38 protein-coding genes and 1 tRNA gene are annotated in these 43131 nt (G+C 49.7%); 11 read left to right on the top strand and 28 right to left on the bottom strand.

What is annotated here, in order from left to right:
• From ACLQ3M_RS14780 to thyX, 17 genes are all read right to left on the bottom strand, one after another.
• Window positions 1–508, bottom strand: a 508-nt coding sequence (locus ACLQ3M_RS14780) for a GNAT family N-acetyltransferase (RefSeq protein ID WP_411678459.1), incomplete at its 3' end; no start/stop codon positions are given.
• A 195-nt stretch (window positions 509–703) separates the two neighbouring features.
• A tRNA-Leu gene (locus ACLQ3M_RS14775) sits at window positions 704–788 on the bottom strand.
• A 61-nt stretch (window positions 789–849) separates the two neighbouring features.
• On the bottom strand, window positions 850–1434 hold the full coding sequence (locus tag ACLQ3M_RS14770) for a toprim domain-containing protein (RefSeq protein ID WP_411678458.1): 585 nt from the start codon (window positions 1432–1434) through the stop codon (window positions 850–852).
• Complete coding sequence (holA, locus tag ACLQ3M_RS14765) at window positions 1431–2483, bottom strand: DNA polymerase III subunit delta (protein ID WP_411678457.1); 1053 nt, start codon at window positions 2481–2483, stop codon at window positions 1431–1433. Before holA ends, ACLQ3M_RS14770 begins: the two co-directional genes overlap by 4 nt.
• Window position 2484: 1 nt before the next feature.
• Window positions 2485–4704, bottom strand: a complete 2220-nt coding sequence (locus ACLQ3M_RS14760; RefSeq protein WP_411678456.1) for a ComEC/Rec2 family competence protein — start codon at window positions 4702–4704, stop codon at window positions 2485–2487.
• A 23-nt stretch (window positions 4705–4727) separates the two neighbouring features.
• Window positions 4728–5270: a phosphoribosyltransferase family protein gene (locus ACLQ3M_RS14755; protein ID WP_411678455.1), complete on the bottom strand. Its 543-nt coding sequence runs from the start codon at window positions 5268–5270 to the stop codon at window positions 4728–4730.
• 43 nt (window positions 5271–5313) lie between these two features.
• Entirely contained in the window at window positions 5314–5652 is a 339-nt protein-coding gene (locus tag ACLQ3M_RS14750; protein ID WP_411678454.1) for a histidine triad nucleotide-binding protein, read from the bottom strand.
• Window positions 5653–5696: 44 nt separating this feature from the next.
• Complete coding sequence (gene alaS, locus ACLQ3M_RS14745) at window positions 5697–8336, bottom strand: alanine--tRNA ligase (protein ID WP_411678453.1); 2640 nt, start codon at window positions 8334–8336, stop codon at window positions 5697–5699.
• Between the two features lie 350 nt (window positions 8337–8686).
• The gene (locus tag ACLQ3M_RS14740; RefSeq protein ID WP_411678452.1) at window positions 8687–10285 is read right to left on the bottom strand and encodes a peptidoglycan D,D-transpeptidase FtsI family protein; all 1599 of its coding nucleotides are present in this window, start codon (window positions 10283–10285) and stop codon (window positions 8687–8689) included.
• A 46-nt stretch (window positions 10286–10331) separates the two neighbouring features.
• Window positions 10332–11567: a peptidase U32 family protein gene (locus tag ACLQ3M_RS14735; RefSeq protein ID WP_411678451.1), complete on the bottom strand. Its 1236-nt coding sequence runs from the start codon at window positions 11565–11567 to the stop codon at window positions 10332–10334.
• Entirely contained in the window at window positions 11564–12862 is a 1299-nt protein-coding gene (gene mltG / locus ACLQ3M_RS14730) for an endolytic transglycosylase MltG (RefSeq protein ID WP_411678450.1), read from the bottom strand. The genes ACLQ3M_RS14735 and mltG overlap by 4 nt, the downstream gene beginning before the upstream one ends.
• Before the next feature lie 20 nt (window positions 12863–12882).
• A complete protein-coding gene (locus ACLQ3M_RS14725; protein ID WP_411678449.1) occupies window positions 12883–13473 on the bottom strand; it encodes a 5-formyltetrahydrofolate cyclo-ligase in 591 nt (196 codons plus the stop codon).
• The gene (locus ACLQ3M_RS14720) at window positions 13470–14009 is read right to left on the bottom strand and encodes a DJ-1 family glyoxalase III (RefSeq protein ID WP_411678448.1); all 540 of its coding nucleotides are present in this window, start codon (window positions 14007–14009) and stop codon (window positions 13470–13472) included. Before ACLQ3M_RS14720 ends, ACLQ3M_RS14725 begins: the two co-directional genes overlap by 4 nt.
• 25 nt (window positions 14010–14034) lie before the next feature.
• The gene (locus tag ACLQ3M_RS14715) at window positions 14035–14913 is read right to left on the bottom strand and encodes a GNAT family N-acetyltransferase (RefSeq protein ID WP_411678447.1); all 879 of its coding nucleotides are present in this window, start codon (window positions 14911–14913) and stop codon (window positions 14035–14037) included.
• Complete coding sequence (locus tag ACLQ3M_RS14710; RefSeq protein ID WP_411678446.1) at window positions 14910–15824, bottom strand: DUF2156 domain-containing protein; 915 nt, start codon at window positions 15822–15824, stop codon at window positions 14910–14912. Before ACLQ3M_RS14710 ends, ACLQ3M_RS14715 begins: the two co-directional genes overlap by 4 nt.
• Entirely contained in the window at window positions 15811–16488 is a 678-nt protein-coding gene (locus ACLQ3M_RS14705) for a dTMP kinase (RefSeq protein ID WP_411678445.1), read from the bottom strand. Before ACLQ3M_RS14705 ends, ACLQ3M_RS14710 begins: the two co-directional genes overlap by 14 nt.
• Window positions 16485–17258: an FAD-dependent thymidylate synthase gene (thyX, locus tag ACLQ3M_RS14700; protein WP_411678444.1), complete on the bottom strand. Its 774-nt coding sequence runs from the start codon at window positions 17256–17258 to the stop codon at window positions 16485–16487. Before thyX ends, ACLQ3M_RS14705 begins: the two co-directional genes overlap by 4 nt.
• A gap of 178 nt (window positions 17259–17436) precedes the next feature.
• Between thyX and ACLQ3M_RS14695 the strand changes: the two genes are divergently transcribed.
• Window positions 17437–17658 (top strand): YdeI/OmpD-associated family protein, encoded by a 222-nt coding sequence (locus tag ACLQ3M_RS14695; protein ID WP_411678443.1) that lies wholly within the window; start codon window positions 17437–17439, stop codon window positions 17656–17658.
• A gap of 113 nt (window positions 17659–17771) precedes the next feature.
• Complete coding sequence (locus tag ACLQ3M_RS14690) at window positions 17772–17912, top strand: hypothetical protein (protein ID WP_411678442.1); 141 nt, start codon at window positions 17772–17774, stop codon at window positions 17910–17912.
• A 69-nt stretch (window positions 17913–17981) separates the two neighbouring features.
• Here the strand turns inward: ACLQ3M_RS14690 and ACLQ3M_RS14685 are convergent, their stop codons facing one another.
• Together ACLQ3M_RS14685 and ACLQ3M_RS14680 are read right to left on the bottom strand one after the other, a co-directional pair.
• The gene (locus tag ACLQ3M_RS14685) at window positions 17982–19040 is read right to left on the bottom strand and encodes a LacI family DNA-binding transcriptional regulator (protein ID WP_411678441.1); all 1059 of its coding nucleotides are present in this window, start codon (window positions 19038–19040) and stop codon (window positions 17982–17984) included.
• A 166-nt stretch (window positions 19041–19206) separates the two neighbouring features.
• Window positions 19207–19437, bottom strand: a complete 231-nt coding sequence (locus ACLQ3M_RS14680; protein ID WP_411678440.1) for a hypothetical protein — start codon at window positions 19435–19437, stop codon at window positions 19207–19209.
• Between the two features lie 136 nt (window positions 19438–19573).
• Between ACLQ3M_RS14680 and ACLQ3M_RS14675 the strand changes: the two genes are divergently transcribed.
• Window positions 19574–21070, top strand: coding sequence for a recombinase family protein (locus ACLQ3M_RS14675; protein WP_411678439.1), 1497 nt, complete (start codon window positions 19574–19576; stop codon window positions 21068–21070).
• 68 nt (window positions 21071–21138) lie between these two features.
• Window positions 21139–21834, top strand: coding sequence for a hypothetical protein (locus ACLQ3M_RS14670; protein ID WP_228725092.1), 696 nt, complete (start codon window positions 21139–21141; stop codon window positions 21832–21834).
• Between the two features lie 58 nt (window positions 21835–21892).
• Here ACLQ3M_RS14670 and ACLQ3M_RS14665 read toward each other — a convergent pair whose 3' ends face one another.
• The 3 genes from ACLQ3M_RS14665 to ACLQ3M_RS14655 form a co-directional block, all read right to left on the bottom strand.
• Window positions 21893–24211 (bottom strand): ATP-dependent helicase, encoded by a 2319-nt coding sequence (locus ACLQ3M_RS14665; protein WP_411678438.1) that lies wholly within the window; start codon window positions 24209–24211, stop codon window positions 21893–21895.
• Window positions 24212–24425: 214 nt separating this feature from the next.
• Complete coding sequence (locus ACLQ3M_RS14660) at window positions 24426–25571, bottom strand: sodium ion-translocating decarboxylase subunit beta (RefSeq protein ID WP_411678437.1); 1146 nt, start codon at window positions 25569–25571, stop codon at window positions 24426–24428.
• Window positions 25572–25609: 38 nt separating this feature from the next.
• Window positions 25610–26011 (bottom strand): OadG family protein, encoded by a 402-nt coding sequence (locus tag ACLQ3M_RS14655; protein WP_411678436.1) that lies wholly within the window; start codon window positions 26009–26011, stop codon window positions 25610–25612.
• A gap of 182 nt (window positions 26012–26193) precedes the next feature.
• On the opposite strand from ACLQ3M_RS14655, the gene ACLQ3M_RS14650 reads away from it, so the two are divergent.
• The 5 genes from ACLQ3M_RS14650 to ACLQ3M_RS14630 all read left to right on the top strand — a co-directional run bounded on the left by ACLQ3M_RS14650 (window position 26194) and on the right by ACLQ3M_RS14630 (window position 31003).
• On the top strand, window positions 26194–27054 hold the full coding sequence (locus ACLQ3M_RS14650) for an AraC family transcriptional regulator (RefSeq protein WP_411678435.1): 861 nt from the start codon (window positions 26194–26196) through the stop codon (window positions 27052–27054).
• A complete protein-coding gene (locus ACLQ3M_RS14645; RefSeq protein ID WP_411678434.1) occupies window positions 27047–27604 on the top strand; it encodes a DUF1836 domain-containing protein in 558 nt (185 codons plus the stop codon). Before ACLQ3M_RS14650 ends, ACLQ3M_RS14645 begins: the two co-directional genes overlap by 8 nt.
• Window positions 27605–27706: 102 nt before the next feature.
• Window positions 27707–29167: an asparagine synthase (glutamine-hydrolyzing) gene (gene asnB, locus ACLQ3M_RS14640; RefSeq protein WP_411678433.1), complete on the top strand. Its 1461-nt coding sequence runs from the start codon at window positions 27707–27709 to the stop codon at window positions 29165–29167.
• Window positions 29168–29369: 202 nt separating this feature from the next.
• Window positions 29370–29534: a hypothetical protein gene (locus tag ACLQ3M_RS14635; protein ID WP_411678432.1), complete on the top strand. Its 165-nt coding sequence runs from the start codon at window positions 29370–29372 to the stop codon at window positions 29532–29534.
• On the top strand, window positions 29534–31003 hold the full coding sequence (locus ACLQ3M_RS14630; RefSeq protein ID WP_411678431.1) for a recombinase family protein: 1470 nt from the start codon (window positions 29534–29536) through the stop codon (window positions 31001–31003). Before ACLQ3M_RS14635 ends, ACLQ3M_RS14630 begins: the two co-directional genes overlap by 1 nt.
• Window positions 31004–31114: 111 nt before the next feature.
• On the opposite strand, the gene ACLQ3M_RS14625 is transcribed toward ACLQ3M_RS14630, so the two are convergent.
• The 6 genes from ACLQ3M_RS14625 to ACLQ3M_RS14600 form a co-directional block, all read right to left on the bottom strand.
• Window positions 31115–32035: a PD-(D/E)XK motif protein gene (locus ACLQ3M_RS14625; protein WP_411678430.1), complete on the bottom strand. Its 921-nt coding sequence runs from the start codon at window positions 32033–32035 to the stop codon at window positions 31115–31117.
• 4 nt (window positions 32036–32039) lie between these two features.
• Window positions 32040–34175 (bottom strand): Z1 domain-containing protein, encoded by a 2136-nt coding sequence (locus ACLQ3M_RS14620; RefSeq protein ID WP_411678429.1) that lies wholly within the window; start codon window positions 34173–34175, stop codon window positions 32040–32042.
• 1 nt (window position 34176) lies between these two features.
• Window positions 34177–35799 (bottom strand): ATP-binding protein, encoded by a 1623-nt coding sequence (locus tag ACLQ3M_RS14615; RefSeq protein WP_411678460.1) that lies wholly within the window; start codon window positions 35797–35799, stop codon window positions 34177–34179.
• Window positions 35792–37279, bottom strand: a complete 1488-nt coding sequence (locus tag ACLQ3M_RS14610) for a DNA cytosine methyltransferase (protein WP_411678428.1) — start codon at window positions 37277–37279, stop codon at window positions 35792–35794. Before ACLQ3M_RS14610 ends, ACLQ3M_RS14615 begins: the two co-directional genes overlap by 8 nt.
• Window positions 37280–37316: 37 nt before the next feature.
• A complete protein-coding gene (locus ACLQ3M_RS14605; RefSeq protein WP_411678427.1) occupies window positions 37317–38501 on the bottom strand; it encodes a restriction endonuclease in 1185 nt (394 codons plus the stop codon).
• Window positions 38502–38568: 67 nt separating this feature from the next.
• The gene (locus ACLQ3M_RS14600) at window positions 38569–38823 is read right to left on the bottom strand and encodes a helix-turn-helix domain-containing protein (protein ID WP_411678426.1); all 255 of its coding nucleotides are present in this window, start codon (window positions 38821–38823) and stop codon (window positions 38569–38571) included.
• Between the two features lie 158 nt (window positions 38824–38981).
• Between ACLQ3M_RS14600 and ACLQ3M_RS14595 the strand changes: the two genes are divergently transcribed.
• Complete coding sequence (locus ACLQ3M_RS14595) at window positions 38982–40913, top strand: bifunctional 3'-5' exonuclease/DNA polymerase (protein ID WP_411678425.1); 1932 nt, start codon at window positions 38982–38984, stop codon at window positions 40911–40913.
• Window positions 40910–43131 (top strand): phage/plasmid primase, P4 family (locus ACLQ3M_RS14590; RefSeq protein WP_411678424.1); only part of this gene is annotated, 2222 nt, incomplete at its 3' end. The genes ACLQ3M_RS14595 and ACLQ3M_RS14590, both read left to right, overlap by 4 nt.

The following is a 43131-nucleotide window of genomic DNA, read 5'->3' as shown; positions in this document are numbered from 1 at the left end:
CGTCAAAGACGAGTTCTTCCGGTCCGTATATCTTTCCTATCTCAGCGCTGTTTAACAGCTCCAGGCAGCTTTTCCCTTGAGCATAGCAACGTATCCAAGTCTGTGAGTTTTCCAAGGCAAATCCAATGGACTGATAGAATTGATTCGCAGGAACATCCTCCTGCGTCCACAGTTCGCAATAGTGGATGCCTAACGATAACAATTGTGCTTTAGCCTGTTTCCATAGCTTTCCGGCAACACCCTGCCTGCGGTATTGCGGCATAACTGCCATGTGCCAAATAATTGCGCCGCGCTCGTCCCCGTTGCAGGCTAAATCATCCGAGTCGAGTTCAATGTCAATCAAACCAACAATTGAGCCGTTATCTTCTGCCACCAAGCAAATGGACGGATGGTCATACTTTTCTTTTGCTGTTTTCACATCATTATAGTAAGAGCAGTCAAGAAAGGAAAGCACACGGCAAAAAAGCCAACCCTGCTCATCTGCGTCATTATATGTTCGTATTATCATTAGCAATCATTCCCTTTCAAACAACCCCGATCAATCCTAGAAAGCGCAGACGATATAGCTCTCTCTTAGGTCAGCAGAACCGCACCACAACATGTTGGGATTTGCCGTAAACCCCAAACAAACCCCATTTGGGCTAATCTGCAAAAAAAGAAACCCGAAAAGCCAACGTTCATGCGGCTTCCCGGGTTTTCAATTTGGTGCGCGAGACGGGACTTGAACCCGTACGTCATACAACACACGCCCCTCAAACGTGCCTGTCTGCCAATTCCAGCACTCGCGCTCAGCAAGAAACATTATATCATCTTTTTCGTCCGATTGTCAACACAAAATTGCTAATTTTTTTAAAGTTCGGCCGCAATTCGGACAAATTCATCATAGCTCATCATTCCACTGAGCACTTCCGGCAAAGCATTCGCGGATAAATATTCCGGAAGGGAAAGCCGTTTCAGCAGCGCGGCGCGCTTTTTAGCGCTTTCAGGACCGCCGGACAAGCCGTGTGCAAATAAATCGGCTTTCGTAATACGGCGGGACTCCGCTGCCTGCTCCTCCCCCACCCCGACTCCGGCGCGGAGAAGCGCTTCCTTTAGGACGGCAAGCGGCATTCCCTCCACGCCTAATTTGCCCTCCTTGGACGGTTTCTCCTTTCGCTTTTCCTTTCCCAGAAGATCCGGGATATAGACATGCCGGATTTTTTCCGGCGCAATACAGCCGGAGAGATAATTGCGAATCAAAAACCCGGCCGAATCGCTGTCGGTCAGAATTAAAATACCCCGGGAATCCGCAAGCGAGCGGATCAGCGCCATCTGCTGCGGATCCTTAAAAATTCGAAAGCCGTTGGTTTGCAGAATCAGGCCATCGATTATGGAAGACAATTTGATTTTATCGTATTTCCCCTCTACAATCACTGCTTCCTTTACATGGATCAAGCCGTATTTCCCCTTTCTGCCAGAATCAAAAGCCTTGCGATCAATTTTTCAAGAACGGTGCGGCGGCTGCCGCGCGAGCTTTTCAGGTCCATATCCGCCGAAAGAAGCTCTTTCAGGCTTTCCCGGTACATTCCGCCCGGATATCTCGCCGAGTCTTTCTCCGCGTTTCTGAGGCGAAATTCCTTGCGTGCATAGTCAAAGTATTTCGCGGGTTCCGTCGCGCTCAGGCCGCTCTGAATCGCCGCACGGACGCGGTACAGGTCAAGGTAGGCTGACGAAAGCACCGCGAGGATTGCGACTGGCTCCTCTCCCTGTTCAAGCAGAATGTCAAGAATAGAATACGCGCGGTCGCCGGAACCCGATAAGACCGCTTTCGAAAGGTCGAAAATGCGGGCTTCCAGATTTTTTACGGCGAGCCGGTCAATCAGCTGCGCCGTGATTTCGCCCTGTTTCACGTAAGAGCAAAGCTTTTCGAGCTCGTTTAAGAGCGTGGTCAGATCCGCCCCACAAAAGCCGACAAGCCGGTCCGCGTTGCGGGATGAAAGCTGACAGCCCCGTTTTTGTGCGCCGGAGCAAAGCAGCTTCTGGAGCTGCGCTCCCGTCCGTTTGCCGAAACGAACGGCATTTCCGCTTTTCTTCATCAGGTCGATGAATTTTTTCCAGTTTTTCCCCTTCTTTTCATCCGAGTTCCTGTTTACAAGGGCCACAATCAGGACGGTGGTCTCCGGCAAAGAGGAAACAAGTTCTTTCCACTTTTCCATCTCTGCCGTTTTCATCGCGTCGGCGTCGGGATCCGTTACGAGAACGCACTTGCGCTCCGCGAAAAACGGCAGCGCCTGCACGGCCTCCGCAATCCGGTCGATCCCCGTTTCATCGCCTTCGAATTTTTGAAAATTGAAGTCGGTAAACTGACTGCCGGACGCCTTGCCCGCAAGCCGTTCCGTATGATGCGACACCAGATATTTTTCTTCTCCATATAAAAAATACAGGTTTGCGAAATTTGACTGATCGATCTGCTTTTTCAGTTCGGCTTCCGTAATTTCCGGCATTCTATGGCTCCCTTCCGACCGTCAGTGTCCGGTCCTCCTTCGATTCAAGTACAATTGTTCCAAACCCGCCCGTCCAAAGTGTATGCTTCCCGCCTTGGTGTGAAAGTTTACAGAGATCCTGCAGATCCATGGAAAGGACCGTGCACATCGGGCGCAATACGGAAGTTTCGGCAGGCGGCATGTCCGTAATTAAAAAATCCGGGCTGCACCAGCTCTGCGGCAGCAGGGACACATCTGCCCCGGCCGGCAAAAGCAGGAGGTTCAGGTTTTGAACCCTGATCCGGACGGCCCGGCTTGCTCCGCAGCCGGCCTCCTGGATTTCCACATTCCTCCACATCCGGTCCAACAGAGAATTTTCCTGCCAGGAAACCGATTTGCACCCGGCGGCTGTTTCCAATGCAAATCCGTCATAACGGCTTCCCGCCGGCGCGGAAAAATCATCGATCGAGAATTGCCGGTGCAATTCAGCCGAATTAACAGCTTCGTCCCTGTCCTGTGTCAGAAGACACAAGCCGTCGAGCTCACCGATGTTTCTTCCCTTCAAATACCCCGTCACGGCGTTTGAATTGTACCCTCCGCACCCAAAAACCTCCGTATGTCCGTTTTTGCTTACGGCAACGGACAGGCCCGTTCCGACATCCAGCACGGCAATCCGCGTTCTGCCCTGTGACACGGCCTTATCACTCGCAATTCCCGTGAGAAGGAGAACCGCCGAGAGAAATGCTGCCGTCACGACCAGTTTTCGTCCATGGTACAATGCAAACGCGAACAGCAAAACGGAACCCGCCAGCCAAAGGGTGACATAGCCGTAACCGGCCGAAACACTCGCGCACGGAATCCCCGCCAGAAAATGCGCGCAGGCAAGCAGATATTTTGCAAGGATCCCGCTGACAAGCGCAAACGGCATTAATAAAAACGACTGCGGCGCAAAAAGCCCAATCACCGCCCCAACCGCCGACACCGCAATCATCAGGGAAGCCGGTACCAGCATCAGCAGATTCGAAAGCGGCGCAATCAGGGAAACGCTTTTGAAAGACAGCAACATTACCGGCAGCGTTGCCGCAATCGCGGCAAACGATGTGCCAAGGATTCCGTTTACTCCCCGTATGATCGGCCTTAACGGTCGAAATCGATCCAGGTGCGCGTCCAAACGTCGCTGGATCGGCCCGGCGAATAAAATCAGCCCAAGCGTGGCGGAAAAGGACAGCAGAAGGCCCACGTCCGCCGCCGCGTACGGATTCGGAAGGCACAGAATCAGGACCGCCGTTCCGAGCGAATTCAGCGGGTCCGCCCGCCGTGAAGCAAGCGGGGCACCCAGACAGAGCAGGCACATGATCCCGCTGCGAACAACGGACGGCACAAAGCCCGTGACAGCCATAAAGCAAAAAATCCCGACGCCTGCAATCGGTGCGGATTTCTTTTTCCGGATGCGAAGGACGCCGAACAGTAAAAGCAGAAGCTGCGCGATGGTCGCCATATGCAGGCCGGATACGGAAAGAAGATGTGAAACCCCCGCGGTGCGAAAATTCTCTGTCGTCTCGGAAGACAGCGCGGTTTTGTCCCCCAGCAGCATCCCCCGAATCAGGCCGGATTCTTCTGCCGGAAGCATGGAATCCACCGATGAAATCATCGCCCGGCGCAGCAAAAGAGCATAGTAATACGGAGGTTTCGATTCCGGCGGTAAAACGATCACCGGTTCGTACTCATAAACGTAGGCAAACATTCGGATTCCCCGCGACTCATAATAGGATTCGGAGCTGTACCCCTCTCCTCCCTGCGGGCGAAAAAGATGGACGCCGCAGCGGATGCGGGAATAGGGCTCGACATTCAACTCATTCTGGGAAGACAGACGAATTTTAAACCGCTGCGGCGCGCCGGAAACGGATACCGAGTCAAGACTGACCACATAATACCACCGCCCGTTCTGGGAATACGGCAGCTCGCAGACGGCACCCTCCACCGTAGCATCCGCGCCGTCAAGGGAACGCGGCGGTTCCACTGCCGCACGGGAATACCCCGCAAAAAAGGCAAACGCTACCGCCGCCGTGAGAAATGCCGCCGGAAGCACCGGTACGGTACGGGTTCTTTTCATTGCGGCCGTCGCTGCAAACAGTGCCAGACAGCACCAAAACAAAAGAAATGAATTTTCAGCGCCCAGATAAACCGCGGCCGCCAGCGTCAGCAGATAAGAAAATCCCACCAACACCAGCGGCCGTCTCATATAATCTCCCCCAAAAAGGCTGCCTATTTGAAGAACAGCGGCAGCGGCTCAAGAAAAACGATGTCCGTACGGTCCTTTGCGTCGCCTTCCGCGAGCACACAGGCCCGGCCGACAATTTCGCCGCCGTAGATCTTTACTAGCTTTTCCATCGCGGCCAGAGACTCCCCCGTGCTGATTACGTCGTCCACAATCAGGACGCGCTTGCCGCGCATCAGCTTTTCATCTTCCTCCGAGAGAAAGAGTTTCTGTACATGGTCGGTGGTGATGGATTTAACCTCAACCGAAACCGGATTTCTCATGTATGCTTTCACGCTCTTGCGGGCAACGACATACCTGCCGCAGCCCTGACGGGCCATTTCATAGCAAAGCGGAATTCCTTTGGTCTCCGCGGTCACTACGACATCGTGCTCCGGGCACTTTTCAAGCAGCGCCTCGGCGGTCTTTTCCGTGATTTCCACATCACCCAGCATAATAAAGCCCGCTATGTCAAGATGTTCGTCGATCGGGCAAATCGGCAGGTCGCGTTCGCAGCCCGCAATGGTCATATGATAGTATTTTTCACTCATAACAAAAGATCGACCTTTCCGTTAAGAATAACGCCGGACACCGTCAGCCCGGAGGCCATTTCATCGAACGGCCGCCCAGCAGATGAAAATGCAGATGCTGCACCGACTGGCCGCCGTCCGCGCCCGCGTTGCAGACAATGCGGAACCCGCCGTCCAGCTTGTTTTCCTTTGCAAGCTGAGCCGCGACTTCGTAGATATGGGCAACAACCGCGCTGTTTTCCGGCGTAATTTCGGCGGCGGAAGCGATGTGCTTCTTTGGAATCAGAAGAATGTGAACCGGCGCCTGAGGCTCCAAATCACAAAACGCCAAAATCCGGTCGTCCTCATAAACTTTTTTACAGGGGATTTCTCCCGCGGCGATTTTGCAAAATACACAATCCAAGGCAAATCCTCCTTTGCATCAGATTCCGAACATTTATTATAAACTTATTTTACCATATTGGCAACAATTTTTTCCGCGGCGGAAATCGCCTCGTCCAGCTTTTCCGGATGCTTTGTTCCAGCCATCGCGCTGTCCGGGCGTCCGCCGCCGCCGCCCCCGGCCAGTGCGGCGACTTCTTTCACGATCTTGCCGGCGTGGGCGCCTTTTTTCAAAGCTTCCTTCGCGCAGGCGACCGCAATATTTGCCTTGCCGTCCTGAACTCCGGCCAACACGGCGACCAGATCCGGCGCATGCTCTTTGACGCGGTCGCACATCATGCGGAGGACTTCCGCGTCCGCCCCGTCCAGTTTTGCCGCGATCAGGCGGACTTCGCCGACCTGTTTTGCTCGGGCGAACAGACTCTCCATGCGCATGGACGCCAGCCTGCCGTTCAGAGATTCCAGCTCGCGGTCCTTTTCTTTCAGCTCCGCCGAAATCTGCTCCGCTCTCTGCGCGAGTTCGGCAGGATTGTTCACTTTAAGCACCGATGCCGCCTGCTGAAGTTCCCCGGCAAGCTCATCCAGATAAGCAATCACATTATTGCCCGTTACGGCCTCGATGCGGCGGACGCCCGCCGCGACGCTGCTTTCCGACACAATTTTGAACAAGCCGATCTTCGCGGTATTGTCCATGTGGGTGCCGCCACAGAACTCGCTGGAAAAATCCCCCGCCGTAACAACGCGCACAACGCTGCCGTATTTTTCCCCGAACAAAGCCATGGCGCCAAGCTTTTTCGCTTCCTCAATCGGCATTTCACGGCATTCAACCGAAAGGCCGCTCAGGATTTCGGCATTCACCAGGTTTTCCACGTTTTTCAGTTCCTCGCCGGTCAAAGCGGAAAAGTGCGTGAAGTCAAACCGTACGCGGTGCTCGTCGACCAGCTGGCCCGCCTGCTCCACATGCGTGCCGAGAACTCTGCGCAGCGCCGCCTGCAGCAAATGCGCCGACGTATGGTTGCGCATAATCGCAAGCCTTCGCGGAGCGTCTACCTCGGCTTTCACCGTATCGCCCGCACGCAGCTCCCCCGCTTTGACAGCCGCATGATGCAAATAATTTTTCGCATGATTTTTTGTAGTGCCGGTCACAGCCAGAACTGCTCCGTCGGATTCCATAACGCCGGTGTCGCCCACCTGGCCGCCGCTTTCGGCGTAAAACGCGGTCCGATCCAGTACCACGGTAACCTCATCTCCGGCCGTCGCGCTTTCACAGCGCAAGCCGTCCTTCAGAATCGCGAGCACCCGGCCTTCGGTTTTCATGGTTCCATAGCCGACAAAATCAGTTTCCGGAATTCCTTCAAGCTGGTCGTTTTCCCCGGCCCAGGCATCCGACCCTGCATTTTTGCGCGCCGCGCGGGCACGCTCCTTCTGCTCTTTCATCAGGCGGGCAAATTCTTCTTCATCCACAGACAGGCCGCGTTCCGCCGCGATTTCCTTGGTCAGGTCGATCGGGAAGCCGTAGGTATCGCTGAGCAAAAATGCCTCCGCGCCCGAAAAGACCTTGCCTCCCGCCTTTTCCGTTTCGTCCAGATACCCGTTAACCAATGAAAGGCCCTGATCGACGGTTTTGGAAAAGCTCTCTTCCTCGACCCGCATCAGCTTTACGATCATGTCGCGCTTTTCCGCCAGTTCTGGGTAAGCGCCGCGGTTTTCCGCGATGACGGTATCCGCCACCTGCCAAAGGAACGTATCGTGAACGCCGAGCAAACGGCCGTGGCGCGCGGCCCGACGAAGCAACCGGCGAAGGACATAGCCGCGCCCTTCGTTCGACGGCATAACGCCGTCCCCGATCATGAATACGGTGCTGCGGACATGGTCGGTAATCACGCGCAGCGAAACGTCCGACTTCGGGTTATCACCGTAGTCCACCCCGGTAATTTTAGAAATGTGCTTCATAATGTTTTGAACCGTGTCGACAAGGAACAGGTTGTCAACTCCCTGCATGATGCAGGCAAGGCGCTCCAGCCCCATGCCGGTGTCGATGTTCGGATGCTCCATCGGCGGATAATTCCCCTTGCCGTCGCTGTCGAACTGAGAAAACACGACGTTCCAGAATTCAACATAGCGGTCGCAGTCGCAGCCGACGCCGCAGGTCGGCTTGCCGCAGCTGTACTGCTCGCCGCGGTCGAAATAAATTTCGGAGCAGGGGCCGCACGGACCGGAACCGTGCTCCCAGAAATTGTCCTCCTTGCCGAGCCGGACGATGTGCTTCGGGTCGATCCCCACTTCGTTCACCCAGATGTCGTGCGCCTCGTCGTCGTCCAGATAAATCGTCACCCAAAGCTTGTCGACCGGCAGCTCCAGCACCTTCGTGCAGAATTCCCATGCCCACGGAATCGCCTCGTGCTTAAAATAGTCGCCGAATGAGAAATTTCCCAGCATTTCAAAAAATGTTCCATGGCGAGCCGTAATGCCGACATTTTCAATATCGCCGGTGCGGATACACTTCTGACAGGTCGTCACTCGCTTGCGCGGAGGCGTCACCTCGCCGGTAAAATATTTCTTCATCGGCGCCATACCGGAGTTGATCAGCAAAAGGCTGTTGTCGTCCTTTGGAATCAGCGGAAAGCTGGGAAGGCGCAGATGCCCTTTTGACTCAAAGTAGGAGAGATAGATCTCCCTCAAGTCGTTCAGTCCCGTCCATTTCATTTCCTTCAGAATCTCCAATCCGTATTAAAATCGGCCAAATCACAAAAAAATAGACTTCCCCGTCCCCCTATGGGACGGAAAAATCCGTGGTACCACCCAAATTGCGCCCAACAGCGGACGCCTCTCGTTCCTCCCTTAACGCGGGGATACGCCGCCGCTCTTCGCCGCGGGGCTCCGGGCCGGCTGAACACAACCGTTTCCGCAGGAATCTTGCAGCCGTGGATTCCCTCTCTGATTCGGACCGATTCGCGTTTTCTGCCCTTCGTCGCCTGTAACCTTATCCTTCAAAATACTTTTTGATTATAATCCGTTTTACTGCGCTTGTCAATCAGTCCCGGCCGTTTTTCCGTTCAGCCGATCGCCTGATACAACTCGTCCGCGATTTCCTTGAAAGCCGGGCCGCAGGTCCGGCCGCCGCCGTCCCCGCCTTCCTCAAAAATGGTGACGACGTACCTGGGTTCGTCATACGGAAAAAAGCCGGTAAACCAGGATTCCACCAGTTCCGTTCCGTCGACATATTTTCCGGTCTGAGCCGTCGCCGTTTTTGCTCCGGCCCCGCCCTGATCCGGTTTCCCCTCCCGGCTGGTACCTCCTTCGATGGACGCCTGCATGAATTCCCGCAGGAGCCCGGCGTTCTTTTCCGACAATACGCGGGTTCCCTGCTGCTGCTGTGCGCGGCCTGTGTATTTTAGCTGCTCATCGACCGTTCCCTCGTACAGAGCAGGGCGAACGAACACGCCGTTCGAAGCAATCGTGTTTGTCATGGCGGCAACCTGCAACGGCGTGGCCGTCAGTTCCCCCTGCCCGAATGAAAAATTGGCAAGGGCCCGGGGCACACCCAGGCTTTTCAGGGTCGGAAGCACCCCGGTGTCGGAAGAAAGTCCCGGCGCAAGCTCAAACGACTGGCCGAACCCCAGGGAGCGGACCATGTTCAGGAAATTTTCCTGAGGAACCTGCTGCATCAGATTTACAAAATACGTATTGCAGGAATTTGCGATTGCCTGTTTCATGTTCTGTTTTCCGTGGCTTTCCGAATTATAACAGTGAAATATTCCGCCGTCCACGTCGATTCCGCCGGTGCAGGTATAGGTGTAGTCCGGTGAAATTCCATACTCCAGCGCCGCCGCAGCAGCTGCCAGCTTAAATACGGAACCGACGCTGTACGCCGAAACCGCGCGGTTTAAAAGCGGTGAGTCTTTTGCCTTGAGAACGGATGCAACATCGTTCTGATTGTAGGAAGGGCGGCTGACCATCGCGCGGATTTTGCCCGACGGCACTTCCAGGATGACGATTGCTCCCTTGGTCAGGTACCGGTCGGCGGCCTGCTCGGCGACCGTCTGAATGTATTTGTCCAGCGTCAGAACCACGCCGCTTTTTCCAAGGTCGGACGTGTCGCTGATTTGTTTTTTCTCTCCCGCCAGAACATGGTTGAGCGCGTCAACCTTGTACGTCACGGTGATTCTGCCCTGATTCCCGCCAAGCAGGGAATCATACGCTTTTTCGATTCCCGCGGCGCCTTTTCCGGATCCGTCCAGATACCCCAGAATATGAGCGGCCATTCCGGAATCCGGGTACCGGTCTTGGATGGTAAAAGCATCGATTCCTTCCTGTTCGATTTTTGAGGGAAGTTTCAGCGTAAACGGGCGGCCTTCGCTCAGCGTTTCATAGAGGCTTTCCATTCGTTCGGCGGGCAGAACCCAGCTGAGTGCGGCGGTCGTTTCAATGCCCGGCACAACGGCGGCGACATATTCCTTTTCTGCGCCTGTCAGAGCGGACAGGTTACAGTCATAGACGGTTCCTCTCGTTGAGGCAACCGTCAGTTTATAGCTGGATTGCCTCTCCGCCGTCTGGGCAAGCTCCGTTCCGTTGGAAATCCGGTATACCATCAAAATGGTCAGAAACATCCCCAGCATAAACACACAGAAAAAAGTGGCGGCTCGTTTACTCATGAAAAAATCCCCCCGTAAAGGCTATCTTTGCCAACGGGTGGGATTTTTAATCATGCTTCATTTTTCTGCGTAAAATCGAGCCGGCCGGAATTTCGCGGTCCGTTTCCAGCAAAACGGTCATCGCGGCGTGGTTTGCGGTTCGAATCGGCTCGCCCGACTCGTCGAAAATGTCGTCCAGCCGGAGCAGGTACGGTTCCCCGCCGCCCGGCTCCAGCACATCCGCGACATCGCCGCGGAAAAAGCGATTCCGCTGGGACAGAACGGTGCGGGACCCGGCCCGCCCCGTGCAGACCGCGATAACCTCATAGCTGCGCACATAGCCCCCGTTTTCCAGGACCTGACCGGGTTCGCCGCCAAAATAAAACCCGGTGCTGTAAGCGCGGTGGCTCACTTTTTCCAGCTCCTGCGGAACCCACGCGGGCAGTTCCGCTCCCGGGTTCTGAAGAAAATAATCGATCGCATGGCGATAGGCGTTCGTGACGACCGCCGCGTAATAAGCGGATTTTGCCCGTCCTTCAATTTTGAGCGAGCTGATTCCCGCTGCGGCCAGCTCCGGAATATGTTCGATCAGATTCATGTCCCTGGAATTGAGAATATAAGTACCGTTTTCATCTTCCGAAATGGGGAAATACTGCCCCGGCCGCTTTTCCTCCGTGAGCGCGTATTTCCACCGGCAGGGCTGCGCGCAGTCGCCTCGGTTTGCGTCCCGTCCGGTCAGATAACTGGATAGCAGGCACCGCCCGGAAAAGGAAACACACATGGAGCCGTGTACAAAAGCCTCCAGTTCCAGGTCCTGCGGGACGTTTGCGCGGATTTCAGCAATTTCATCCAGACTCAGCTCGCGTGCCAAAACGACCCGGCGCGCGCCAAGCTCATAAAAGGCGCGGGCCGCCTCGCTGTTAACGACTCCGGCCTGCGTGGAAATATGGACCGGGACGCCCGGAGCATATCGCTGCGCCAGCCGAAGCACGCCGAGATCCGCCACGATCAGCGCATCCGCTCCCGCGCCGGCGGCCTGCCTGAAAAAGTCCGGCAGCCTTTTCAGTTCCTCATTGTGCGCAATGGTGTTGCAGGTCAGGTAGACCCTGACGCCGGCCTCATGAGCAAACTGAACTGCCGAAGCAAGCTCATCCCCGCCGAAATTCGGAGAGGCGGTCCGCATCCCGAATTCCCTGCCGGCAAGATAAACCGCGTCCGCGCCGAACAATACCGCCGCTTCCAGCCGTTCCCGGTCTCCTGCGGGGGCGAGGAGCTCCGGCCCGGGCCTTTCCCGAGCCGTCATCTCAAACCGGCTTTCTTCAGGTTCGCCTGATGCCCGCCGGCTGTTTTAGCATAGTAGGCTTTTCCTTTTGCGTCGTGGCAGAAATAATAATAGCTCGTGGAAGCCGGATTCAGCGCCGCGTCGATCGCGTCCATCCCGGGATTGCAGATCGGCCCCGGCGGAAGTCCTTCGACGGTATAGGTATCGTAACGGCTTTTGTAGGTGTCGCGGATATTTTCAGGAACCAGCGACAGTTTGCGGTAAGGGTAATAGGTTGTCGGGTCGGAATCCAGGTGCATCAGTTCGGGCTTTTTGCTGCTCAGGCGGTTATGAAACACACTGGATACCTGATACATATCGTCTTTGTCGGCGGCTTCCGCCTGTATCATGGAGGCAAGCGTCAGCATCTGGTCCAGCGTCATGCCGCTGTCTTCGGCTTTCTGCCTGATTTGTTTTGTCAGCTTTCGGTTGCAGTTGCTGACAAGCTTTGCGACCGCCTGTTCCGGGTCCTCGTTTTTGTAAAACTCATACGTATCCGGGAACAGATAGCCCTCCAGCTGATAATAGCGGTCGGAGGCGTTTGTGATCTGCTGCAGCATATCGTAACTTTTATTCTGGCTCCCGCTGTTGAACACCGTTTCCGCGTCCTTTGCGGAGCACACCCCGTTGCTTTGCAGCAGCTCGGCCACCTCCGGAGCATTCATGCCCTCCCGGAATGTCAGCTTTACGGTATCCACCCGATTCGCGTTGGACTGGATGGAATTGATCAGAGCTTCATAATCCATATTTGTGCTTACCTGAAAGCTGCCGCCGCCGAACTGCTTCGGGGCTTTGGTCAGTTTGGCATAAATCAGAAAGAAATTTTTGTCCCGGATTACTCCGTCCTGATAAAGGATCTGCGCCACCTGCTTGCCGGTTGCCTTCTGGGGAATATCGACCGTTACGTTAAGGCTGTCTCTTCCAACCGCCAGCATATCGTTCACGCCGACCACCAGATAGCGCGCAAGCAAAAGAGAAACAAACAGCACCATCATAAACCAGACGAACCGGAAAAAGCGCTTGTTTTTTCTTCCCTTTTCCCGATTGCGCAGCCGGTGGAGCTCCATTGTCCTTTGGTCAGCCACAGCGTTTTTCCCTCCGTTTTCCCTACCCTCGCTGAAACTGCTGATTACGGAATCGGAATCAGGCACGGCGTCGGAGCCGCGGCTGTAAATTTCCTGCCCGGGCAGTTCCTCCGGATCCTCATGAATCTGCAAATTGAAATTGTCCAATTTTTCTCTGTGCGCGCGTTCAGCCCGCCGTTCGTCATCGTTCATACCCGTCCTCCGTTCCCCAATCAGGCTTTTTTGGCCGATATTCTACGGATATATTTTTCAGTGATCAAAATATCCACCGGCTTATCGTAGTACCCGTGCGGAAGATTCCATTTCAGGCACCCGGTATAGCACAGACCAACGGTTAATCCCCTGAAATCGGAAAGAAACCGGTCGTAATAACCTTTGCCGTAACCCAGCCGATATCCCTGGGAATCAAAGCTGAGTCCGGGAACAATGCAGATACTGTTTTCACTGCTTTCAGTCGGCGCGTTTCTCTCCGGGTCGGGTTCCAGAACCCCATAGGTACCGGTGATCAATTCTTCCAAAGAATTTATTTTATAAAATTGCATTCCGCACGTTTCCGGCAGGCAAAGCGGAACCGCCACCTCGCGTCCGAGTGCAAGCACAGACCGGATCAATTCGGTTGTATCCACCTCAATCGGTTTGCTGACATAGGTGAAAACCGTTCGCGTGCTTTCATATTCCCTGAGAGAGAGGAACCGGTCAAGAATCGCGGCGTCGTACTTCGCCTTTTTCTCCGGATTCATCCGTTCCCTGTACTGCCGGAACTGTGCGCGAAGATTTTTCTTGATTTCTTTAATGTTTTTCACACACACTGAACCTTTTCTTTGATTTCTTCCGACTTTTCCGCGCCGAACAATACTTCCACAAGCTTCAGGCCGAAGGGCAGCGCAACACCGGCGCCGCGCGCCGTAATGACGTTGCCGCTGACGCAGACCGGATCAAACTTCACTTCGGCGCCCGTCAGGTCTTTTTCATACCCGGGAAAACAGACCGCCGCATGCCCGGAAAGCAAATCCATATGTCCCAAAATCGAAGGGGCGGCGCAGATCGCGGCGATCTTTTTTCCATTCTGCGCGCAATATCCGATACTCGCCCGCACAATCGGCGAATCCTCAAGATTTTTCGTTCCGGGCACTCCTCCCGGAAGAATCACCATTTCTATGTTTTGCAGGTCGATTTGTCCTTCTTCCAAGTCTGCGGTCACTTCAATACCATGAGAGCCCGTCACACGGCGCCCCCCGATCCCTACCGTCCTGACTTCCGCGCCGGCTCTGCGCAGCAGATCCAGCGGGGTAATCGCTTCAACTTCTTCAAATCCCTGTGCCAGGAATAAATAAACCATAAAATCTCCTCCTTATCAAAGCTGCTCAGTCCAGCGCAAGCCCCAGGTACGGGGCCGGAACTCCGGGCTTTTCCGCCGGGGTACCGCCGATTGGACGAAGCATTCCGCACCGTTCTTCCGTTCCCTCCCCGGGGAACAGCCCTTCTCCCGCGGGCAGTCGAAACTCATAGGTTTCAGCCGGATACCGTTTTAAGATTGCCGCCGCAAGGCCCGGCAGGCCCCGCGGGGCCGTCATTGCCTCGCGGACGGAGCATAATTTCTCATTGACTCTTCTGCAAATTGCATAGGACCGATCTCCGCCGGGCCCGGAGCAAACCAAACCGTCCCCATAGGCCGAACCAAATCCGACCGTAAAATGGAACCGCTCGTTGCTCCACAGCACGGATCCCCCATGCCGGGAAAGGACCGAACCCCGAAGCCTGTTCAGTTCCGAGGACGGAGCAAGAATTCTGCCGGAGGGGAGGACCGGCGCCAGCTGTTCCAGGCGGCTGCGCGAAACAATGACGGAACGGATTTTATAATAGTCAAAATATCCATTTCGTTCATAATATGAATAAAGCGGCTGGTCGGCCGGAAGAACCACAGAGTACCTGTCCTCCCGCTTGGCGCCGTAAATGGCGGCATAAGCCAGAAGCGACGCCATATATCCTCGGGAACGAAAGCGCGGCTGTGTTCCGGCCGCAAAAATATAATGTGCCTGCGCGGTCCCGTTTTCCCGTACGATCTCTGCGGGAAGCAGATAAACCGCGGCGGCAATTTTTCCGGACACCCGGTACACCAGGCAGTCCTTCGGATGGAAGTAATTATTCAGAAAATAGTCCGGAAAGCGTTTGGGCTCATGAAAACAGGCCTGCCAAAGTTCGGCAAGCTCTCCCCGCATCTCCCATCCGGCCAGTCCGATCACTTTTCAGCATCTCCGTTTTTGACCGCAAGGGTTACCCGGTACCGTTCCAGCAGAAGAGCCGGGTGATAAGACAGCTTCGCTTTGCGCAGTCCTTCAATGCCCATGTCTTCTTCCCGGTTAATGAATTCGTAACCTTCCAGGTGTTTTGCGGCATATTCATGGTTGATGACGGCATACAGCCCGTCGTAACCGTCCAGCGCCTTCTCAAAATGAAGAAGATAAGCTTTCGGATTGATTTCTTCTCCGACGGTAAAAGCGACGGGTTTTCCTTCCACGCGGATCATTCCGCCTGCAAGGTGAAGCTCGTCAAAGTGATTCAGCGCGCGGTCTATCGCACAGGGCTCGCTGGCAAACCCGTCCTTGTCCTTGCAACCGCCGTGATCTTTGCACCATTGCTTTGCGACCAAACGGCAATCCTCCAGATTCTCGCGGGTGAGGTCCTCATAGCTCCAGTCGTATTTTCGTTCAAACTGCGAAATATGATTGCGTTTTCCGTGAAATTTCCGTCCGGACAGAGCAATCAGATCCTCCGACCTATAAACATAATCGGAGCTGTTCCGGTCCGTCTCAAAGCGGAACCTGCCGGGAAAAAGCTGTTCCAGTTCCTCGGTCTGCTCCTTCGTCGCCCCCCAAAGCTGAAAAGGAATCCTCTTTTCGGCCGCGTCGGCTATCATCAGTTCCATCATTTCCGGCAGCCGGCTTTTTTCGCACAGCGGCATATTATAAGTGTGCAGTGGGCCGCTGAAACAAAACAGCGTGCTGTCACCCAAACGGCACACCTTGGAATAATAAGTGTTTTTCCAGATAAACAGCGTGCCGAAGGCCCATTCGCTGCCCAGCTTCCCACTTGCGGACAGTTTCGGCGCAAGCCAGTCTCTGTCCGACAACTCAGGAAAGTTAAATTCCAACATGAAGTTCCTCCAAGATTAATTTTAATATTTCTTCGTGTATTTCTTCCCGTTTTCTAAGCTCTTTTCCCTCTTCGCAGAAAACTGTTTTCCAGGAAAAGCGCCGGGCCGCGTAGGCTGCGCTTTCCCCGCAGGCGGAAAGAAACTCAAGATTGCGTTCATGGATATCTTTCCTGCCCTTGCCGCCCTCATACCGGTGATCCAAAAGCTTTTGGGAAATCTCCGTAGGGAGTTCCAGGTAAACGGTCAGGTCAGGCCTGGGCAAAGCCAGTTTTTCATATTCAAAATCCTGTATCCAGTAAAGAAAACCGTCCCATTCTTCCTTTGGAAGCTTCGCAAGCTGATAAATCATATTGGAAGTCGTGTAGCGGTCCGCTACAATCAGGCTCCCGTCCAGGTAATCCTTCTTCCAGCAGCGGGCAAAACTGGCAAAACGGTCGACCGCAAAAAAAGTAGAAGCGGCATAAGCGTTTACATCCCCCGGCTGATCCCCGAACTCCCCGTTTAAATACATTCTGACGGGAGCGGAGGACTGTGCGGAATAATCAGGAAATGACACCCGGCGGTACCTGACCCCCCGGCGTTCCAGTTCTCTGCAAAGCAAATCCGTCTGGGTTGCCTTTCCACTTCCGTCCAGCCCGTCGATCGTAATCAGGCGGCCGCTCATTGAGAATCCGCCAGGTGGGAGAAGAACTCCCGCATTTCCTGCGCTCTGCCGCACGTCATTTTCCCCTCGGTGCAGGCACCGCGCACGCACGAAGGGCCGGCCGTGCGAAAAAGCGCCGGCGCCGCTTTTTGCGCAAGACGGAGCATCTGCACGGCCACGTCTCTGATTTCCCACTGCGCGCGGTTGCAGCAGCGCAGCGCAAAGAAATTTTTCAGGGAGCGCGCGTCAAACGTGCAGATCATCTTTGTTTCGCAGGCGTTCGGCAGAACGAAGCGGGCGTCTTCATTCGCCAGCTTGTGTGCTGCGGACTCCGCCTGTTTTTCCGTTTTTCCCGCCGCCAGAAGACGCTGTTTCTGCTTTTGCATCAACAGTTCCGATATTTTTTCGTACCGTCTGCGGTCGTCCTCCATCGCTTCCAAAAATTCCCGCCTCGCTTCTGGAATCGCGTCGATTTCCGGAGGAATAACAAATTCAAAATTCCCCTCGCTGACATAGCGCTGACTTCTCACGCTGTAGGAGGCGATTCTGTGACGGGTGATCTGTGCAAGAAAAGAGCGGGAAACCCCTTCGATCCCGAATGTGAAAGACGCGTGCTCCGTGGGGCTGTCATGACCCATTCCTGCGAGCATGTCCACCATGCGGGCGGATTGTTCGGGCGACATGTTCTTCGATATTTCCTCGATGGAATCGGGAGAATAGCAAAGCCTGGCAGCCTGCGCCACCACTTGATCCGGATTAGGGGTATATGTGATTAATGTAACTTTTGCCATTTTAATCAACTCTTAATCATTGAGATTCAATTCGGCTTATTATAACAAAATATCATCCCCGATGCAACTTTTTTGAATGGATCAGGGGATGAAACTGACAGATTTTAGCTGTGCTTAAACCGTATTGATCCGCCCCGATCGACGCACAATAATCAAAAATCAAACGGGAGGTTTGTTTATGGGAAAGAAAAATCCGGATGCGACCGATATGCCGATCGGCCTGATGATGTCTTTGGCCCAGCATACGAACGCGATGAAAACGTTCGGCAGGCTGGACGATGAGCAGCAGAAATCCGTCATCCGTTATGTGGAAGATTCCACCACCGGCGAGGAAGCCAAAAGCCGAATTCAGAACGCAGTTCAAAATCTGGATCAGGGCGATACGGGTTTTATCGGCTGACAGACTGCCGTAAAAACAATTATCCGCAAAAGAATTCCTGTAACACAATGAATTTGCCACCATAAAATGTTATAGAGATACAAGGTTCCAATATGTGTTAGGAGGATGATTTTATGGATAAAAATAGTACGGAAGCTGCTGTAGCAACACAGAACACGCAGAATAATACGAACAGACAAGGCACGGGAAATATAAAAGAAGCCGTTTGCATCGACGCGGCCCGGGTGTATGATTCCTGCAGTTCACAGCAATGAGCGGGCTATACACCAGATATTCACGGAGCAGCGCCCGGAACAAAAATCCGGGCGCTGCTTCCATTTGCTTTAGAGCATAAATTTTTTGGCGGCCTGAAGATCCGTTGAACCGCGGATGCAAAGCCGATTGGGCAGCTCAATGTAAACCGGAGCGGCCTTTTTCTTTGCTTGAATCCTTTTTAGCATAATCTTCGCCGCCTGTACGCCGACGGCATAGGAGTCCTGGGTAATGGTCGTAATTCCGGGCGGGATCAGAGAAGCCCATCCCCAGTCGTCGAATCCGCAGATCCCAAATCGCTCCGTAATCAAAAAACCATGCTGCTGCATCGCGTGGAGCACATTCAGCATGGTGACTCCGTTTACGCAGAAAACAGCGAGCCTCTCCTCTGGAAACTGCTCTGTAAAGCGGGTGAGCTGAGAAGCGCAGTCCCCCGTATCATTTTCTTCAAATCGGTAAAAAGTCCGGCTGCCGTCCAACTGAAAAATTTCTTTCATCGCATTCAGGTACGCCTCATAGCGAATGACGCGGGGGCTGATTCTTCGATTGCCCTGTGTAAAAAACGCCACTTTTTGAAAGCCCTCTTCATACAGGTGACGGATACAGGAATAGGTGACATGATAATTCTCCGTCGTAACGGTATCCAGAACATTCTTTTCAGCGATGCAGCGGTCCGCCAGAACGATTGGAATCCCGCGGCCGCTCAACTCGGTCAGCACATCGTCGTTCTGGCCCGTCGTGTTGATAATCAGACCGTCCACCCGGTTGTTCAGCAGCTCCTGAACCGACTTCAGTTCTTTGTCCGGCTGATTGTCAATATTGGAAAACAAAACCTGATATCCGCTTGCATTGCAGATATCGTTGATTCCCTTTAGTAATATGGAGGAAAACGGGCTGCTGATATCCGCGATGACACAGCCGATCGCCCTGCTGTTCTGGGATTTCAGGCTGCGCGCAATATTGCTTGGGTGGTAATTCATTTCTTCAATGACACTCTGAATTCGATGTCTTGTTTCTTTCGACATATAATCAAACTTACCGTTTAAATATCGGGAAATTGTTGTTTTAGAGACTCCGGCGGCAGTTGCCACCTGACCAATCGTCACATTACTCTCTTTGAAAACGCCCATGTCTTTCTCCCATTACCGGTTCATATCCCTGCTAGCCAGATATAACCATATGTATTTTTGTTCCACGAAACCGATAAACATAATTATATCGCATTTTTTCAAAAGGTCAATGCCATAAAAAGATACCAACAAAAAGATAGGATTAATCCGGTATCATTCCTATTTTTTAATCCTTGATCAATGTAATTTGCACAGGATCTCCCGCGAGCGTGCCAACCAGATCAGCCAGGATCTCCTGAAGCCGGTCCTGCTTATTTTTATCTTCTAAAACCGCTCCCGACCGCGGCGATTCTCCGTTCTGAAATCCCGAATCCATGACAAAATCCACAGAAACTCCCTCCCATGGATTGCTGTCAAGCTCGGATACGGCTTCCCGTGAAAATGTGACCTGACCCATCTCCCCCACCCTCTCTTCGGTTCCGCAAAAAGGCCTTCATCCGGCAAGCTGCCGGAAACCTGACACGAATTTCGCACGGCGGATTCATAAAACACGAGCTCCGCCGATAACTTTATACTGGAATGGGAGGGAATTTATGACAGTCGCGATTTACGTCCGGAAATCCAGGCCGGACCATCCAAAGGATACGGAGGAAGAAACCCTGCAGCGCCAAAAGGAGATTCTGCTGGATTATGCGGCACAGAAGGACTGGGCGGTGGGCGGAATTTATGAAGAGGTCGTGTCCGGAGAAAGCCTTGCGGCAAGGCCACAGATTTTAAAGCTTCTGGAGGATGTGAAACGCGGAATGTACGACGCGGTTCTGTGCAAGGATCTCGACCGACTGAGCCGCGGCAATTTTGAAGACGTCGGCTATGTTCATTCCACATTGAAACGTCATCACACGCTGATTGTTACAATGAGGAAAACCATTGATCTGAATGATGAGACGGACGAGGAAATCTCGGATTTTGAATCGATCATAGCAAAATACGAACTGAGGAATATCGTGCATCGTCTTCAAGACGGGGTTATGAAATCTCTGCATGACGGAAATTACCTGGCGAACGCGCCCTACGGCTACCGAAAAAAAATGGACGGACGCCGTCCAACGCTTTCCATCCGGCAGGAGGAAGCGGAGTTTGTAAAAATGATCTTCCGTCTTTATGTTCAGGAGGGCATGGGCTGCCAGAGCATTGCAGACACGGTCAGCACGCTTGGCGCAAAGCCCCGGCGTTCGGAACGGTTCAGCCGGACGAGTATCCGCAAAATTCTGCGAAATCCTGTTTACACCGGAAAAACCGCTTGGAATCAGACACGGATTACGGAAAAGGGCAGTCGGCAAAATCCGAAAGGACGGGTCGTCAGCAACCCAAGATCGCGTTGGAAGGTGGTAAACGGAAAGCACCCGGCGATTATTGATTCCGCTACTTTTGACCGCGCGCAGCAAATCCTTTCCGGGCGCGGGCACCCCCCTTACGGCGCAGGCACCATGGAAAACCCGCTTGCCGGTCTGGTCAAATGCAGAATTTGCGGCAAAACCATGCAAAGGCGACCCGGCAGGGAAAAGGAATCCGCCCAGCTGATCTGCCCGACCAGAAATTGTGTGCGTTCCTCCGCCCTTGCGCTGGTCGAGGCCGCGGTGCTGTCACAGCTGAGGGCGCTTTACCCGCGTTTCCGCTTGAAAGCCGAGCCGGTTCCAAACCAGACAGGACTGTCCCAGCTGCTCCGGGACCGGAATTCTGTTGAAAAACGTCTGGCTGTCACCCGGCGGCAGCTGGACCGGCTGAGCGACCTTGTGGAACAGGGAATATACCCGCCTTCAAAATACCGGGAACGCGCGGAAATTTTGAACCGGCGCCTGAATGAGCTGGAACGCGCGAAGCTGGAAATCTGCGAAAAAGTCAGTGTGAGCGAACAGAAAAAGAAAGACCTGAACCCCCCGGCCACCCTTTACGAGCTTTACCGCGATTTGCCCCCTGAAGGACAAAACCGCCTATTAAAGGCGCTGATTGATCGGATTGAATATTACAAAGCAAAAGACTGGAAGCCGAATCAGTTTGAGATTCTGATTCACTGGAAGGGCATTTTGTAAAGCTGACCGTCCTGAGAGAATACTGCAGATATCCTGAACATTCCCGTTCAAAGGAATATCTGGAAGACATGAGGGTCTTTTTCACCCCTGACAAACACGAATTGATTGAACACGCCTGCAGCGTGAGAATCAGGAGCGCCGAAGTCATTAAGGTATTTCTACATCTGGAACCCGTACCGTTCAACCAGGGATTCTATGCCGTAGACATGAATTTCTTCTTTGATGTCTGCCTGGATGTATTCCTGCCGCAATCTGCCTGCCCGAACGTGCTGCACGGCGTGTGCCTTGCAAACAAACGAGTGATTCTGTTCGGCAGCGACGGAAATGTTAAAACATTTGTTTCCGGCTGCAGTGCCGACCCGGACGTAGAATTAACCACAGGAAAAGTTCTGCCGAAAGCCGTCTGCCGGGTATCCGAACCGATCGGTCTTTCCGCGAAAATCTGCGACCGTCCGCCGCAGGGCTGCGACATTTGCAGCGGCATTCCCGACAGCATCAGCGAACTGTACGGAGCGGAATTTGATTATGGATGCAGTCACGCCATTTATGCTACGATCGGTCTTTTCACCATCGTTCAGCTGGTCCGTGACGTCCCGCTGCTGATTCCTTCCTACGAATTCTGCATCCCGGAACAGGAATGCCAGCCTACATCAGACAGTCCGCGTGAAATGTTCCGCCGCATTGAATTCCCAGCCGAAGACTTTTTCCCGCCAAAGGTCAGCGATATTCCCGGAGATAACGGCGGGAGCTGCGAAAAAAGGTAACCCAAAACCCCGTCTGATTCTTTTCAGACGGGGCTTGTTTTTCAATCGTGCAATGATATTATATTTTTTGCAGACGGGCAAAATTCGCCATCAGCTTTTTGGTGCCCGCCTTGTCGAACGCAATCTCCAGCAGAGTATCGTTCCCCATGGAGGAAGCCGACAGGACCACTCCGGTTCCAAAGGTTTTATGCACAACGCCGTCCCCGGTTCGAAAGACAAGCTTCGTTTCCGCGGCCGGAGTGAAAGCGGGCCCAAAATTGCGGGCAGCCTCGGTGGTAACCGCCCTTGCTTCCCTTGCCGAAGTCGGAAGGACAACCCCCGGCTTCGGTTTCTTCCAGTCGCGCGCGCGGCTTTTCTCCAGCAGTTCCTCCGGAACTTCCCGCAAAAACCGCGAAGGCAGATTGTGCAAACTGCTGCCGAACAGCATTCTGTATTCGGAGTTCAGTATGTATAGCTCTTCTTTTGCACGCGTGATCGCAACATAAGCCAGTCTGCGCTCCTCCTCGACCTCTCCCGGATTATAGAGCACCTGCATCCCCGGAAAAATCCCCTCTTCAAAGCCGGGAAGAAAAACAACCGGAAATTCCAATCCCTTCGCTGAGTGCATGGTCATCAGGACGCAGGCGTCGGACGAGCCGTCGTAATTATCGATGTCCGTAAGAAGCGAAACCTCTTCCAAAAATCCGGAAAGACTCGCTTCTTCTCCGTTATCCTCCTCATACTTTATCAGGTTGGTCGACAATTCACGCACATTGTCCGCACGGTCCTGTGCATCCTCCTCACCGGAAGCCAGCAAAGCGTCCAGATACCCTGTCTTTTGCAGGAGCTGCTGATACAGCTCCCCGAGTTCCGTTTTCCCGTCCGAAGCCGTCTCAGACAGCTCCTGTATCATTTTGGAAAAGACGAGAAGTTTGGGAGCCGATCGTTTCAGCGGATCGAATTCATCCGCATGGCTGATGACGGAAAACAGGCTTTCGCCCAGTTGGGCGGCGATTTCCGATGCCTGCGCAATCGTCTTGTCCCCGATGGACCTTTTCGGACGGTTAATAATCCGCTGAAGCCGCACTTCATCGTCCGGATTATTGATCACATTCAGGTACGCCGTCATATCCCTGATTTCACGGCGGTCATAAAAGCGCTGGCCGCCAATGATCCGATATTTGATTCCGGACTTTGCAAAAACCTTTTCCAAAGCGTTTGACTGCGTGTTCATGCGGTAAAGAACGGCAAAGTCGGAAAATCCGCGGCCGGAAGCCACTCCTTCCAAAATTCTGTCCGCGATGAAAGACGCTTCGTCCTGTTCGCTGGAAGCCGTTCTGGCCTGGATTTTTCTTCCTTCCTGATTTTCAGTCCACAGGGTTTTCCCCTTCCGGTTTTCATTGTTCGAAATCACCGCGTTTGCCGCCGCCAGAATCGTCTTGGTGGAACGGTAATTCTGTTCCAGCCGGATCACTTTGGCGTTCGGAAACGTCTTTTCAAAGCTCAGGATATTTTCAATCGTCGCTCCGCGGAATTTGTAAATACTCTGATCATCGTCGCCCACCACACAGAGATTGCCGCTTTTCTGAGCCAGCATCTTGATAAATACATACTGTGCGTGGCTGGTATCCTGATATTCGTCCACCAGAAAATAACGGAACCGGTTCTGATAATATTCAAGAACGTCCGGGTTTTGTTGGAACATCCGGATCGTGTGCACAATCAGATCGTCAAAATCCATGGCGTCCGAATTTTTCAGCGCCGCCTGATAAAGGCGGTACGCGGCACCAATCTTTTCAACCCGTTCGTCGCCCCCCGCGTCCCTGATATACTCATCCGGTCCGATGAGACTGTCCTTTGCGCTGGAGATTTCCGCAAGAATCGCTTTATAAGAAAGCTTCTTGTCGTCAATTCCCAGTTTCTTCTGGCAATCCTTAATGACTCTGCGGGAATCGTCGGTATCGTAGATGGTAAAATGCCTCGTAAAACCGAGGCGCTCTCCGTCCTTGCGCAGCATGCGGGCACAGGAGGAATGGAAGGTTGACGCCCAGACCTCGTCGCCGGCTTCGCCCAACATGGCGCCAAGCCTATTTTTCAGCTCTTCCGCAGCCTTATTGGTAAAGGTGATGGCTAAGATCCTCCAAGGGGGGCAGGGGTCGTCCGCAAGCCGTTCGCGCGTTTGCGGAGAAAGCTGTTGACCGCTCTCCAAAAAGCGTGTGACCTCTTCCGTCTCGTCCGGGGTCAGAGAAAGTTCTTGTAAGGATTGATAGGCATTTCCGTAGCGAACCAGATTTGCGATACGGTTGACCAGAACCGTTGTTTTTCCGCTTCCGGCGCCGGCCAGAATTAAAAGCGGTCCGTTAACGGTAAAAACCGCCTCCCGCTGTTTTGCATTCATTCGGGAAAACTCTTTCTCAAGAACCTTTTTCCTCAGTTCCATATTTTCAGACATGTACTCCACCGCCAGAAATCAAAATCGGGTCTGCAGCCCGTATTCTTTATTGTATCGTATTCCGCGGAAAAGTGCAAACAAGCCCCCCCTCGGAACAGTCACAATACAAAAATCACCCGCACGCCATCCGGACGTGCGGGCGAAATAAAATTGCTGAAAATTACTTCAAGATGCTGAGCAGAACGCCCGCCGCAACCGCGGAACCAATCACGCCCGCGACATTCGGTCCCATTGCGTGCATCAGCAGGAAATTGCCGGGGTCTTCCGACTGGCCGACCTTTTGGGACACACGCGCCGCCATGGGAACCGCGGACACACCGGCCGAACCGATGAGCGGATTGACCTTATAGCCGCTCATATGGCACATCAGCTTGCCGAACAGGACGCCGCCGGCGGTTCCGATGCAGAAAGCCAGCAGTCCCAGAATCACGATCTTAATCGTCCCCCAGGAAAGGAACAGGGACCCGGTAGCGGTTGCGCCGACCGTTGTGCCGAGAAAAATCGTAATGATATTCATCAGTTCGTTCTGAGCGGTTTTGTTGATGCGGTCCACAACCCCGCTTTCACGGAACAGATTGCCGAGCATCAGCATTCCGACCAGCGGAGCGGCATCCGGAAGAAGGAGAGAAATCAGGATGGTTACGATGATCGGGAACAGAATCTTTTCCAGCTTGGAGACCGGGCGAAGCTGCTCCATGCGCACCAAGCGTTCTTTTTTAGTCGTCAGGGCCTTCATGATCGGAGGCTGGATAATCGGCACCAGCGCCATGTAGGAATAAGCCGCCACCGCGATGGGCCCCAGAAGCTTCGGGGCCAGCTGGGAAGTGACAAAAATAGCGGTAGGCCCGTCGGCACCGCCGATAATGGCGATGGAGCCCGCCTGCCTTGTCTCGAACCCAAGAAAAATCGCGCCGATAAAAGTCGTAAATATGCCGAGCTGAGCCGCGGCGCCCAAAAGAAAGCTTTTCGGGTTGGAAATCAGCGGGCCGAAATCCGTCATGGCGCCGATTCCAAGGAAAATCAGCGGCGGATAAATTCCCAGTTTGACGCCGAGGTACAGGTAATAAAACAGCCCCCCGTTTTCCGTATCGGTCGGCGCAGCCATAATCGCGGGATACAGGTTGACAAGCAGCATGCCGAACGCGATGGGAAGAAGGAGCAGCGGTTCAAACTGCTTCTTCACCGCCAGATAAATCAAAACTCCCGCAATTAAGATCATGACATAATTGCGCGGATCGTTGCCGACCAGGCCCGAGGTTTCAAATATTTTCATAACCGATTTGAGAAATCCACTGAATATCGTCACTTTACCAATCCTTCCCCTACTCCAAAAGCCTCAATGAATTAAAACGGCCGTGTATTTTCAAGAAGGCCGGCCATTCCCCACGATGACCTTGCTCTGCTCTGCACCGCCGCGCGGCGCACGGAGGTAACAACACCGCCCGGAATCACACTGTATGCCGCGGCGGCAAGCACAGCCAGAACCTCTTCCGGTATTCCCTCCTCAACAGCGGGAACATCTTCCGTCACCGGTTCACTCGGCGCGGGAGCAGCGGCCGGAACCAACTCCGGTTTGGGAACCGGCATGCTTTCCCGCGGCCGCTGATTCAGCCTGGATTGCAGTGAATTCACCGCTTTCCCATAGCCCTTAATCACCAGAGTTAAAAAAATCAGCATTAAAAATACGACTACAAGCCCTGTAATCAAGACCGTCAGTGATATTTGCACTTCCTGTTGAAAGTTCATTGTCGCGTCCCCATTCCCGCATGAAAATTCCGGTCAAAGCCAGTTAAAAATGATCGAATATGCTTTTTATTATAACTGATCCCAAAATTGATTTCAATTATTTTCATCAATTTTTGTTTTTTATTGCATCTAAACCTGCTCGGAATTATAATAAAATTGAAGAAAAGGAGGTGCGGCGTCTCATGGGAGAAGAGGAATTCAGACGTTCTTTCCGGGATCCGTTTCACAACAGTCTGGGCCTTGCGGTTTACAGCTGCGGCGTGCAGCGCTGCGCCTCGCGGCATTCCTGGGGTCCGGCTGTCAGGGATCATTATCTGATTCATTACATTGTGTCCGGACGCGGGGAATTCCGCTCTTGCGGAAAACAGCACAGTTTATCCGTGGGGGACGGCTTTCTTGTGGTTCCGTCCCAGCTGGTATCCTACTCCGCCGACGACAGGGACCCCTGGACCTACTGCTGGGTGGGGTTTAACGGAAGCGACGCGAAACGCCTGATGGACCAGACGGGCCTTTTGGACCGGGAACCGGTTTTTCATTACGGTGGGGACGACAGGCTGGAACGCCTGCTGACCGATATCTGCAATTCCTCCGGATCAAGTCCCAGCGAAGAAGCCCGCATGGAATCCGGTCTGCTGCTCTTTCTGGCTGCGCTGATGGACCGGTTTGGAAAACCCGCTCAGCCGCAGGACAACGGATACGAGTATGTAAAAAAGGCCATTAAATTCATTGATTACAACTATTCGGGCGATATTACCGTAAGCAGCATCGCCGCCAGCGCCGGCATCAGCCGCAGTCACCTTTACCGCCTGTTTATGCAGCATATTTCCATGCCGCCAAACGAATACTTAATGCGTTACCGGATTGGTAAAGCCGCCGGGCTGCTGAAGGCCGGCGGCCTGACGGTCGGAGAAGCGGCCTATTCCACGGGTTTTTCCGACCAGCTCTATTTTTCGAGGGTGTTTCGGCGGTACATGGGCGTTCCGCCCAGCCGTTACACCGCCGGCGGACACAGAAATACAGGGGAGGAAAAAGCGCATGAGTGAGGCAACAGAACGGATTCAGAAATGGATCGGTCAAATTGAAGAGTCGAGGGCCGTGGAATGGGAACGGCTCCCGGAAATCTATTTATATATGGATCAGGTGCTGACTTACATGAATAAGCAGCTTTGCCTGTATGAACGGGATGAAGGAACGAATCTGCTCACCTCCAGCATGATCAACAACTATGTGAAGGACGGAGTACTTCCCCGCCCGGAGCAAAAAAAATATTCCCGCGATCATCTTGCAATTCTGACGGTGATCTGCATGCTGAAGCAGGTTCTTTCCATTCAGGATATTTCCTCTCTTGTGAAAACGCTGCTGTTAAACGCTTCGCAAAATGAAATGTACGACCGCTTCTGCGAAGACCAGACCACCGCGATGAAGGAAGTCTGTGAACGCATCCGATCCACCTCGCAGCAAAGCGAGGCAGACCTGACCAGGCTGGCGATTGAACTTTCGATTGAAGCAAACGCCCGGCGCACGGCTGCGGAAAGAATCTTAAGCGAGCTTGCAAAAAACAGCGAACCGAGAGCCGAGAAAGAAAAGAAATGAACGAAACGCCCCGCGGGTCAAATCCCCGCGGGGCTGTTTTCTAGAACCATAATTACAATTTCACATAATATGATAATGTAACTTCGAAGGAGGGGGTTCCATATGTGTGGGATTGCAGGTTTTTGTAACTACAACGAAGATTTTACCGAAGAGGCCCCTTTTCTGGGTCAGCTGGCAAGGCGTATGGGCAATACGCTGAGGCACCGCGGACCCGATGAAAATGGGGTATTTATTTCAACCCACGCCGCTTTCGCGCATCAGAGGCTTGCGGTCATTGATCTGGAAGGCGGGAAGCAGCCAATGACCGCTTACGCGGGCGGATACCGGTACACGATTGTCTACAACGGGGAACTGTATAACGGCGACGAGCTGCGCCGTGAACTGGAGTCAATCGGCTATGTGTTCGAAACCACGAGCGACACTGAGATCCTTTTGAAATGTTATATTCACTACGGCTCAGAATGCCCCAAAAAGCTGAATGGGATATTTGCCTTTGCCATTGACGACGAAAGGCGGAATCGCTGTTTTCTCTGCCGCGACCGGTTCGGCGTAAAGCCCCTGTTTTATACCCTTGCGGGGGACCGGCTGGTGTTTGGTTCCGAAATCAAGGCTCTGCTGCAGTACCCGGGAATCAACCCGATTCTTGACCGCAAGGGCCTCTGCGAAGTTCTTGGAATCGGTCCCGCCCGAACAGCCGGCGTCGGCGTATTCAAGGATATTTATGAAATTAAGCCGGGGTTCTTCGCCATATCGGACCGGGACGGATTTTCAGTCAAACCTTATTTCCAGCTTGAAAGCCACGAACATCCGGACAGCTACGAGGATACGGTCAAACATGTGCGCTACCTTCTGGAAGACGCGATCACCCGGCAGCTTGTTTCCGACGTTCCGTTATGCACGTTCCTGTCCGGCGGACTGGACTCCAGCATAGTCACGTCGGTCGCGGCGCGCAAGTACCGGGATTTAGGCCAAATTCTCTCCACTTATTCCTTTGAGTTCACAGGCAACGACCGATATTTCAAGCCAACCGCCTTCCAGCCGGACTCCGACGATCCCTGGGCTGCAAAAATGGCGGAATACTGCGGGACGAACCACACCGTCCTCAAATGCGACAATCTGAGCCAGGCCGACAAGCTCTATGACGCGGTGGACGCGAAAGACATGCCGGGCATGGCGGACGTTGACTCCTCCCTCCTTCACTTCTGCCGGATGATAAAAAAAGATCATGTCGTCGCGGTCAGCGGAGAATGTGCCGATGAGATTTTCGGCGGTTACCCTTGGTTCCATAAAAAAGAAGCGTTCGATGGCCATTGTTTCCCCTGGTCACCGGACCTTTCCGTACGGACGGATCTGTTTAAACCCGAAATCAACGACGCGCTGGATTTGGAGGATTACGTCAACCAGCGTTACGAGGAATCCATCGCTGAAGTTCCAAAACTGGAAAACGAGAGCGCGCAGGAGGCGCGGCGCAGGGAAATTTCATACCTGAACATCAAATGGTTTATGACCACCCTGCTGGACCCTGGAGCTCCGATACCTTATACCAATGATCTATGTGCATAGCTGTTTCGCATGGGTTTTCTAAAATCGCATCACGGCATTGAGAAAAGACTGTCTGCCATGCGCTCACCTCCCCGGCGCGTGAATAGAAATTCCCCTCTAAAAACTGTGTATGGATTTATAGAACCGATTTTCTACGGACAATCTTTATTCCAAATGCCTCCCACATATATTTTACCAAAGAGCATTTTACGAGGTGAAATATATGTCCGACGATTCAAAAAGAATTGAACTGCCAAAGACGTTACAGGAACGGATGTTAAAATTCTTTTTGAAGGCGCAGTGCAAAGCCATGGAAGCAGATCTTAACAGTGAAAAAGATGAGCCGCCGCAAAATCCTATCAATAAAGATGATAGGAGCAGTGGCTGATGGAAACAGCAATTTATGTTCGCGTATCCACAGAGGAACAGGCGCAGGAAGGTTTCTCCATCCGGGCACAGGAGCAGAAGCTCAAGGATTATGTGAGAATCAAAGATTGGTCAATCTATAAAATATACGCCGACGAAGGCATCTCCGGCAAAGACATTACCGGACGCCCCGCGGTCAAAGAAATGATTGCGGACGTAAAATCCGGGCTCGTTAAAAACGTGCTGGTGTTCAAGATCGACCGCCTCACACGCTCCACGGCGGATTTGATTTATTTGGTTGACCTGTTCAATGCCAATGACTGCGAATTCAACTCCTTAATGGAGTCTATTGATACACAAACGGCATCCGGCAGAATGTTTATCAAAATCATCGGGATCTTTGCGGAGTTTGAGCGTGAAAACATTATCGAGCGAACACGGGTCGGCGTCGAACGCAAGGTGAAGGAAGGGTATTCACTCTGCACATCGTCGGCAAGTTTCGGATATGACCGCGTGAAGGGCCAAAAAATGCAAACAGTAAATCCCGCCGAAGCCGAAGTCGTACGGGATGTTTTTGAAATGTTTGTGAACAACGGACTTACACTCACGGACATTGCGCGGCGGCTTAATTTGCGCGGTATATTAACGAAGAAAGACAAAACATGGTCGTCTGTGAAAGTCAGGCGCGTCCTCACCAATTGCAACTATGTGGGCGATGTGCGCCACCACATGAACGATTCCAAACACAAGCAGGAATACGACGGCTTGCATGAAGCGATTATTCCACAGGAACTTTTTGATGCTGCGAAGGACATTCTTGAGCAAAATAAAAAGGTAGGTATCACAAAGCCGCCGAATGACAATAAATATTTTGCCGGATTTTTGGTATGCGCAAAGTGCGGCTACAAGATGAAAACCTATGAGTCCCGCAAACAGTTAAAAACGAAAATTCAAATTACGGTCGGATATGTATGCTGTAATCATACTCTCGGGACCTGTACCGTCGGCAGTATGAGCCACAAGAAGGTGGAGGCGGCTTTCGAGGAATACATATCCCAGATCGCGGATTTTAATGATGCGGATAATCCTTCTCGTGCAGAAGAGAAAAAAATCAAGCATGACAACAGCGAAGCAATCCTGTCGCTGGAAGCCAAGCTGAAAGGCCTTGAAACAAGGGAACGCGAAACACTGGAGCGATATGTCCATAACGAAATTGACTTTGATGATTACCGCGAAATGAAGAAGCTGGTCGCATCGGATAAGCTGGTTCTGAGTGCCGAACTGGAACGCCTCAGCGCCGCTCCCAAACCCACGGCGGCCAAGCCACAGGAAATCGCTCGGAATTTTCGAGAGAACTGGGATAAGTTATCGAACCACGAACGCCGCGCTTTCCTGAAACAGTTTGTAGAGCGGATTGTCATTGAAAGCGTGAAGCCAAAAGGCGAGTATTTTGGGCAGGTGAAGATTCGGGAAGTACGGTGGAGAATGTAAAGTGCTTTTGTCCGTATTTGCATGTGTTGGGATTTAAGTCTTGCCTCCACGACTGGCAGATCATGTCATCCAGCATATAGAAACATTATGTAACCATTTCGTCTCCTCACATTACCATAGTTGATTCTGCTCGGTAGCAATATTTATTGGTGCTGCGTCGCATAAGTTATAGACATATTGCAAATCAGATATTGTATACGGAATGTCTGTAAAAACGTTTAAATCTTTAGAATTATACAATGAACAGGAAATCAATTTAAACTTGGTTTCTTTTGCCTCAACAGGTGATATTCGTTGCAACTCACGTTCAATATTAATGTTAAAACTTAAACTATTGAAATATTTGGGAATACTTCGAAGATATTCAACTAGATCAATAATTGATTCACCATGGCTGTTATTTTCAATGCAAATTGCAACTAGAAAATTTGTTTCTTCATTAAAAACCTGTAAATGTTTAATTTTAACAATAGGCAAGTCGTTTACTACTGTTTTAACTTCAATATTCGCCTTATCGGAAATAAAATCGTATTTTGAGTAGGTACCATTTCGATGCCAATCAGATGATAAATCTCTATTAAGAGAATTGTATATTTTCTTCATAAATGTTAGTTCGCCCCATAACCCAACAAGATTTTTAAAATGCTGCTCTTGTGAAGGTTGAAAAAGGCTAGACAATGAATAAAAAAAATCCCAGAAGCTCAATTCTTCACTATGGGTACTGTAAATGCGACAAAGCCTAATAAATGCCTCTATGTTTTTATCCTCAATTGATCCTTTAAATTGAATTATATTATAATAGCCAGTTGAAAACTGTGAAGTGTTTTCTATAGCGCTAATATAAACATGGGTCTTAATCGAAAGGAACTCAGTATCGACACTATTGTGCTCGAGTTGCTGTACGTTTTTTGCTGCATACAACAACTTCTTTTGTGTACCAAAAAAGCCCGAACTCTCCGTCAATTTTTCAAGTAAATAAATAGATTCTGTAGTAGGTATAAGTTTTAAGTTATTTAATAATTGAGTATTCACACAATCACCCCTTTACAAAATATACACGTTCTTTAGGGAGATAGATTGCAAACATATATTGAGTGAATTCAGGGAGTTCTTGTACTCTACCTGACGAAAGTTCCTTCTTGGGTATAATTTTGTGTATTTGAATATTAACACAATCTTTATTAACAATAACAAAGCTATCGCCTTGATAGTTAATTTTTTCGGTCTCTTTGCTGTCAGCACCTTGATGAAGTGCATAAATTTTGTTGTCTCTATAAAAACTTCTTTTGCGCCCTTCTCCATCAAAGCCACTCATAAGGATAACCGGAATAGTTGTCTCAGTGGCAAGCAAGTCTGCCAAGGGCTTTCTCTCAAATGGCTCAAGGTCAAAGACCGTCTGAATCTGCTCAACCAATTTATTAATTTTGTCTTTAGATAGAAGCACATATGAGGCTGTTTGGGCACCATCTACTCTCCCTGCACTAGTACCTATTAAAGGTAACCCTTCTAATACAGAAAGAACTACATTATTGTTGTGATCAAGTTGGATTTTATCAAAGATGCCAACTCGCTGCTTAATCCACCTACTTTTAAAGGCTACGGATTTATATGATGCGACATTTTTACGAGTGGGTTTCTGTCTTGTATTTTCCGCCTGAATTAGAATATCATTGATAGCCATTTCGCCATTTTGGATAGAATAAAATTGTTCCCACAGATCTTCTTCAATTTCCGACAGAGTGGTAAATTCCCTCGCAATTTCTTCTGTTGTAAATATCTTACAAATATCAATATATGAATTCCTATATCCAAACCAACGAGCTCTCTGCAAATTGGTATCCATATTCCCACCGTCATTCGCCCAGCGCGTAAAGTAAGTAGTCACTAATCGAGGGAAGGTAACACCACGTTGAAGAAGATCTCCCCCAATATAAATTCTATGCTTTCTTAAATTTTCGTTTGCCTGTGTTATTCTCCCTGCTGAATTTTTAAGGATGATATAGGTTCTTTTAACGACTTCACAGACTTTCTCAAAAATATCATCAAAAGAATATTTCGCTTGAATTTGCTCTGAAAAGCAATTATTGTAAACTTTGAATAATTCCTTTTTTCTAATGGGAAAGCTTTCATCTTTATATTTGACGGTATCCTTAAACTCTTGAATATATCCATCAATAGAAGAATAAATTTCGCTGTGATCACTTACATTTCGATGAGAATGAATAATCATATCGCTTGTAAGAATTCCACGTAACTTCATAATGGCACTTGCAATTAAGTAATGATTAATTGCACTTCTGAGGGATGCTGATAATTTTCCCGTAAGTTCTTCTGCTTCATCAATTATTTCAATCGTATCTGAATTAAAAAGATGATAAACTTCAGCTCCGCAATATCCTTTTCCTGGTTCAATAAGTCTTATACTATCTGGCCTTAGTGCACTATATTCATTTAAGAATATATTGGCTTGTGGTGTTGCAGTTACCGACAAATATAAAGGATCCGAAATAAGACTTTTCATTTTAACAATTTCCGCATATGTAGCAGAAGCATCTTTAACCTTGTTTTTCTTTGTATTTAAACTGGCTTGATCTCCTTCATCATCAATAATAAAAGCCTTAAGATTACTTTTATTAATGCGAGTTAGCAATCTATTTACCTTACTCATAGCCGCTGGACGTTTCATGGAAATAAGAAATATTGGCTTTTTAGCTTCTAGTAAATCTTCAATAATTTCATCATCAACAGATAATAGTTGAGTACTATCGTCAGAAGAAAAAATGACAGGTGCACTATTATCATAAGTTGTATCATTCGGGATATCAAAAGTTTTCTTAAAACGAGTTGTTGTTTGTGTTAGCAAAGTATTATCATATCCACCATAAATCACAACAAGATTATAGCCATTGTCAAAGGCTAGCGCAGTGAACAACTCAAGATTAGAAGTTTTACCTGATTGAACACGGCCTACTAAGAGCATGTTATTATTTTTTTGGTGAGAATATAATTGAAGTTGAGATTCCCTATAAGTAGAAATAATATTATCTCTAATATTATTTGCCCCTTGTTCACCGTATGAAAGAACATGCTTGTTGTATATCTTTGAATAAAACTCGCCCTGAACTATTGTAAATTCGTTTGCGTTTTGCTCTTTAATGATATACTCTTCCATTTTATTCACCTGCCATCTTAGAAAGATATTTGTTCATATAATTTTTAATTGTAGCCGCCATAATATACCCTTCTTTGTCCGAAGTTAATCGAGCCTGTTGCTCCGCAATAATAAATGATAATACAAACTTTTCGAGTACCTTTTTAAAATTTTCATCTTTAGCATATGGCATGAAAAACGGATGATCAATATTAATTTGAACATCAATTTCTCCATTCTCATTTTCAGAATAATCGATCCAATAATTCAATTTTCCTACAGCCCATTGTACATTTACTCTCTGAGTTGTTATTTGATTAATGGGCACATTATAAGTGCGCACTGTTCCAACAACAGTTGCCTCAGTTTCAATATTAAGGATTGTTTCGATATACTCTTTCGTATCCAAAGAAGTTTTATCGTCACTGTTATTAATTGGAGCATAAGGATATTCTCCATTCGGATCAAAACTGTCATCATTCCCATTTAGTCCTTCAATGGCTTTTTCAATTTCTTTTTGCAATTTATTTGAATTTTCAGTTGAATACTGAGATTCACTCTCACGTTCTTTTCTTGATAGATCAGCAATCTCTATGTAATCTTGAATGTTCATTTTTAAGGCCTCAATAAATACATCTTCCAGCCCATCATCCCAAATAAATCCATCTTTTGCTTGATTTACGGGGAAATCATCCATATTCAGTTCCCCAAACAATTTTAGGGAACGTTGGCTTTGAATTTGTCCAAATATTTGCATTGGTTTATAGTTGGCATCTGTACCACCAATAACAACTCGATCTTGTCTAAACAAGGCAAATCCCGCTTTCGGAAAACTACCTGGATTCATAATAGCGACAAAACCAGTAATATGGTAATTTTTCGTGTCGAATATTATTGTAAAATCCAAAGGCTTTTTCCATGTTTTACCTCTAAAATTAGTTAATATTGTATAGTCATCAAACGCAATAGGCTCATCATTAAACCAAATCTCGATGTTTTTATTATTAATATCACGACGATACATACTCGATAGCAGATCTCTTATTTTCGCAATAGTCCTAGGCCCTGTTATTTTTTTTGTAACTTCAGAGATGGTTATAGTAGTTCCATGCTTGTTTTCATCAACAATGCTGCGATGGATACGAACCGAATTCAGCCCCTCGTTTTTCAATTTAGGAATATTTACGGTCGCATTAAATTCATTACTCGATCCATACTGAGTGCTTTTCACACTCCATATATTACCAAACCAAGAAGCTGCCGTTTTTAGTCCCATACCAAATTCATGACGACCAACTTGCTCATTGTTTTTAGAGTCAAGTAAAATGGCATCTTTAAATTTTTCAATTTCCATCCCATAAGCATTATCTGTAATTGTCAATGTATTGTATTCAATCGAGTATCGTACTTTTACCACTAATCTAATATCTGAATGCCCATTTAATTCTTCAATGTGGGATAAATATGATTGGGTTGAATTATCAACGAACTCAGCAATTGCATACCACGCTTTATAACTTAAGCGAGAAAAAACATTCAATATACTAGCTGCTGGTTGAATATTAAGTTCATATGTATCTTCATTCACTACAGAGATCCGATTCCTGCCATTAGCAGGTTCATCGAAATTATTCAAATCAACCATTTTCTTCACCGTCCCAATCTTCTTGTGCCAAAGAGAACAAACTCTCTCCTAATATTTTCAAAATTCTTACATTTACAGAATTCCCCAATTGCCGATATATCTCCTTATCAGTTCCAGCAAACTTAAATCGCGCATGAAAATTTTGAAGATTAGCAGCTTCACGAGGCGTAATATATCGGAACCTTTCTTTAATTCTATCCCACACTATAGGTGTATTAACAATTGCAACCAAAGAGGGATAATAGGTTGGACGTTTTACACGTATTCCAGATTGGCGTACTTGTATAATGGTGTTATGTATATCAGTTACATCTGTGCCGCAATTCCATTCAAATTTCTGAAAAAGTTTTATACGATTTTTCATATCATACCGTTCCATCCAATTGTCTATAAAAGCACGATGAGATAGATAAAATTCTCTGTTACGATTAACAAAGTTCTTTTTCCAGTCCGGCATGGATTCATATCCCAAACTAATTTTCAGGTCATCAGTATTATCAATACCTACTCCGAAACAACTAATCCAAAGTGGAAAACCTATAACTCCTATTCTTGTTTCTCGTCTTAATTCATCCCATGCATTTATCATTAACTCCTGCTCTTCAGGAATATTATATGAATCTGAAACATTATCTTCTAAAATGCTCCAAGCGTCCCCCATTTTACATTTTTTAAAATATCTATCAATAGCTAAATCCTCAATGTGAATATATCCATTTGTGAGAATTTTTTCATTGCGAATCGACTTTCTAATTCCCAAAATATATACTCTTTCCCTAATTTGCGGTATACCAAAGTCACTTGGAGAAAGAATAATTGGAGCTTCAGTAATGTAAAAATTTCGCTGCATAAGTTCTTTACAAATAATATCCCAGTTTTCTGACTTATCGGCTAAATTTCGAACATTTTCTAAAATAATAAATTTAATTTCAGAATGGCCATCAATAATATCCAATATTTTATAAAATAAATTTCCACGTGTTTTATCTTTAAAACCCTTTTGCTTTCCTGCTTTGCTAAATGGTTGACATGGAAATCCTGCACACAACACATCAAAAGATTCAATGCTTGATGGGGCAATATCATTCACATCTCTACGAATTTCATCTTCTTTTGTTTTGAAATTTAGCGCATATGTTTCAACACAAGCTTCATTTATCTCCGCTGCCATTATGCATTTTCCACCAAGATATCTCATCGCTTGATGAAAACCACCTATGCCTGCAAATAGATCGATAAATGTAAATCTTGCTGTACATCTTTTTGTAGGTTGACGTCGAGAACCTTGTGGCTTTTGGGCATTTTCCGGTATTCTCCACCTACCGTTTTTTTTCACAGCGCCCGAAATTCTTCCTGTGCTACACAGAATTGTAACCCAAGTAGCCGAAACTCCCCAAATTTCTGCCACCTCTGTAACTGTTTTATATTTCATAAACCAACGATTCTCCTGTATAAAGAATATCTTATCTGTAAAAATCATGATTCAGCATTCAGCGTTTGATTTAACATTATTCTTATCATTCAAGCGCTTTCAGCCAAGCTTGCACTGTAGATGAAACAATTCCGTTACTTCGTAAGATGGATGCAATATTCTTTGCAGTAATAAGCAATATTGGATGACCATCTTCTAGTATTTCTTTTCTCGCTTGAGAATCGACATAACTTGTAGTAACTAAAATACCAAATTGACGATATTTAATTCTTGAAATTAGTCTCGAAGTTTCTTTCACCCCAACTGAGGTATTATCAGAATAGCATTTAGCTTCCAATGCACATTCGACGTTTAAATAATTATTTCGAACACCAATTCTATATTTTCCAAGTGCATCTCGTCCTCCGTCACGCCATGGTCGTGTAAGATTAAATTCATAGAAATTTGGATCCATTATCTGTATAATGCTGGATGCACATTTTTCAAATCCCTGTGGATTGCTTTTGTAAAAATCACTAATTGTTTGAATAATTTCATTATCATTTTCGTTGCTGGTTAATTGCTCATACTTTGATGGTATATTTTGAATTTTTGGAGCTTTTAAAGGCTTAATACCATTTCTTCCTTTTGAAATAAACGATTTCCAGCACATAGGTGCATATTTAATATTGTTTTCGTAATCATACACCAATGAAATTAGCCAATCTTTGCAGATACTCTCTTGCTTTAAATCAAGTATCGTAAAATACGCTTCATAATTTTGAAATCTTTGATCATTCATAGTTCTCCAGAATGAAATTAAGTCTCTATCTGGTGGAATATTAATATTACCTAGAGCAGCTAAGCCAAGAAATTTGACATCTCTACCGTCACCGGTTTTCTGAAATATCAGGAAAGGAGGAATTTTGTTAATATCATCTGGATTGTTTAGCCAAGAAAAAACATCTCGAAGCAAAGCATTGCCTTTTTTACGCGTGTCGTGTAAATCATTACCAGGATGACGATTGTCACCATAGTATCGAAATACGCCACTTTCTGCATCCAGATAATCAGGCCATTCCAGTTCAGATAAAGATGTATATATAACAACATAGGCTGGTAAATTCATATTGTCTTGACGATGAGTAATTCTAAAACCGCCTTGATTGGATGTTCTTGGTAGCAAAGTATGTAATGGTTCAGCCGAAATATTTTTCGCCGTACCGCCTTTATATATTGCATCAATTAGCAAGGGAGCTTGCGTCAACTCGTCAAAATTATATATTTCCATAGCAAAGCATCAACCTCTCATCTGCTGAAAGCAGGGCAAAACACTTAGTTATTGCCCAATAATATCTCTAAATGTACACTCCGAATCCATCCGTACTTTTCCGTTCTCTCTCGCCAGAACACTCAGGCACAAACTCCATGATATCTTCGATACGACAATCCAAGACCTCACAAATACGTGCAAGCGTATTTGTAGTCAAACTTTCATTTTTATTCAATTTTGTCATTAAAGAAGGACTGAGATGTGCTGCATCGCGCAAGTCCTTTTTCTTCATGTCGCGGTCTATCAATAGTTTCCATAACCGTTTGTAATCCGCTCGCATAAAACAGCTCCTTTACCTAATGGAAATATTATACCGTGTTGACAACAATATAGCAACAAAAAACGACTAATTTTAGTGATACTAACAATGGACAAAATAAATCCCCCCATCTTCGCGCATATGCATTAAAGGAAATTATGCTTGCGGGAGGAATGTCCATGCCATATCAGTCAATTCTATCTCTGTCGGACTTGCAAGCCTACCTTTCCGGTGCGACCATCGTCGCTTTCGACTTTGAAACCGCGCCGGATGACTCATACCGGAACGATGACCGCGCCGCGCTGGACGCGCATAAGTCGCATATTGTCGGCATCAGCTTTTCGGTAGCCGAGGGTGACGCCGTCTATCTGCCGCTAACACATCGTGTCGGGCAAAACGCCGCCGAACAGGATGCTATTTGGGCGTGGCTAAAACCGGAGCTTTTCATGAACCCCGCCGTCACCAAGGTTGTCCACAACCTCGCGTTTGAGAGCGCGTTTTTGTACGCGCGCGGCATCGTGGTGCAGGAACCCTGCTACGACACCATCGCGGCGGCTCAGCTGGTGTATAAAAACGAGAAGGAGTTCCGTTCGCTCGGCGACTGCGGCCTGAAAACGCTGGTACCGGAATACTTCGGCGAGCAGCTGCCGTCCTATACCGAAACGGTCGGCGGTCTTCATTTTGATGAACTTGATCCGCAAGCGGAGCGCACCGTTCGGTATGCCTGTGCCGACTCGGATTACGCTTTGCGCCTGTATCATCTGCTCAACAACTGGTTTGACCGCTTTCTGCCGAAACACCGGTTTATCGTAGAAAAAATCGAATCCCCCACCGCCGTCTATGTCGGCCTGATGCGGTATAACGGGCTTCCTTTCGATGTGGAATTAATGAAAGCGAAACGGGTCGAGGCTGAAAAACATCTTACGGAAATTCGCAAATCAATTGAATTCATCATCGGCGACATCCCCATCGGCGCGAACGCCAGCACCGCCGCTTTCAAAAAATATCTGTTTGAACGTATGAAGCTGCCGAAAGTGAAACAAACGGAGAAGGAACAGAACGCGCTCGATGACGAGGCACTGATTTTGCTCAAAGAACACTGTGAAAAAAAGCGCCCGGAGCTGGTTCGCCTCTTTGATCTGGTGCAGGAATACCGGCGCTGGGGAAAGATCAAATCTACCTACATAGACGGATACCTCAAGTATGTCAACACGGCTACCGGACGCATCCATCCCGATCTGCTGCCGCTGGCCACCGAAACGGGTCGCTTCGCATCCAAAAATCCGAACTGCCAGAATATGCCGAGGGCGGGCGCGGACGATATCGGTGTCCGCAATTTTATCACCGCGCCGGAGGAAAGAATCCTGCTGTCGCTGGATTTTTCACAGATCGAACTGCGTGTAGGCGCGTTCTACTGCAAGGATGAAAAGATGCTCGAAACCTATCGTTCCGGCGGGGATATCCACGCCCAGACCACCTCTGTCATTTACAAAATTCCGCTGGAGCAGGCAAAGAACAAAAGCGCGCCGGAGTACAAAGAGCGGCGCACCATCGCCAAGAACTGCAACTTCGGTACCTTTTTCGGGCTGTTCCCGAAAGGACTGCAAAAAACGCTGAAATTCAAGGCCGGGCTGGATGTTTCGCTCAATGAATGCGAGAGCATTATCCGCAACCTCAAAGCCGGATACCCCCGCCTTTCGCGCTGGCAGGAGGAAACGAAAAAGCGCGCCGAGTTCCGCAAATATACCGAAACATGGCTCGGTCGACGGCGCTCCCTGCCGGGCATAACCTCACGGGACTGGAATGTGAAGTCCTTCGCGCAGCGCGTGGCTATGAACACGCCGATTCAGGGAACGGCGGCGGACATTCTCAAACTTGCTCTCGGACGGATTATCCGGGGCCTGCCGGAACGCCCATGGCTTTGTCCTTTATTGCAAATTCACGACGAACTGGTCTTTGAACTGCCCAAAAATCACCTCAAAGAAGCCGTTATTTTCATCAAAAACTGCATGGAAACGAGGCCTTTTGATGCATTTTCAGTGCCGATTGTGGCAGAGGCCGCCGCCGGAACCCGGTTTGGGGAGCTGCATGAACTGGAGGAATGCCTGTGAGCGAATATTCTCTGAAGCCGGTTCCGGTCAGTCCAGGTGAATTCCTCGGCGCGTTTTTTGAACCGGCGGAGTCCGTCTGCCTGCGAATCTTCTCCGACCGCCCCGATAACGCGTTTTCCGGTCAGAAACTGAAAATAGAACAAGGGCATTTCGACAAAATTGTCGATACGCTCAAAGCCCACAACAGGCAGAATCACGGGATATATTTTGTCATCAACTACGGCGGGCATGAGGATTCCGAAATTACCCGCATCAACGCCCAGTTCATGGAATGCGACGATATTCCGCTGGAAGAGCAGCTGGCGAAAATACAGGCTTTTCCGCTCGAACCATCGCTGATCGTCAGGACCCGAAAGTCGCTTCACTGCTACTGGCTGATGAAAAATGCCAAAGTGGAACGCTTCCGGTCCATCCAGAGGCGGCTAGTCGCATATTTCGGAGCAGACCCGGCTTGCGTAAACGAAAGCCGGGTCTTCCGTCTCCCGAGCTTTCTGCACTGCAAGGAAGAACCTGTTCCTGTGGAATGCGTTAAATTCAGCCCGGAACTGCGGTACACCCAGAAAGAGCTCGAGGCTGTTCTTCCGGAGCTTCCCGAAGAAAGCGAACCGCCGCGCGCCGCTTCAGCCCCGATTAAAGATCGGGGCACCCAGAAAGGATTAGTGAGGGTGGGCCTTCACTGCGCGTTCATTCAGCATTGTAAAAGGGACGCGAAAACTCTCTCAGAGCCGGACTGGTACGCCATGATCTCCAATCTGGCGGTTTTCGAGGGCGGCGAGGCCGTCATCCACAAGCTGTCGAAACCGTATCCGGCCTACGATTATGACGCCACACAGGCGAAAATCGACCATTTCTATAAATCCGGCACCAAACCGATGACCTGCCGGAAAATTGCGGAGCGCGGTTTTGTCTGCCCGAAAATGCGCGGCGGCAGCTGCGCCTGCAAATCACCGGCGGGGCTGGCATTTCACCCGATGAGCGTGGAAGAGCTGAAAAAAGCGCTCGCATCCGTCAAAACCAAGCAGGAGGCCGCCGTCGACATTCATACGGCGCGCCGGTTTATCAACGATTACCTTTATAACATCGACCCCGGAATCGCGGGTGCGTTTATCGGCGACAATATCAAGAACCACTTTAAATTCAAGGCGGCTGACCTCAAAACGCTTCCGGCCTACCAAAAAGAACTGTATAAATCTTTTTCGGCAACACAGGAAGCACGCAAGGAACGGCGCGGAAGCGAGATTCCCACGTGGTATGAGGTTTCCGAAAAAGGAAAGTGGAATTTCCTGCCCGGCGTGCTCGCCGACCATTGCGCCGAGAACGAGCATGTTTTTTACTGTGCCGACAGCTACTATTTTTATGAAAACGGCGTGTATCTGCCGAAAAACGACAAAACCGCACAGCGAAAGGTGCGTTCCTATATGAACGCGCGCTACGCGCTGGCGGCTGAAATCCGGGACGCGGAATGGCAATGGCAGGTGCTGGTCGACAAAACAGTGCGTGAGATCAATGTAAATCCCTACATCATGAACTTTAAAAACGGGCTGTACAACGTGATGACCGATGAATTCCTGCCGCACAACCCGAAATACCTGTCCACAATCCGGCTGGGCGGAAATTATGACCCGGAATCACAGTGCCCTATTTTCATGCGTTACCTCTCCGATGTCCTGCCGGAAAGCGAAGTCCCGCTGATACAGGAGATTCTGGGATATTTTCTCATTCCGGTCAACAAAGCGCAGAAATCGTTTGTAATTGTAGGTAAAGGCGACAGTGGAAAATCGACGTTCCTGTCCGTGGTGCAGGACGTCCTGCTCGGCGCTGACAATGTATCCACCCTAACCTGGCAGGCGCTGGACGAGAAATTCGCAACGGTCCAGCTTTTCGGCAAACTGGCGAATGTGTTCGCCGACCTCCCGTCCGAGAATATCCGTGACACGGGAACCTTCAAGGCAATCACCGGCGAGGACTATATCTCCGCACAGCATAAATTTAAGGAATACTTCTCTTTCAAGCCCTTTGCACGGCTACTGTTCTCCTGCAACAGTGTTCCCAAGAGCTACACCGACCGCTCGGACGGCTTCTACCGCCGCCTGATGCTGATCCGCTTTGACCGGGCAATACCGGAGGAGAAGCGCGACCCGAATCTGAAAGAAAAGCTGGCCGCCGAGGCCGACGGCATACTGGCGTGGTCAATGGCCGGGCTTCGGCGTTTGATGGA

Origin of the sequence: Caproicibacter sp. (assembly GCF_046707225.1) — a bacterium.
In the GTDB taxonomy this organism is placed as follows: domain Bacteria; phylum Bacillota; class Clostridia; order Oscillospirales; family Acutalibacteraceae; genus Caproicibacter.
The sequence above is the reverse complement of the archived record's forward strand: the minus strand, read 5'-3'. Positions and strand labels throughout refer to the sequence as shown.

What these genes read in the sequence shown, in the direction of transcription:
- ACLQ3M_RS14705 (WP_411678445.1), bottom strand. Translation starts at nt 16,488, where the DNA reads ATGAGCGGCCGCCTGATTACGATCGACGGGCTGGACGGAAGTGGAAAG.
- ACLQ3M_RS14595 (WP_411678425.1), top strand. Translation starts at nt 38,982, where the DNA reads ATGCCATATCAGTCAATTCTATCTCTGTCGGACTTGCAAGCCTACCTT.
- ACLQ3M_RS14630 (WP_411678431.1), top strand. Translation starts at nt 29,534, where the DNA reads ATGGAAACAGCAATTTATGTTCGCGTATCCACAGAGGAACAGGCGCAG.
- ACLQ3M_RS14635 (WP_411678432.1), top strand. Translation starts at nt 29,370, where the DNA reads ATGTCCGACGATTCAAAAAGAATTGAACTGCCAAAGACGTTACAGGAA.
- holA (WP_411678457.1), bottom strand. Translation starts at nt 2,483, where the DNA reads ATGCCGGAAATTACGGAAGCCGAACTGAAAAAGCAGATCGATCAGTCA.
- ACLQ3M_RS14665 (WP_411678438.1), bottom strand. Translation starts at nt 24,211, where the DNA reads ATGAATGCAAAACAGCGGGAGGCGGTTTTTACCGTTAACGGACCGCTT.
- ACLQ3M_RS14710 (WP_411678446.1), bottom strand. Translation starts at nt 15,824, where the DNA reads ATGTTGGAATTTAACTTTCCTGAGTTGTCGGACAGAGACTGGCTTGCG.
- ACLQ3M_RS14655 (WP_411678436.1), bottom strand. Translation starts at nt 26,011, where the DNA reads ATGAACTTTCAACAGGAAGTGCAAATATCACTGACGGTCTTGATTACA.
- ACLQ3M_RS14690 (WP_411678442.1), top strand. Translation starts at nt 17,772, where the DNA reads ATGGATAAAAATAGTACGGAAGCTGCTGTAGCAACACAGAACACGCAG.
- ACLQ3M_RS14605 (WP_411678427.1), bottom strand. Translation starts at nt 38,501, where the DNA reads ATGGAAATATATAATTTTGACGAGTTGACGCAAGCTCCCTTGCTAATT.
- ACLQ3M_RS14675 (WP_411678439.1), top strand. Translation starts at nt 19,574, where the DNA reads ATGACAGTCGCGATTTACGTCCGGAAATCCAGGCCGGACCATCCAAAG.
- ACLQ3M_RS14740 (WP_411678452.1), bottom strand. Translation starts at nt 10,285, where the DNA reads ATGAGTAAACGAGCCGCCACTTTTTTCTGTGTGTTTATGCTGGGGATG.
- ACLQ3M_RS14720 (WP_411678448.1), bottom strand. Translation starts at nt 14,009, where the DNA reads ATGGTTTATTTATTCCTGGCACAGGGATTTGAAGAAGTTGAAGCGATT.
- ACLQ3M_RS14735 (WP_411678451.1), bottom strand. Translation starts at nt 11,567, where the DNA reads ATGACGGCTCGGGAAAGGCCCGGGCCGGAGCTCCTCGCCCCCGCAGGA.
- ACLQ3M_RS14760 (WP_411678456.1), bottom strand. Translation starts at nt 4,704, where the DNA reads ATGAGACGGCCGCTGGTGTTGGTGGGATTTTCTTATCTGCTGACGCTG.
- ACLQ3M_RS14685 (WP_411678441.1), bottom strand. Translation starts at nt 19,040, where the DNA reads ATGGGCGTTTTCAAAGAGAGTAATGTGACGATTGGTCAGGTGGCAACT.
- ACLQ3M_RS14695 (WP_411678443.1), top strand. Translation starts at nt 17,437, where the DNA reads ATGGGAAAGAAAAATCCGGATGCGACCGATATGCCGATCGGCCTGATG.
- ACLQ3M_RS14755 (WP_411678455.1), bottom strand. Translation starts at nt 5,270, where the DNA reads ATGAGTGAAAAATACTATCATATGACCATTGCGGGCTGCGAACGCGAC.
- ACLQ3M_RS14610 (WP_411678428.1), bottom strand. Translation starts at nt 37,279, where the DNA reads ATGATTTTTACAGATAAGATATTCTTTATACAGGAGAATCGTTGGTTT.
- alaS (WP_411678453.1), bottom strand. Translation starts at nt 8,336, where the DNA reads ATGAAATGGACGGGACTGAACGACTTGAGGGAGATCTATCTCTCCTAC.
- ACLQ3M_RS14620 (WP_411678429.1), bottom strand. Translation starts at nt 34,175, where the DNA reads ATGGAAGAGTATATCATTAAAGAGCAAAACGCAAACGAATTTACAATA.
- thyX (WP_411678444.1), bottom strand. Translation starts at nt 17,258, where the DNA reads ATGGCAAAAGTTACATTAATCACATATACCCCTAATCCGGATCAAGTG.
- mltG (WP_411678450.1), bottom strand. Translation starts at nt 12,862, where the DNA reads ATGAACGATGACGAACGGCGGGCTGAACGCGCGCACAGAGAAAAATTG.
- ACLQ3M_RS14645 (WP_411678434.1), top strand. Translation starts at nt 27,047, where the DNA reads ATGAGTGAGGCAACAGAACGGATTCAGAAATGGATCGGTCAAATTGAA.
- ACLQ3M_RS14600 (WP_411678426.1), bottom strand. Translation starts at nt 38,823, where the DNA reads ATGCGAGCGGATTACAAACGGTTATGGAAACTATTGATAGACCGCGAC.
- ACLQ3M_RS14670 (WP_228725092.1), top strand. Translation starts at nt 21,139, where the DNA reads ATGAGGGTCTTTTTCACCCCTGACAAACACGAATTGATTGAACACGCC.
- asnB (WP_411678433.1), top strand. Translation starts at nt 27,707, where the DNA reads ATGTGTGGGATTGCAGGTTTTTGTAACTACAACGAAGATTTTACCGAA.
- ACLQ3M_RS14615 (WP_411678460.1), bottom strand. Translation starts at nt 35,799, where the DNA reads ATGGTTGATTTGAATAATTTCGATGAACCTGCTAATGGCAGGAATCGG.
- ACLQ3M_RS14650 (WP_411678435.1), top strand. Translation starts at nt 26,194, where the DNA reads ATGGGAGAAGAGGAATTCAGACGTTCTTTCCGGGATCCGTTTCACAAC.
- ACLQ3M_RS14680 (WP_411678440.1), bottom strand. Translation starts at nt 19,437, where the DNA reads ATGGGTCAGGTCACATTTTCACGGGAAGCCGTATCCGAGCTTGACAGC.